This window comes from Allobosea sp. NPDC003192, from assembly GCF_050275675.1.
Taxonomy (GTDB): Bacteria; Pseudomonadota; Alphaproteobacteria; order Rhizobiales; family Beijerinckiaceae; genus Allobosea.
In genome coordinates this window covers 1-54,942 of sequence record NZ_JBNNPK010000013.1, presented here as the reverse complement: position 1 = coordinate 54,942, position 54,942 = coordinate 1, and the positions used below count along the sequence as shown (strand labels likewise).

The 54,942-nt window shown below is 66.6% G+C and carries 57 protein-coding genes; 31 read left to right on the top strand and 26 right to left on the bottom strand.

Annotation, left to right across the window (positions count from 1 at the left end; all coding sequences use genetic code 11):
- Together lptM and argH are read right to left on the bottom strand one after the other, a co-directional pair.
- Complete coding sequence (gene lptM, locus ACQKLX_RS18055) at positions 1-261, bottom strand: LPS translocon maturation chaperone LptM (protein WP_427362934.1); 261 nt, start codon at positions 259-261, stop codon at positions 1-3.
- Positions 262-337: 76 nt separating this feature from the next.
- Positions 338-1,738, bottom strand: a complete 1,401-nt coding sequence (gene argH / locus ACQKLX_RS18050) for an argininosuccinate lyase (protein WP_427362933.1) — start codon at positions 1,736-1,738, stop codon at positions 338-340.
- Positions 1,739-1,769: 31 nt separating this feature from the next.
- On the opposite strand from argH, the gene tlpA reads away from it, so the two are divergent.
- Positions 1,770-2,399 (top strand): thiol:disulfide interchange protein TlpA, encoded by a 630-nt coding sequence (tlpA, locus tag ACQKLX_RS18045; RefSeq protein WP_427362932.1) that lies wholly within the window; start codon positions 1,770-1,772, stop codon positions 2,397-2,399.
- Between the two features lie 3 nt (positions 2,400-2,402).
- Here tlpA and ACQKLX_RS18040 read toward each other — a convergent pair whose 3' ends face one another.
- The 3 genes from ACQKLX_RS18040 to ACQKLX_RS18030 form a co-directional block, all read right to left on the bottom strand.
- The gene (locus ACQKLX_RS18040) at positions 2,403-2,828 is read right to left on the bottom strand and encodes a hypothetical protein (protein ID WP_427362931.1); all 426 of its coding nucleotides are present in this window, start codon (positions 2,826-2,828) and stop codon (positions 2,403-2,405) included.
- A 146-nt stretch (positions 2,829-2,974) separates the two neighbouring features.
- Positions 2,975-4,024, bottom strand: coding sequence for a class I SAM-dependent methyltransferase (locus ACQKLX_RS18035; protein ID WP_427362930.1), 1,050 nt, complete (start codon positions 4,022-4,024; stop codon positions 2,975-2,977).
- Positions 4,025-4,175: 151 nt separating this feature from the next.
- Positions 4,176-5,252 (bottom strand): alpha/beta fold hydrolase, encoded by a 1,077-nt coding sequence (locus ACQKLX_RS18030; RefSeq protein WP_427362929.1) that lies wholly within the window; start codon positions 5,250-5,252, stop codon positions 4,176-4,178.
- A 242-nt stretch (positions 5,253-5,494) separates the two neighbouring features.
- Here ACQKLX_RS18030 and ACQKLX_RS18025 point away from each other — a divergent pair, with 242 nt between their 5' ends.
- The 3 genes from ACQKLX_RS18025 to ACQKLX_RS18015 all read left to right on the top strand — a co-directional run bounded on the left by ACQKLX_RS18025 (position 5,495) and on the right by ACQKLX_RS18015 (position 8,956).
- Complete coding sequence (locus ACQKLX_RS18025) at positions 5,495-6,487, top strand: hypothetical protein (protein WP_427362928.1); 993 nt, start codon at positions 5,495-5,497, stop codon at positions 6,485-6,487.
- A gap of 80 nt (positions 6,488-6,567) precedes the next feature.
- A complete protein-coding gene (locus ACQKLX_RS18020; protein WP_427363045.1) occupies positions 6,568-8,298 on the top strand; it encodes a carbamoyltransferase family protein in 1,731 nt (576 codons plus the stop codon).
- 43 nt (positions 8,299-8,341) lie between these two features.
- Positions 8,342-8,956: an AAA family ATPase gene (locus ACQKLX_RS18015; protein ID WP_427362927.1), complete on the top strand. Its 615-nt coding sequence runs from the start codon at positions 8,342-8,344 to the stop codon at positions 8,954-8,956.
- A 6-nt stretch (positions 8,957-8,962) separates the two neighbouring features.
- Here the strand turns inward: ACQKLX_RS18015 and grxD are convergent, their stop codons facing one another.
- Genes grxD through purL form a run of 3 tightly spaced genes read right to left on the bottom strand, consistent with a single transcriptional unit; the run spans position 8,963 to position 11,804 of the window.
- A complete protein-coding gene (gene grxD / locus ACQKLX_RS18010) occupies positions 8,963-9,298 on the bottom strand; it encodes a Grx4 family monothiol glutaredoxin (RefSeq protein ID WP_091836387.1) in 336 nt (111 codons plus the stop codon).
- 47 nt (positions 9,299-9,345) lie between these two features.
- Positions 9,346-9,582 carry a BolA/IbaG family iron-sulfur metabolism protein gene (locus ACQKLX_RS18005; RefSeq protein WP_427362926.1) on the bottom strand — a complete coding sequence of 79 codons (237 nt, stop codon included), beginning with the start codon at positions 9,580-9,582 and terminating at the stop codon, positions 9,346-9,348.
- Positions 9,583-9,593: 11 nt separating this feature from the next.
- The gene (gene purL, locus ACQKLX_RS18000; RefSeq protein WP_427362925.1) at positions 9,594-11,804 is read right to left on the bottom strand and encodes a phosphoribosylformylglycinamidine synthase subunit PurL; all 2,211 of its coding nucleotides are present in this window, start codon (positions 11,802-11,804) and stop codon (positions 9,594-9,596) included.
- A 160-nt stretch (positions 11,805-11,964) separates the two neighbouring features.
- On the opposite strand from purL, the gene ACQKLX_RS17995 reads away from it, so the two are divergent.
- Positions 11,965-12,180: a type II toxin-antitoxin system VapB family antitoxin gene (locus tag ACQKLX_RS17995; protein ID WP_427362924.1), complete on the top strand. Its 216-nt coding sequence runs from the start codon at positions 11,965-11,967 to the stop codon at positions 12,178-12,180.
- Positions 12,177-12,566, top strand: coding sequence for a type II toxin-antitoxin system VapC family toxin (vapC, locus tag ACQKLX_RS17990; protein WP_427362923.1), 390 nt, complete (start codon positions 12,177-12,179; stop codon positions 12,564-12,566). Before ACQKLX_RS17995 ends, vapC begins: the two co-directional genes overlap by 4 nt.
- A 17-nt stretch (positions 12,567-12,583) precedes the next feature.
- On the opposite strand, the gene ACQKLX_RS17985 is transcribed toward vapC, so the two are convergent.
- The 3 genes from ACQKLX_RS17985 to ACQKLX_RS17975 are packed head-to-tail and all read right to left on the bottom strand — an operon-like array spanning position 12,584 to position 15,760.
- Positions 12,584-13,024: an acyl-CoA thioesterase gene (locus ACQKLX_RS17985; protein WP_427362922.1), complete on the bottom strand. Its 441-nt coding sequence runs from the start codon at positions 13,022-13,024 to the stop codon at positions 12,584-12,586.
- On the bottom strand, positions 13,021-13,905 hold the full coding sequence (locus tag ACQKLX_RS17980; protein ID WP_427362921.1) for a methyltransferase domain-containing protein: 885 nt from the start codon (positions 13,903-13,905) through the stop codon (positions 13,021-13,023). Before ACQKLX_RS17980 ends, ACQKLX_RS17985 begins: the two co-directional genes overlap by 4 nt.
- Before the next feature lie 13 nt (positions 13,906-13,918).
- Positions 13,919-15,760, bottom strand: coding sequence for a M3 family oligoendopeptidase (locus ACQKLX_RS17975; RefSeq protein WP_427362920.1), 1,842 nt, complete (start codon positions 15,758-15,760; stop codon positions 13,919-13,921).
- 202 nt (positions 15,761-15,962) lie between these two features.
- On the opposite strand from ACQKLX_RS17975, the gene ACQKLX_RS17970 reads away from it, so the two are divergent.
- From ACQKLX_RS17970 to ACQKLX_RS17960, 3 genes are all read left to right on the top strand, one after another.
- On the top strand, positions 15,963-17,453 hold the full coding sequence (locus ACQKLX_RS17970; protein WP_427362919.1) for a sigma-54-dependent transcriptional regulator: 1,491 nt from the start codon (positions 15,963-15,965) through the stop codon (positions 17,451-17,453).
- A 149-nt stretch (positions 17,454-17,602) separates the two neighbouring features.
- Positions 17,603-19,486 carry a L,D-transpeptidase family protein gene (locus ACQKLX_RS17965; RefSeq protein ID WP_427362918.1) on the top strand — a complete coding sequence of 628 codons (1,884 nt, stop codon included), beginning with the start codon at positions 17,603-17,605 and terminating at the stop codon, positions 19,484-19,486.
- 258 nt (positions 19,487-19,744) lie between these two features.
- Positions 19,745-21,478, top strand: a complete 1,734-nt coding sequence (locus tag ACQKLX_RS17960) for a peptidoglycan L,D-endopeptidase MepK (protein ID WP_427362917.1) — start codon at positions 19,745-19,747, stop codon at positions 21,476-21,478.
- Positions 21,479-21,490: 12 nt separating this feature from the next.
- On the opposite strand, the gene ACQKLX_RS17955 is transcribed toward ACQKLX_RS17960, so the two are convergent.
- Positions 21,491-22,099 carry a glutathione S-transferase family protein gene (locus tag ACQKLX_RS17955; protein ID WP_427362916.1) on the bottom strand — a complete coding sequence of 203 codons (609 nt, stop codon included), beginning with the start codon at positions 22,097-22,099 and terminating at the stop codon, positions 21,491-21,493.
- 78 nt (positions 22,100-22,177) lie between these two features.
- The gene (locus ACQKLX_RS17950) at positions 22,178-23,158 is read right to left on the bottom strand and encodes a LysR family transcriptional regulator (protein WP_427362915.1); all 981 of its coding nucleotides are present in this window, start codon (positions 23,156-23,158) and stop codon (positions 22,178-22,180) included.
- 197 nt (positions 23,159-23,355) lie between these two features.
- Here ACQKLX_RS17950 and ACQKLX_RS17945 point away from each other — a divergent pair, with 197 nt between their 5' ends.
- From ACQKLX_RS17945 to ACQKLX_RS17935, 3 genes are all read left to right on the top strand, one after another.
- On the top strand, positions 23,356-23,943 hold the full coding sequence (locus ACQKLX_RS17945; RefSeq protein WP_326875713.1) for a nitroreductase family protein: 588 nt from the start codon (positions 23,356-23,358) through the stop codon (positions 23,941-23,943).
- 308 nt (positions 23,944-24,251) lie between these two features.
- Positions 24,252-25,826, top strand: a complete 1,575-nt coding sequence (locus ACQKLX_RS17940; protein WP_427362914.1) for a Re/Si-specific NAD(P)(+) transhydrogenase subunit alpha — start codon at positions 24,252-24,254, stop codon at positions 25,824-25,826.
- 10 nt (positions 25,827-25,836) lie between these two features.
- The gene (locus tag ACQKLX_RS17935; RefSeq protein ID WP_427362913.1) at positions 25,837-27,270 is read left to right on the top strand and encodes an NAD(P)(+) transhydrogenase (Re/Si-specific) subunit beta; all 1,434 of its coding nucleotides are present in this window, start codon (positions 25,837-25,839) and stop codon (positions 27,268-27,270) included.
- Positions 27,271-27,385: 115 nt separating this feature from the next.
- On the opposite strand, the gene ACQKLX_RS17930 is transcribed toward ACQKLX_RS17935, so the two are convergent.
- Genes ACQKLX_RS17930 through pcaF form a run of 3 tightly spaced genes read right to left on the bottom strand, consistent with a single transcriptional unit; the run spans position 27,386 to position 30,012 of the window.
- On the bottom strand, positions 27,386-28,045 hold the full coding sequence (locus tag ACQKLX_RS17930; protein WP_427362912.1) for a 3-oxoacid CoA-transferase subunit B: 660 nt from the start codon (positions 28,043-28,045) through the stop codon (positions 27,386-27,388).
- Positions 28,045-28,755 carry a CoA transferase subunit A gene (locus tag ACQKLX_RS17925; protein WP_427362911.1) on the bottom strand — a complete coding sequence of 237 codons (711 nt, stop codon included), beginning with the start codon at positions 28,753-28,755 and terminating at the stop codon, positions 28,045-28,047. Before ACQKLX_RS17925 ends, ACQKLX_RS17930 begins: the two co-directional genes overlap by 1 nt.
- A gap of 48 nt (positions 28,756-28,803) precedes the next feature.
- Positions 28,804-30,012, bottom strand: a complete 1,209-nt coding sequence (pcaF, locus tag ACQKLX_RS17920; RefSeq protein WP_427362910.1) for a 3-oxoadipyl-CoA thiolase — start codon at positions 30,010-30,012, stop codon at positions 28,804-28,806.
- A gap of 187 nt (positions 30,013-30,199) precedes the next feature.
- Between pcaF and pcaQ the strand changes: the two genes are divergently transcribed.
- The gene (gene pcaQ / locus ACQKLX_RS17915) at positions 30,200-31,162 is read left to right on the top strand and encodes a pca operon transcription factor PcaQ (RefSeq protein WP_427362909.1); all 963 of its coding nucleotides are present in this window, start codon (positions 30,200-30,202) and stop codon (positions 31,160-31,162) included.
- A 144-nt stretch (positions 31,163-31,306) separates the two neighbouring features.
- Here the strand turns inward: pcaQ and ACQKLX_RS17910 are convergent, their stop codons facing one another.
- Both ACQKLX_RS17910 and ACQKLX_RS17905 read right to left on the bottom strand, forming a co-directional pair.
- Positions 31,307-31,549 carry a DUF2312 domain-containing protein gene (locus ACQKLX_RS17910; RefSeq protein WP_152011935.1) on the bottom strand — a complete coding sequence of 81 codons (243 nt, stop codon included), beginning with the start codon at positions 31,547-31,549 and terminating at the stop codon, positions 31,307-31,309.
- A 79-nt stretch (positions 31,550-31,628) separates the two neighbouring features.
- On the bottom strand, positions 31,629-32,414 hold the full coding sequence (locus ACQKLX_RS17905) for an N-formylglutamate amidohydrolase (RefSeq protein ID WP_427362908.1): 786 nt from the start codon (positions 32,412-32,414) through the stop codon (positions 31,629-31,631).
- A gap of 246 nt (positions 32,415-32,660) precedes the next feature.
- On the opposite strand from ACQKLX_RS17905, the gene ACQKLX_RS17900 reads away from it, so the two are divergent.
- From ACQKLX_RS17900 to pncB, 4 genes are all read left to right on the top strand, one after another.
- Positions 32,661-33,947 (top strand): glycerate kinase type-2 family protein, encoded by a 1,287-nt coding sequence (locus ACQKLX_RS17900; RefSeq protein WP_427363044.1) that lies wholly within the window; start codon positions 32,661-32,663, stop codon positions 33,945-33,947.
- Positions 33,944-34,381, top strand: coding sequence for a DUF1036 domain-containing protein (locus ACQKLX_RS17895; protein WP_427362907.1), 438 nt, complete (start codon positions 33,944-33,946; stop codon positions 34,379-34,381). Before ACQKLX_RS17900 ends, ACQKLX_RS17895 begins: the two co-directional genes overlap by 4 nt.
- A 90-nt stretch (positions 34,382-34,471) precedes the next feature.
- Complete coding sequence (pyk, locus tag ACQKLX_RS17890) at positions 34,472-35,911, top strand: pyruvate kinase (RefSeq protein ID WP_427362906.1); 1,440 nt, start codon at positions 34,472-34,474, stop codon at positions 35,909-35,911.
- Positions 35,912-36,112: 201 nt separating this feature from the next.
- Positions 36,113-37,417, top strand: coding sequence for a nicotinate phosphoribosyltransferase (gene pncB, locus ACQKLX_RS17885; protein ID WP_427362905.1), 1,305 nt, complete (start codon positions 36,113-36,115; stop codon positions 37,415-37,417).
- 57 nt (positions 37,418-37,474) lie between these two features.
- On the opposite strand, the gene ACQKLX_RS17880 is transcribed toward pncB, so the two are convergent.
- Positions 37,475-37,609, bottom strand: a complete 135-nt coding sequence (locus ACQKLX_RS17880) for a hypothetical protein (protein WP_427362904.1) — start codon at positions 37,607-37,609, stop codon at positions 37,475-37,477.
- Positions 37,610-38,184: 575 nt separating this feature from the next.
- Here ACQKLX_RS17880 and ACQKLX_RS17875 point away from each other — a divergent pair.
- Both ACQKLX_RS17875 and ACQKLX_RS17870 read left to right on the top strand, forming a co-directional pair.
- Entirely contained in the window at positions 38,185-38,982 is a 798-nt protein-coding gene (locus ACQKLX_RS17875) for a helix-turn-helix transcriptional regulator (protein WP_427362903.1), read from the top strand.
- A 91-nt stretch (positions 38,983-39,073) separates the two neighbouring features.
- Positions 39,074-39,406 carry a hypothetical protein gene (locus tag ACQKLX_RS17870; RefSeq protein ID WP_427362902.1) on the top strand — a complete coding sequence of 111 codons (333 nt, stop codon included), beginning with the start codon at positions 39,074-39,076 and terminating at the stop codon, positions 39,404-39,406.
- Positions 39,407-39,781: 375 nt separating this feature from the next.
- Here the strand turns inward: ACQKLX_RS17870 and ACQKLX_RS17865 are convergent, their stop codons facing one another.
- The 5 genes from ACQKLX_RS17865 to ykgO all read right to left on the bottom strand — a co-directional run bounded on the left by ACQKLX_RS17865 (position 39,782) and on the right by ykgO (position 42,837).
- A complete protein-coding gene (locus tag ACQKLX_RS17865) occupies positions 39,782-40,582 on the bottom strand; it encodes an endonuclease/exonuclease/phosphatase family protein (RefSeq protein ID WP_427362901.1) in 801 nt (266 codons plus the stop codon).
- Between the two features lie 19 nt (positions 40,583-40,601).
- A complete protein-coding gene (locus ACQKLX_RS17860; protein ID WP_427363043.1) occupies positions 40,602-41,315 on the bottom strand; it encodes an RES family NAD+ phosphorylase in 714 nt (237 codons plus the stop codon).
- Positions 41,309-41,722, bottom strand: a complete 414-nt coding sequence (locus ACQKLX_RS17855) for an MbcA/ParS/Xre antitoxin family protein (RefSeq protein ID WP_427362900.1) — start codon at positions 41,720-41,722, stop codon at positions 41,309-41,311. The genes ACQKLX_RS17860 and ACQKLX_RS17855 overlap by 7 nt, the downstream gene beginning before the upstream one ends.
- Positions 41,723-41,902: 180 nt before the next feature.
- On the bottom strand, positions 41,903-42,547 hold the full coding sequence (locus tag ACQKLX_RS17850; protein WP_427362899.1) for a tetratricopeptide repeat protein: 645 nt from the start codon (positions 42,545-42,547) through the stop codon (positions 41,903-41,905).
- 164 nt (positions 42,548-42,711) lie between these two features.
- Positions 42,712-42,837, bottom strand: a complete 126-nt coding sequence (ykgO, locus tag ACQKLX_RS17845) for a type B 50S ribosomal protein L36 (protein ID WP_038363015.1) — start codon at positions 42,835-42,837, stop codon at positions 42,712-42,714.
- Between the two features lie 277 nt (positions 42,838-43,114).
- On the opposite strand from ykgO, the gene ACQKLX_RS17840 reads away from it, so the two are divergent.
- Positions 43,115-44,008, top strand: a complete 894-nt coding sequence (locus ACQKLX_RS17840; protein WP_427362898.1) for a tellurite resistance TerB family protein — start codon at positions 43,115-43,117, stop codon at positions 44,006-44,008.
- A 70-nt stretch (positions 44,009-44,078) separates the two neighbouring features.
- Positions 44,079-45,392: an MFS transporter gene (locus ACQKLX_RS17835; RefSeq protein ID WP_427362897.1), complete on the top strand. Its 1,314-nt coding sequence runs from the start codon at positions 44,079-44,081 to the stop codon at positions 45,390-45,392.
- On the opposite strand, the gene ACQKLX_RS17830 is transcribed toward ACQKLX_RS17835, so the two are convergent.
- Together ACQKLX_RS17830 and ACQKLX_RS17825 are read right to left on the bottom strand one after the other, a co-directional pair.
- Entirely contained in the window at positions 45,393-45,728 is a 336-nt protein-coding gene (locus ACQKLX_RS17830; protein ID WP_427362896.1) for an NIPSNAP family protein, read from the bottom strand. It lies immediately after the preceding gene.
- Between the two features lie 2 nt (positions 45,729-45,730).
- Positions 45,731-46,915, bottom strand: a complete 1,185-nt coding sequence (locus tag ACQKLX_RS17825; protein ID WP_427362895.1) for a pyridoxal phosphate-dependent aminotransferase — start codon at positions 46,913-46,915, stop codon at positions 45,731-45,733.
- Between the two features lie 336 nt (positions 46,916-47,251).
- Here ACQKLX_RS17825 and ACQKLX_RS17820 point away from each other — a divergent pair, with 336 nt between their 5' ends.
- Genes ACQKLX_RS17820 through denD (ACQKLX_RS17775) form a run of 10 tightly spaced genes read left to right on the top strand, consistent with a single transcriptional unit; the run spans position 47,252 to position 54,801 of the window.
- Positions 47,252-49,075, top strand: coding sequence for an IlvD/Edd family dehydratase (locus ACQKLX_RS17820; RefSeq protein WP_427362894.1), 1,824 nt, complete (start codon positions 47,252-47,254; stop codon positions 49,073-49,075).
- Between the two features lie 22 nt (positions 49,076-49,097).
- Positions 49,098-49,316 (top strand): hypothetical protein, encoded by a 219-nt coding sequence (locus ACQKLX_RS17815; protein WP_427362893.1) that lies wholly within the window; start codon positions 49,098-49,100, stop codon positions 49,314-49,316.
- 27 nt (positions 49,317-49,343) lie between these two features.
- Entirely contained in the window at positions 49,344-49,712 is a 369-nt protein-coding gene (locus ACQKLX_RS17810) for a hypothetical protein (protein ID WP_427362892.1), read from the top strand.
- An 11-nt stretch (positions 49,713-49,723) separates the two neighbouring features.
- The gene (locus ACQKLX_RS17805; protein WP_427362891.1) at positions 49,724-50,563 is read left to right on the top strand and encodes an isocitrate lyase/PEP mutase family protein; all 840 of its coding nucleotides are present in this window, start codon (positions 49,724-49,726) and stop codon (positions 50,561-50,563) included.
- Positions 50,560-50,886 carry a hypothetical protein gene (locus ACQKLX_RS17800; protein ID WP_427362890.1) on the top strand — a complete coding sequence of 109 codons (327 nt, stop codon included), beginning with the start codon at positions 50,560-50,562 and terminating at the stop codon, positions 50,884-50,886. Before ACQKLX_RS17805 ends, ACQKLX_RS17800 begins: the two co-directional genes overlap by 4 nt.
- Positions 50,883-51,557, top strand: a complete 675-nt coding sequence (locus ACQKLX_RS17795) for a GNAT family N-acetyltransferase (protein WP_427362889.1) — start codon at positions 50,883-50,885, stop codon at positions 51,555-51,557. Before ACQKLX_RS17800 ends, ACQKLX_RS17795 begins: the two co-directional genes overlap by 4 nt.
- Position 51,558: 1 nt before the next feature.
- Positions 51,559-52,005: a GNAT family N-acetyltransferase gene (locus ACQKLX_RS17790; RefSeq protein WP_427362888.1), complete on the top strand. Its 447-nt coding sequence runs from the start codon at positions 51,559-51,561 to the stop codon at positions 52,003-52,005.
- A gap of 25 nt (positions 52,006-52,030) precedes the next feature.
- Positions 52,031-52,777 (top strand): SDR family oxidoreductase, encoded by a 747-nt coding sequence (locus ACQKLX_RS17785; RefSeq protein WP_427362887.1) that lies wholly within the window; start codon positions 52,031-52,033, stop codon positions 52,775-52,777.
- Positions 52,778-52,796: 19 nt separating this feature from the next.
- Entirely contained in the window at positions 52,797-53,789 is a 993-nt protein-coding gene (gene denD, locus ACQKLX_RS17780; RefSeq protein WP_427362886.1) for a D-erythronate dehydrogenase, read from the top strand.
- 28 nt (positions 53,790-53,817) lie between these two features.
- Positions 53,818-54,801 (top strand): D-erythronate dehydrogenase, encoded by a 984-nt coding sequence (gene denD / locus ACQKLX_RS17775; RefSeq protein WP_427362885.1) that lies wholly within the window; start codon positions 53,818-53,820, stop codon positions 54,799-54,801.
- Positions 54,802-54,942: the final 141 nt, after the last annotated feature.

Sequence of the window (54,942 nt, the reverse complement as noted above, 5' to 3'; positions counted from 1 at the left end):
TCAGAGCAGCGGGTCGAGCACGAAGGGCTTCTCTGGAATCTCGATCGGCTTGTTGCGCTTGGCCGGTTTGCCGAGCGGCGAAGCTTCCGTCGAGTTGAAGGTGTTCTCGACAGCGCCGGTCTGCTGGTCCGGCAGGTCGATCGCGTTCTTGGCGTTCGGCGGCGGCTCGAGTGGACCGCGGCGGCCGCAAGCCGCAAGCGCGAGACCGAGCAGGCCGACCACCAGCACGGTGCGGCCGAGTTTCAGGCGGGATTGCGGCACGAACGATGATCCTCAGGCGAAGCTTCGGGACGAGTGTAGCGAATGGCGCGTAAGCTTGCGAGCCTTTGCGCCGGGATCATGGCTGCGGCTTCGCGTCCTTCGCGAGCTGCTTCAGCCAGCGCCTGGCCTGCCGCTTCACATTGGCGGGGGCGGTGCCGCCATAGCTGGTACGGCTCTTCACCGAGCGTTCGACGCCGAGCACGGCGAAGATCTCGTCGCTGATCTGCGGCTCGACCTCCTGCATCTCGGCGAGCGAGAGCTTCTCGAGCCCGACCCCCTTGGCTGAGGCGATGCCGACGAGTCGGCCGGTGACGTGGTGCGCGTCGCGGAACGGCATCTTCAGCACGCGCACCAGCCAGTCGGCGAGGTCGGTCGCGGTGGCGTAGCCGAGCCCGGCCGCCTTCTTCATCGTTTTCAAGTCGGGCTGCATGTCGCGAACCATGCCGGCGCTGGCGGCAAGGCAGAGCGACAGGGTCTGCACCGCGTCGAAGGTGCCTTCCTTGTCCTCCTGCATGTCCTTCGAATAGGTCAGCGGCAGGCCCTTCATCATCGTCAGCAGGCCCTGCAACGCCCCGAAGACGCGGCCCGCCTTGCCGCGCACCAGCTCGGCTGCGTCGGGATTGCGCTTCTGCGGCATGATCGAGGAGCCGGTCGAGAACTTGTCGGAGAGCTTGACGAAGCCGAATTGCGGCGTCGCCCACAGCACGATCTCCTCGGCCAGGCGCGACAGGTGCATGGCGCAGATCGAGGCAGCCGACAGCGTCTCCAGGACGAAATCGCGATCTGAGACCGAATCGAGCGAGTTCGCGGTGGGGCGGGCGAAGCCGAGCGCCTTGGCGGTCATGTGCCGGTCGATCGGGAAGGAGGTGCCGGCGAGCGCAGCCGCGCCGAGCGGGCATTCGTTCATCCGCTCGCGGGCATCACGCAGCCGGCTGCGATCACGCGCCAGCATCTCGACATAGGCGAGCAGGTGATGGCCGAAGGTGACCGGCTGGGCCGATTGCAGATGGGTGAAGCCGGGCATCACCGCCCCGGCATAGGTCTCGGCCTTCTCGGCCAGCGCAAGCTGGAGGTCGGCGACCTGCTCGTCGAGCTGGTCGAGCGCGTCGCGCACCCACAGGCGCATATCGGTCGCGACCTGGTCGTTGCGCGAGCGGGCGGTGTGCAGGCGCCCGGCGGCGAGGCCGATGCGCTCCTTGAGATTGCTCTCGACATTCATGTGGATGTCTTCGAGCGCGCGCGAGAACGTGAAGCGCCCGGCCTCGATCTCGGCCTCGATGCCCTTGAGTCCGGTCGAGATGACGTCCACGTCGTCCTTCGTCAGGATGCCGGTCTCAGCGAGCATGGCGGCGTGCGCCAGCGAGCCGCGAATATCCTGGCGCCACAGGCGCTGGTCGAAATCGATGGAGGCGTTGATCTCCTCCATGATGGCGTCGGGACCTGTGGCGAAACGCCCACCCCACATGCGGTTGCTCACGGCGGTTTTTCCTGCTCTTCAAGGACGCGCGATGACGTCTCGGTCGAAAATAGTGATGGCCTGCGGGGCTCTGGCGCTGCTGGTGTTTGGCGGCGCTGGCGCCTTCTACTCTGTCCGGGGTGGAGCCGGCAATTCCGTCTGCAGCGCTGCCACAACGAAGGTGGAGGCACTGCGCCCCCTCGCGAAGGGTGAAGTCGCCGCCGTCGAGGTCGCCAAGCAGCCGACGCTCCTGCCCGATCTCGCCTTCAACGGGCCGGACGGCAAGCCGATGAGCCTCTCGGCCTTCCGCGGCAAGACCGTTCTGGTCAATCTCTGGGCGACCTGGTGCCTGCCTTGCCTCACCGAGATGCCGGCGCTCGACGCGCTCCAGGGCGCGCTCGGCGGCCCCGATTTCGAGGTGGTGGCGATCAATATCGACACGCGCCATCCCGACAAGCCGAAGAAATGGCTCGCCGACAAGAACATCAGCCGCCTCGCCTACTACGCCGACCCGCAGGCCAAGGTCTTCCAGGACATCCGCGCCGTGAAGAAGGTCGAGGGCATGCCGATCAGCCTGCTGGTCGACCCGGCCGGCTGCGAGCTCGCGCTGTTGCAAGGGCCGGCCGAATGGGCCGGCGCCGACGCCAAGGCGCTGATCACCGCCGCGATCGGCCGGCGCTGAGCTTCAGTAGGCTACGACCGTCCATTCGATGGCGCCCTTCTTGAAGTAATCACCGACATCGTAGGTCAGGATACCCTTTCCGCTGCCGGCGCCCTGACTGCCGCTGCCCCTGAACTTCCCTTCCGAATTCCGCCGCATGCCGGTCAGCGTGATCAGGGCCTGGAAATACTCCTCCTCGCCGGCCTTGTGCGACGCGCGCGGCATTTTCGATCCGATCAGCATCGTTGCGGGCGATTCGGACTTCCACTCCCAGTACAGGTACTCCTTGCTGTCGCTGGTGAACCTGATCTTGCCGGCGTCCGTGCTGTCCTTCTCCGCGTGCCGCCAACGTCCGAAAGCCGATATTCCGGGCTTCTCACTCCGGTCGGTCAGCTCCAGTATCGCCCAGGCGCTGTCTTGTTCGATCATGATCTTATGTGCCCGCAGCATGACGGACTCTCCTGGGAGAGTTCGGAAAGGTGACGGCCATCGCCATGGCGAGCGTCCGCCCCGGCACAGCCACACATCATCGGATCGCCCCAGGGATTGCCGCTGGGGACCAGACATCCCGGGGAGCGGCGTCCATCCGCGCCGGCTCAGGTCGCTTCGAGCACCATGTTGAGCGGCGTCTCTGCGGCGCGGCGCACCTGATTGAACCCGCCGGAGCGGATCACCTCGGCGATCCGCTTCTCGCCCGCCTGGGCGCCCAGCGCGAGGCCGGTCTCCTGCGCCAGCGATGTCGGAACGCAGATCATCGTCGACGCGGAGTAGTAGATGCGTCCGACGGGGTTGATGTTGTCGTCGAGTGCATCGCCCGCCATCGGCTCGACCACCATCCATGTGCCGCCGGCTTTCAGCGCCTTGCGGATATGCGACGCGGCGCCTTGCGGATCGCCCATGTCGTGAAGGCAGTCGAAGCAGGTGATCAGGTCGAGGTCGCGGCCGCTGAAGTCCTGCGCCCGGCCGACCTCGAATGTCAGATTGGTCAGCCCGTGCGATCGGGCATGGGCGGTGGCGGCCGCGATCGACGCGGGGTGGAAATCGTATCCGGTGAAGCGTGATTTCGGGAACGCCTGCGCCATCAGGATAGTCGAGAGCCCGTGGCCGCAGCCGACATCGGCGACTGTCGCGCCTGCCCTCAGCCTGTCGACGACGCCGTCGAGCGCGGGCAGCCAATCCTGCACGAGGGCGTTGACGTAACCTGGACGGAACAGCCGCGCCACCGCGCAGAACATGCAGCCCGCCTGCTCGCCCCAGGCGACGCCGCGTCCGGTCTTGAACGCCGCCTGCACCTTCGGCTGGTTCTCGACCATCGCCGCCGCCGTGTCGAACGCACCGATCAGGTGGACCGGGCTATCGGGCTCCGCGAAGATGAAGGACTGCTCCGGCGTCAGCGAGAATGTCCCGCCTTCGTGGCGCACATAGCCGGAGGCCGCTTGCGCCGACAGCCACTCGCGCACATAGCGGGGGGCGCATCCGGCTGCGCTGGCAAGCTCGTCGGCGGTCGCCGGGCCGATCTCCTTCAGCGTCCTGTAGAGACCGAGCGCGTCACCGATCCGGACCAGGGGCACGCTGACCGCTCCGCCGATGTCGCCGAGCACGCGGCCGACGAGTTCGTTGAGGGTGGCTTCGTTGAGCTGGGTCATGGCGTCCTCCTCCCCTTTGGCCGGATCTGGCAGGCTTGGAGGATGAGACCCATCTTGGTCGCCGCGCATGAGGCCGCAGTCCCGCGCGCGCGGCAAAATGCGACCAATCGAAAGGACAGATGTCCCGCGCTCGGCTGTCCCGCGCTCGGCGTCAATCGGTCGAGGGCTGCTCGCCGCCGAGTGCCAGGACGATCGCCTGGGATCGGCTATGCACGCCGAGCTTGCCGAAGATCACCGACAACTGGTTGCGCACCGTCTTGGCACTCTTGCCGAGCCTCTGCGCGATCGCCCGGTTGTCGAGCCCCTCTGCGATGAGCTTCATGATAGCCGTTTCGGCCGCCGTCAGGCCGGCTTGGACGATGGCGCGCGGCTGTGCAGACTGGTCCCAGCCGAGGAAGGCGGCAAACTCGGCATGAAACACCGCCCAGGCCGGCTCGTCCGGCAGCAGCACATGGTTCTTGCTCTCGAGCGGTACGAAGCGCGCGCCTGGGATCGCGGCCGCGAGCTTGCAGCCCTCGCTGAACGGCACGCGCATGTCGCCGCGGCTGTGGAGTATCAGGGTCGGGACGCCGATCTTCCTGGAAAGTTCGGCCACATCGATCCCCTGCATATTGCTGAGCAGTTGAGCCGCGACGTCCGCGCTCGCGGTGACGCGCTCAAGATCGCCCCACCAGCGATGCTGTTCGGGCGTTCCGTCGGGGATGAAGAGATTGGTAAAGAACTGACAGAATGCCGGATTGTCGCGCCCCCACCCGATGCGGATGAAGTTCACCAGCGTCTCGGCCTCCAGTCGTTCGGCCTCCGTCTGCGCGCGAACCCTTCCGCCTTGGCCATACGCGTTGAGCAGAACCAGATGCGATACGCGTTCGGGATGACGAAGTGCATAGGCGACCGCGAGCGCGCCGCCCTGCGAGAGACCGAGAAGCACGAAGCGCGGTTCGTCGATCGACTCCGCCACGGCATCCAGGTCCGCGTTCCACGCCTCGATCGAAAGATCGGCGACATATCGCTCGGACAGGCCGCTGCCGCGCGGATCGTATCTCACGAAACGGCTTCGAGCTGAAAGCGCCTGAAGCCAGGGGCGCCAGACCGGGCTTTCGAGATCGTAATCGACATGGCTGAGCCAATGCGCCGCGCGCAGGATCACAGGTCCTTCCCCACACGACGCGACCGCAATGCGCGTGCCGTCGGCAGAGGTGCAGAACCTTATGCTCTGGCTGAGCTTCATAGCCGGACGATATCGCAGTCGGATGGCCGGCGACAGGACGGTCTGGCGGCCCGTTCAGCCGGTACGCTGCAATACGAGAACCCGGATCGCGGCTTTTCGGTCCACGGACAGGCCTGTTCCCGCGACGTCCTCGACATCGGTCGTGCTGACGCAATTGTCTTGCAGAACAGCGCAAGGGTACCTGGCTCGACAGTTCACCGCCACGGCCGCCGAACGGCCTCTCGACACCACGGAGCGACACCATGACGTTTTCAACCCGCCCTGCCGGCTCTCGAACAGCTAGCTTTCTACTTCGCTTGCTGGCCGGCGCCCTGCTGGCCATCGGGCTCGTGGCGACCGCACCGGCACAGGAGCGCACCGCGATTTCCGGCACGACGGTCTCGCTGACGCCGCTCAAGGGCTTCACGCCGTCGGCCAAGTTCGCCGGCCTGGAGAATGCCGAAGCGAAGGCGTCCGTCCTCGTCGTCGAGATGCCGCCCGAGGCGCACCCGCAATTGTCGGCGCTGTTCAACAACATCGAGACGGCGAAGACCAACTTCGCCAAGCAGAACATCACCATCGACGATGCCGAGGACATCGAGACCGCTGCCGGCAAGGGCCGCATCCTGACCGGCCAGCAGGCGCTCGGCGCTGCGACTTTCGACAAATGGATCGTGCTGCTCAAGGGCGCCAAGACCGTGATGATCACGGTGCAGGCGCCCGACGATTCCGATCTCGATGGCGACGATGTCGTCACCATGCTGAAGACCGTGTCGCTCGGGGCCGAGCCGACGATCGACCAGAAGCTTTCGGCCCTGCCCTTTCGCGTCCGCGCCAGCGAGCCTTTCCGCGTCGTCGACACCTTCGGCGGCCTCGGCGTGCTGATGACCTCCGGTCCGCTGAACGTCGACCCCAAGGGCGCCCAGCCGATGCTGATCGTCAGCTACCAGACCGGCGGCCAAGTCGCCGCCGGCCAGCTCGCCGCAGTCGGTGAAAAGCTGTTGCAGACGACACGCGGCTTCGAGAAGGCCGAGATCACCAAGCGCGAGACGGTCGCCTTCGCCGGCGACACGAACGGCGCCATGCTGTCGGGCAAGACCACGGAGGGTTCGGTCGCCAAGCGCTTCAGCCAGTATATCGGCCTGGGGTCGGATGGGCGCTTCGTGCGCATGATCGTCAGTGCCGACGAGGCGACCTTCCCAAGCCTCGAGCCGGCGATCAAGGCGATCGCCGACAGCGTCGCCTTCGCCAAGTGATCGGCGCCTGACGCCGCGGTCGGCGTCACCGATCTGCAACATTTGCCATGGCCGGCCGGCTGCTCCATACGCTGCCGGCCATGAGCTACACCATCGGCCTTGCCACCACCTTCCACGACCCCGCCATCGCGATCGTCGATCCGAACGGCGAGGTTCTCTTCGCCGAGGCGGCCGAGCGCTACCTGCAATACAAGCGCGCTCCGAACTGCGAGCCGGACACGGCAGCGCGGATGGAAAGCCTGGTCAAGCGCTACATCCCCAAGGGCGCCGAAATCCGGCTCGCCACCAGCTGGGGCGCGGAGTTCACCGGCTTCCTCGACCAGATGAGCCGCGGCGGTGCCTTCAGTCTCGACTCACTGCTGAAGCTCTCGCCCGCCTTCAACCGCTCGCTCGTGCCCGAGCGCAGCGAGCGCGCCTTGATCGCCAACCTGCACCACCAGCAGCAGCGTGCCGGCCTCGGCACCCTGCTCGGCCTCGACCGCGCCTTCGGCGAAGCCAGGATCACCGGGATGAAGCGCTATGGCCATCATCTCAGCCATGCGGCTTACGCTTCCTGGTCCTCGCCCTTCCGCGATGCCGCCTGCCTCGTCGTCGACGGCATGGGCGAGACCGGCGCCTCCGCCATCTTCGCGTTGAAGGACGGCCGCCTTACCGAGCTGAAGCGCCATCGCGGCCGCGAATCGATCGGCTTCTATTTCGGCTTCGTCACCGACCTCGCCGGCTTCGACCAGGCCAAGGGCGAGGAATGGAAGATCATGGGGCTCGCGCCCTATGGCAAACGCGATCCCGAACTTCTCGCGCTGCTGCGCAAGCTCTATCGCGTCGAAGGCGTCAAGCTCACCTTCGCCGATGCCGCGACGGTGCAGAGCGTCGCCGACGAGATCCTCGCCCGCCGCCCGGCCGACGCGCTCGACAAGGGCTGGGCTGATCTCTCGCGCTGCGGCCAGGATGTCTTCGCCGAGATGATGGAGGCGCTGCTCGCCGAGACGGCGGCGCTCTGCCCCTCGGAGAACCTCGTGCTTGCCGGCGGCTGCGCGCTGAACTCCTCCTTCAACGGCAAGATCGTCGGCCGCCATGGCTTCAAGCAGGTGCACGTCCCGTCTGCCCCGGCCGATGACGGCAACGCCATCGGCGCCGCCTGGCTCTCCCATGCCGAAGCGAATCCTGACTGGCAGGCGCCCAAGGGGCCGATGAGTCCCTATCTCGGCTCGTCACTGTCGACCGAGCCGTTCGAGCGCATGGCCGCTTGGGAGCCGCGCCTGAAGAAGCTCTCGCCCGACGAGATCATCACCGCGACGGCCAGGCTTTTGGCCGAAGGCAAGCTGATCGGCTGGGCGCAGGGGCGCGCCGAGTTCGGGCCCCGCGCGCTCGGCAACCGTTCGATCCTGGCTGATCCGCGCCCGGCCGACGCCAAGGACATCCTCAACGCCAAGGTCAAGTATCGCGAGGCCTTCCGGCCCTTCGCCCCATCGATCCTGGCCGAGCACGGCCCCGATTGGTTCGAGAACTACCAGGACGCGCCCTATATGGAGCGCACCCTGACCTGGAAGGAAGCCGTGCGCGATCAGGTGCCGGCCGTCGTCCACGAGGACGCCACCGGACGGCTGCAAAGCGTCACCGCCGAGCGCAACCCGCGCTATCACGCGCTGATCTCGGCCTTCCATGAGCTCACCGGCGTGCCGGTGATCCTCAACACCTCCTTCAACATCATGGGCAAGCCGATCCTGCACAGCAGCGAGGACGCAATCCTGATGTTCTATACGAGCGGGCTCGACGCGCTGGTGGTCGAGGACTGGCTGCTGGTGAAGTGACCTCGGGTTGGCCAGCGTGCGGGCGGCGTGATAGCCGTGCGTGATGACTGGGACGCACCCGCAGCTCTGGATCGTCGCCGGCCCGAACGGGGTCGGCAAGACCACCTATGCCTTCCGTTACATCCGCGCCGTCTCGGGCAGCGCCAGCTTCGTCAATCTCGACGAGATCGCCCGCGGCCTCTCGCCGCTCGACCCGTCCGGCGAGCAAAGGCGCTCGGCGCGCGTCGCGCTTGACCTGACGCGCTCCCTGATCACGGAACGCAGGTCGTTCTCGCTTGAGACGACGCTGTCGGGCCGCACGCATCTGATGACCATCGCCGCGGCGCGGCGTGCCGGTTTCCTGGTGAACCTGCTGTTCTTCCTCGTGGCTTCGCCGGAGGTGTCGCTCGCTCGCATTGCGCGCCGCGTCAGCGAGGGTGGCCATGATGTCGCGGAAACGGATGTGCGCCGCCGCTTTGCACGCGCCATCGCCAATCTGCCGAGCTATATCGAGCAGGTCGACCATTGGCGCGTCTTCGACAACGCCACATTGAAGCCACGCGTCGTTGCCGAAGGGCAACGTGGATGCGTCGCCCTCGCCGAACCGACCGAAACACTACCGAAAGAGCTTTGGGCAACGCTGGCTACGCTGCCGCTTTGCCCGGAAAGTTCAGCCTGAGCAGGCTCAGCTCGCCTGCTTGACGGCGATGCCCTTCTCTTCGAGCAGCGCCTGCAGTTCGCCAGCCTGGAACATCTCGCGGGTGATGTCGCAACCGCCGACAAACTCGCCCTTGACGTAGAGCTGCGGGATGGTCGGCCAGTTCGAATAGGCCTTGATGCCCTCGCGGATCTCCTGGTCCTCCAGCACGTTGACGCCCTTGAACGGCACGCCGACGTAAGAAAGGATCTGCACGACCTGGCCGGAGAAGCCGCACATCGGGAATTGCGGCGTGCCCTTCATGAAGAGCACCACGTCGCTGGACTTCACTTCGGCGTCGATACGGGCGTTCACATCGCTCATGGCTTTATCTCCAAATGCGGGTTCAAGGCCCGCCGGATGAACTCGTTCTAATCTTGGGGAACCGTTGTCGTCAGCGCAAGGGCGTGCAGCACGCCGCCCATGTTTCCTTGCAGCGCGGCATAGACCATCTGGTGCTGCTGGACCCTGCTCTTGCCCGCGAAGGCAGCCGAAGTCACCGTCGCCGCATAATGATCGCCATCGCCGGCGAGATCCTTGATCTCGACGACCGCGTCGGGGAACGCCGCCTTGATCATGCGCTCGATCTCGCTCGCTTCCATCGCCATAGCGGTTCTCCTCAGGCGGCCTTGCCGGCCATGTAGTCCGGCAGCCAGCTCTCATGGGTCTTGCGCAGTGCAGCGATCGAGACAGCAGCCTCGCCCGGCAGGGCAAGCTCGCTGCCGCCGGTCTTGCCGATGATCTCAGCCGGCACGCCGGCGGCCTTCGCCTCTGCAATGACCGCCTCGGCAGCGTCGGCCGGCAACGAGAGCAGGTAACGGCCCTGATCCTCGCCGAACAGCACGGCATGGACCGGACCGGCGGGCAGAGCCGTGATGCTGGCGCCGATGCCCTTCGCCATCGCCATCTCGGCGAGCGCAACCGCAAGGCCGCCATCCGACAGGTCGTGGCAGGCGGTAAGGCGGCCCGCAGTGATCAGCGCTCGCACGAACTCGCCATTGCGGCGCTCGATCGCAAGATCGACAGGCGGCGGCGCGCCCTCCTCGCGGCCGCAGACCGTCGCGAGATAGGCGCTCTGGCCGAGCCAGCCCTTGGTCTCGCCGATCAGGACGATCGCCTCGCCTTCGGCCTTGAAGCCGACAGTCGCATGCCTGGTGACATCGGCGAGCACGCCGACGCCGCCGATCGTCGGGGTCGGCAGGATCGAGACACCGTTGGTCTCGTTGTAGAGCGAGACGTTGCCGGAGACGACCGGGAAGTCGAGTGCCCTGCAGGCCTCGCCGATGCCGCGGATGCAGCCGACGAGTTGGCCCATCACCTCGGGCCGCTCCGGATTGCCGAAATTGAGGTTGTCGGTGATGGCGAGCGGAGTTGCACCGACGGCTGTCAGATTGCGCCAGGCCTCGGCCACCGCCTGCTTGCCGCCCTCGAACGGATCGGCCTCGCAATAGCGCGGCGTCACGTCGGCGGTCATGGCGAGGCCCTTCGGCCCGTCCTCGATCCGGACGATGCCGGCGTCGCCGCCCGGCGTCACCGCCGAATTGCCGAGGATCAGAGTGTCGTATTGCTCGTAGATCCAGCGCTTCGACGACAGGTCGGGCGAGCCGACCAGCGCGAGCAGCGCCTCGGCGTTCGACAACGGCGGCGTCACGCTCGCAGCCTCCACTACCGGCCGCTTCGGCGTCTCGACCCAGGGCCGGTCATATTCGGGAGCCTCGTCGCCGAGTTCCTTGATCGGCAGGTCGGCCATCGTCTCGCCGTCGTGCTTGACGACGAAGCGCAGCGTGTCGGTGGTCTTGCCGACCACGGCGAAGTCGAGCCCCCATTTGCGGAAGATAGCTTCGGCCGGCTCCTCATGGCCCGGCTTGATCACCATGAGCATGCGCTCCTGGCTCTCCGAGAGCATCATCTCATAAGCGCTCATCTGCGCTTCGCGGCACGGCACCGCGTTGAGATCGAGTTCGACGCCGAGGTCGCCCTTGGCGCCCATCTCGACTGCCGAGCAGGTCAGGCCGGCCGCGCCCATGTCCTGGATCGCGTCGACATGGCCGGCGGCCATGATCTCGAGGCAGGCTTCGAGCAGCAGCTTCTCGGCGAAGGGGTCGCCGACCTGCACGGTCGGGCGCTTCTCCTCGGCGCCCTCGTCGAAGGCGGCCGAGGCCATGGTCGCGCCGTGGATGCCGTCGCGACCGGTCTTGGAGCCGAGATAGACGATCGCCTTACCGACGCCCGACGCCTTGGCGTAGAAGATCTCGTCGGAGCGCGCGAGACCTACCGCCATGGCGTTGACAAGGTTGTTGCCGTCATAGCGGCGGTGGAAGCCGGTGGCGCCGCCGACATTGGGCACGCCGAAGGAATTGCCGTAGCCGCCGATGCCGGCGACGACGCCGGAGACCAGATGCCGGGTCTTGGGATGGCTCGGATCACCGAAGCGCAGCGCGTCGAGCACCGCAATCGGCCGAGCGCCCATGGTGAAGACGTCACGCAGGATGCCGCCGACGCCGGTGGTCGCGCCCTGATAGGGCTCGATGAAGGACGGGTGGTTGTGGCTCTCCATCTTGAAGACCACGGCGAGACCGTCGCCGATGTCGATCACGCCGGCATTCTCGCCCGGACCCTGGATCACCCAGGGCGCCTTGGTCGGCAGCGTCTTCAGATGGATCTTCGACGACTTGTAGGAGCAATGCTCGTTCCACATCGCCGAGACGATGCCGAGCTCGGTGATCGAAGGCTCGCGCCCGATCAGGTGCAGGAAGCGCTGATATTCGTCCGGCTTGAGGCCGTGCTCGGCGACCAGCTGCGGGGTGATCTTGATGTCGTTGGGAATCACGCGGCCTGTTCCTGACGGAGGGGGCGAGCCAGAGGCTCGATCTCAAGCGGGGGCAATAGCCTGAAAACGGCCACCGATACAATCGCGGCGGGCGCACGCAGATTGAGCAGCAGCCACATGATGTGTATAATGAGCGCGATCTTTACACATCGAGACCGCCATGCGCACCAATATCGAACTCGATGATGCCTTGCTCGCGGAGGCGATGGAAGCAACGGGCCTGCCGACCAAGCGCGCGACCGTGGAGGAGGCCTTGCGCAAGCTGGTGCAGCAGCACCGCCAGCGTCAGGCGCTGAAGGAACTCGACGGGCTCGGCTGGGATGGCGATCTCGACGCCATGCGGCGCGACATCGACGATCCGGCCAAAACCTGGTGATCGTCGTCGACAGCTCCACCTGGATCGGGCTGCTTCGCGGCGATCGCTCACCACCGGTCGACAGGCTGCGCGAGTTGGAGGAAACGCAGAACATTCTCGTCGGCGACATCGTTCTGCTGGAGATCCTGCGAGGCGTCCGAAGCGATCAGCAAGCTCTCGCCATCGAGACAAGGCTGCGCCGGTTTGCGGTCGCCCGCATGCTCTCTCCCGCCCTCGCGCGCAAGGGAGCCGCACACTACCGCGACCTGCGGGCCCGTGGCATCACCATCCGCAAGACGCCCGACCTGATCATCGCGACCTACTGCATCGCCAACCGCCATCGCCTCCTGCACCAGGACCGCGACTTCGATCCCTTTGTCGAGCATTGCGGTTTGCTGATCGCGTGAATGGCAGCCAACACAGGCTACTCCACCCCGATCTCCGCCATGGCCGCCCGCAGCTTGGCAGGGATCGGCACCGGCGTCTGCGGGCCGCGCTCGACATAGACATGGGTGAAAAGGCCCTGCGCCGCCGTCAGCTCCCCGCCCTGCCGGAAGATGCCGATGCGGTAGGTCACCGAGGAACGCCCGAGCTTCTCGACCGCGAGCGCACCCTCGACGATCTCCGGGAAGGCGACGCTCTCGAAATAGTCGCAGCGCGTACCGACGACGAGGCCGACGACCTTGCTCTCCTTCGCGTCGAGAAAACCCTGCTCGATCAGCCAGGCGTTCACCACCGTGTCGAACCAGTTGTAATAGATGACGTTGTTGACGTGGCCGAAGACGTCATTGTCGGCCCAGCGCGTCGGGATGGTGCGGAACAGGCGGAAATCGGCCCGCCCGAGCCTGACCGGCTTCTCGCTCATGGCTTCTCCCCGCCCGCTCTGTCGCCGGTGCCGATCTCGGGAACGCCGAGCGCATCTGCCAGCCGCGCTTTGGCCGAGCCAGGCCGCAGCGGTTTCTGCTGGCTCTCATGCGGCGCCCAGCCGGAGAGCCAGACGATCTCGAAGGTTGCGCGGAGGCGCCCATCCGGATCGGCGAAGCGCTCGGCATAGAGCTCGGCCGCCCGCAGCAGCACGCTGCGACGCAGCGGCTTGCGGCTGCGCTCGGTCAGCGCATTGGCCCAGCCCATGGCGCGTAGATCGCGCAACAGGCCGAACATATCGCCATAGCGGACGGTGACGCTCTCGCCGTCGATCACGGGGAGCGCAAAACCCGCCCGCTGCAGCAAGCCGCCGAGATCGCGCAGATCGGCGAAAGGCGCGACGCGCGGGCTCGCCCCACCGGTCAGCTCGACCTCGGCCGCCAGCAGCGACTGGCGCAATTCGGTCAGGCTCTGGCCGCCGAGCAGGCAGGCGATGAAGAGCCCGTCCGGCCTGAGCGCCCGCTTGATCTGGATGAGGGTGCCGGGCAGGTCGTTGACCGCATGCAGCGCCAGCAGAGAGGCCGCGAGGTCGAGCGATTCCGCGGCCAAGGGCAAGGCTTCGAGATCGCCGACAACAGCGGCGCTGCTGTCCCGGACCTCCGCCATGCGCAGAAGATTCCCCGCTCTCGCCTGCAGCACCGGCCCGGCTGACGGCAACGGCGTGCCGAGATCGGCGGCCCGCTCGAAGCGGCGCAGCACGGCGGAGAGCCGTTCGTCGAGATCGGCGACGCAGCGCGCCAGCAGGAAATCGGGATAGCCGGCCGCAAGCGTAGCCGAAAGGCGGCGGCGGTAGAGCGCGCGGTTGAAGACGACGGAGCTCACCGCGGCCCCCGCCTCACTCCATCCCCTCCAGCTCGGCGATCAGCCCCTCGATCATCTTGAGCCCGATCTGCCAGAAGGCGGGATCGCGCGCATCGAGGCCGAACGGCTTCAGCAGCTCGGAATGGTGCTTGGTGCCGCCGGCCGAAAGCAGCGCGAAATAGCGCTCCTGAAAGCCCGAGGCGGAGTTCTGGTAGACGCCGTAGAGCGAATTCACCAGGCAGTCGCCGAAGGCATAGGCGTAGACATAGAAGGGCGAGTGGATGAAGTGCGGGATATAGGCCCAGAAGGTCTCGTAGCCCGGCCCGAGCCGGATCGCCGGCCCCAGGCCCTCCGACTGCACGCTGAGCCAGAGATCGCAGAGGTTCTCCGCCGTCAGCTCGCCCTGCCGGCGGGCTTCGTGGACCTTGCGCTCGAAGGAGTAGAAGGCGATCTGGCGCACGACCGTGTTGATCATGTCCTCGACCTTGGCCGCCAGCATCGCCTTGCGCTGCTTCTGGTCGCGCGTCTCGTCGAGCAGCTTGCGGAAGGTCAGCATCTCCCCGAACACGCTCGCCGTCTCGGCCAGCGTCAGCGGCGTCGGTGCCATCAGCGCCCCGTTCGGTCCAGCCAGCACCTGGTGCACGCCATGGCCGAGCTCATGCGCCAACGTCATCACGTCGCGTGGCTTGCCCTGATAGTTGAGCAGGACGTAAGGGTGCGCCGACGGCACGGTCGGATGCGCGAAGGCGCCTGGCGCCTTGCCCGGGCGGGCGGGCGCATCGATCCAGCGCTCGTCGAAGAAGCGCTGCGCGATACCCGCCATCTGCGGTGAGAAATCGCCATAGGCCGACAGCACCGTATCGCGTGCTTCGGTCCACGGAATGCTGCGCTGCTCGACCTTGGGCAGCGGCGCGTTCCGGTCCCAGTAGTCGAGCGCCTCCTGCCCGAACCAGCGCGCCTTCAGCTTGTAGTAGCGATGCGACAGGCGCGGATAGGCTTCGCGCACGGCCGCGACCAGCGCATCGACGACCTCGCGCTCGACCCGGTTCGCGAGATGGCGCGAGTCGGCGACGTCAGCGAACTTGCGCCAGCGGTCGGAGATCTCCTTGTCCTTGGCCAGCGTGTTGGTGATCAGGCCGAAGGTGCGCAAGTGCTGGCGGAAGACGGTGCCGAGCACCTCCGCCGCCTCCTTGCGCACGGCACCGTCGGCATCCTGCAAGCGGTTCAGCGTCAGTTCGAGGGTGAGGTCGTTGCCGCCGACATTGAAGCGCAGCGAGGCGATCGTCTCGTCGAAGAGCCGGTTCCAGGCGCCGTGGCCGGTGACCGATTTCTCGTGGAAGAGTTCCTCGATCCGGTCCTCGAGCTGGTGCGGCTTGTCCTTGGCGAGGTCCTCCAGCCAGGGCTTCCAGTGGCTGAGCGGCGCCTGCGCCGCCGCCTTGGCCAGCAGCGCCTCGTCGATCCGGTTGAGTTCGAGCCCGAAGAACAGCAGCTCGGTCGAGATCGCGGTGACCTTGTCCTGCGTGTCGCCATAGAACTTGGCGCGCTGCGGATCGGTGGTGTCGCCGGAATAGACCAGGCCGGCATAGGACATGATCTTGCCGACCAGGTCCTCCAGCCCCTCATAGGCCTTGACCGCCTCGGCGAGCGCGGCGCTGGCATCTTCGCGCGCGGCCAGCGCCGCGAGCTTGCCGCGATAGAGTTCGGCGAAACGCCGCGACTCGGTTGCGGCGCGCTCGACATCGGCGGCGAAGGCCGGCGAATCCATCGCCGGATAAAGGTGCGTCAGATCCCATTCCGGCAGGGCGCCTAGCGCCTCGGCCACGCCTCCGGCATGGGCGGCGCGTGCGATTCCGGGACGGTCGAAGGAGCGGGTCATGAGCAGTCTGCCTCGGCCTGTCGGGGTCGGTTGTGGCCCTCTCATATGCGCGGCCCGCCGCTTCCGATCAACGGCAGTGCGGCAACAACGGCCCGATTTCCTGCGCGAGGCACCGGCTTAAGCGGCGCTTAACCGTTCTCCTCGACGATGACCCGAAACGGAACAGCCGATTCCAGCTAACCGCCTGGCCTGCCGAGGTTTCATGTCCGCAACCATCCTCGTCGTCGACGACGATCCCGTCCAGCGCCGGCTGCTCGATGCGATGCTGAAGCGCTTCGGCTACGAGGTTGCGCTGGCAGAGGGGGGCGAGCAGGCTCTGGCGGTCCTCGTCGACGAATCGCGCCGCATTGATTGCCTGATCCTCGACCTCGTCATGCCCGGCCTCGACGGCATGGGCGTGCTTGCCGCGCTGCGCGAGCGTGGCAGCGAGGTGCCTGTCATCGTGCAGACCGCCAACGGCTCGATCGAGACCGTCGTGGCGGCGATGCGCGCCGGCGCCGTCGATTTCGTGGTCAAGCCGGCCGGCGCCGAGCGCCTGCAGGTCTCGCTCAAGAACGCTCTCAAGCTCGGCGCGCTCGAGCACGAGATCCGCTACATGAAGCGGCGCGCCTCCGGCCAGCTCGGCTTCCGCGATCTCGCCAGCAAGAGCCAGGACATGGGCCGCGTCGTCCAGCTCGCCGAGCGCGCCGCCCGCTCCAACATCCCGATCCTGATCGAGGGCGAGTCCGGCGTCGGCAAGGAGGTGCTGGCCCGCGCCATCCAGGGCTCCAGCGACCGCCGCGGTAAGCCTTTCGTCACCGTCAATTGCGGCGCGATCCCGCACAACCTGGTCGAATCCATCCTGTTCGGCCACGAGAAGGGCGCCTTCACCGGCGCGACCGAACGCCATATCGGCAAGTTCGTCGAGGCCAATGGCGGCACGCTCTTCCTCGACGAGGTCGGCGAATTGCCGCTCGATGCGCAGGTCAAGCTGTTACGCGCCATCCAGGAGAGCGAGGTCGATCCGGTCGGCGGCAAGAAGTCGGTGCGTGTCGACATCCGCATCATCTCGGCGACCAACAAGAGCCTGCTGGAGCAGGTCAAGCGCGGCGAGTTCCGCGAGGACCTCTACTACCGCCTCAACGTCTTTCCGATCACCTTGCCGCCGCTGCGCCGGCGCCGCGAGGATGTCGCCGATCTCGCCCGCGGCTTTCTCGCCCGTTTCGCCGCCGAAGAAGGCCGCAAGCTGCGCGGCATCAGCGCCGAGGCGCTCTCTTTGCTCGCCGACTATGACTGGCCGGGCAATGTCCGTCAGCTCGAGAATGCGATGTTCCGCGCTGTGGTGCTGTCCGATGGCGACGAGCTCACCATCGCCGAATTCCCTCAGATCGCGGCGCAGATGGACGGCTTCGACGTGCGCATCCCGCCGGCGCCGGCCTCGATCGCCAGTGAGCCGCGCGGCGAAGCGCCGCCGCGCGTCATCCAGGTGCCGGTGCGCGATCCCAATGCGCTCGACCTCGTCGCCGGTTCCGACATGCGCACGCTCGACGAGCTGGAGCGCGAGATCATCAAGTTCGCGCTGGCCCACTACCGCGGCCACATGTCCGAGATCTCGCGCAAGCTCGGCATTGGCCGCTCGACGCTCTACCGCAAGCTCAAGGATTACGGGCTGATCGAAGGTGAGGACGCCGCCGACGGCGCCGACGCCGCCTGATCAGCCCGAATCGAAACGCGTTCTGCAGCCCACAGTGAGCGGGTGCGGAGGGCGAATATCGGCCGCTGTTGCAGGGCGGCATCTTGTCGAAGCAGGCCGAGTCACGCAGTTATCGGCGTGGATTGGCCAGGGACTGGGGAAGTTTATCGATGCGCCTTCGCCGCCTGGCGGAAACCGTCTCAGCCACCACGCTCGGCCTCTCGCTGCTCCTCGCGTCCGCGACCGCCCAGGAGGCAACGGGCGACATCGGTGTGCCGCTGCCCGAGCAGCCGGCCCTGGTCATCCTCAACAGCGAGACCGGCCTGCAGAAGCTCGACATCCCTGCCCCGGCCGAGGTGGCGCTCGATCTGCGTCCGGTTACCGACCTGCATTCGGCCGAAGCGGCCGAGGCCAAGGAGATCGTCACCGGCGCGCTGTCGACCAAGTCGGACCACAGCCCGGCCGAATTCGAGCTCGACCTGCCCGAGCCGGAGACGCCGCCGGTCGATCCGGCCCTGACGAAGCCGGCCGAGCCCTCGCCGCAACGGCAATTGGCCAAGCCCGCCCAGATCGATCTGCCGCCGCTTCCCGAGGTCGCGGTCACCATGCCGGCCGGGCTCGAACTATCCGGCCGGATCGCGGCACAGGCCGAGATTGCGGCGGCTCTGCCACGCCTCTCCGCCCGTGAACGCGCCGACATCGTCGCCGCCTACGCCGCCAACGAGAACCGGCCCTTCTGGATCGATGGCAAGGATTTCGACGCCGCCGGCAAGCAGATCGTCGCCCGGCTCGGCCGCGCCGGCGAGGACGGCCTGCGCGCCGGTGACTATCTGCTGCCGGTCTTCGAGGGCAGCGACAAGGACAGCCTCGCCGCGGCCGATATCCGGCTCTCGGCCCTGGCCGTGCTCTATGCCCGCGACGCCCGGGGCGGCCGCATCGATCCGCGCCGTCTCTCCAAGCTGATCACGCCCAAGCTCGAACTGCCCTCGGCGACCGAGGTGCTGTCCGAGCTAACTGGCGCAGCCGACGCCGGCGCGGTACTCGCCGCCTACAATCCCCGTCATGCCGGCTACCAGCATCTCAAGGCCAAACTCGCGGAACTGCGCGCCGACAAGCCGGAGACGCCGGTCGCTCGCATCCCGGCCGGCCCTGCCCTCAAGGTCGGCATGCGCGATGTCCGCGTGCCGCTCGTCCGCGCCCGGCTCGGCCTCGGCGCCAGCGAGGAGCCGGTCTATGATCGCTCGACCGCGCTGGCACTGGCCGATTTCCAGAAGCAGGCAGGCCTGCGCGCCGACGGCGTGCTCAGCGACCAGACGGTCGCCGCGCTCGCCATGCCGCGCTCGACCCGGCTGGAGAGCGACATCATCGCCCAGATGGAGCGTTGGCGCTGGCTGCCGAGCGATCTCGGCGAGAACCGCATCGTCGTGAACATCCCCGAATACCGGATGCGCGTGATGCACGGCGACAAGCTCGCCTATGAGTCGCGCGTGATCGTCGGCAAGCCGGAATCGGCGACGCCGGTGTTCTCGCACCGGATGGAGCACGTCGTCGTCAACCCGTCCTGGTACGTGCCGCCCTCGATCCTCAAGAAGGAATTCCTGCCCGGGCTCGCCAACGATCCGAACTACGCTGCAAGGCGCGGCTATGTCGTGACACGGGCCAAGAACGGCAGCATCTCGGTGCGCCAGCCGCCGGGCGAGCGCAACGCGCTCGGCTGGATCAAGTTCATGTTTCCGAACGACCATGCCGTCTACCTGCACGACACCCCGAATCGCGGCCTGTTCGGCGCCGGCAAGCGCGCTTTCAGCCATGGCTGCGTGCGCGTCGAGAACCCGTTCGCACTCGCCGACCAGGTGCTCGGTCCGGAATGGACGAGCGAGCGCCTGAAGCGGCTGATCGGCTCCGGCGAGCGTACCATCAAGCTGCCGCAGCCCCTGCCGATCCATCTGGTCTATGAGACCATCGTCGTAAACGAAGCCGGCACCGTCACGACTTTCGACGATATCTATGGTTTCCACAGGCTGGTCCGGAACGCGCTAGAGCAACGTTCCTGACTGGTTCGGCTGCGAAAAAGTCCCATTCGGCACGGTTTCGCCACGATCTGCCGGTAGCGAGCAATCTTGCTTGCCGGATTCCGGCGGGGGAGTTGTCTCGCCGGTAACCTCCCGTTAAGCCTTCTCGGCAACTGTTCCTTCACGTTTATCGCTCCGGCTCGCCCGGCGCTTCGAGACGGGTCTGGCAGAGTGAGCAGGTCGAAAGCCGAGATCGCAGCACGGCTCCCGCATTCTTTGCGGAGCAGCAAACGTGTCGGCTTGCTCCTGATCGCCAGCGCGAGCCTCCTGGTCCTCGGTGCACGCGGCACGCAGAACGCCGTCGCGAACGGCGACACCCGCACCATCACCATCAAGCACATGCACACCAAGGAGGAGACGACCGTCACCTTCAAGCGTGATGGCCGCTACGATTCCTCGGGGCTCGAGAAGCTGAACTGGGCGCTGCGCGACTGGCGCACCGACGAACCGATCCGGATGGATCCGCGCCTGTTCGACATCGCCTGGGAAGTCCACCGGAAGGTCGGCTCCGACCAGCCCTTCCACGTCGTCTCCGCCTATCGCTCGCCCGGCACCAATTCGATGCTGCGCCGGCGCTCGCGCGGCGTCGCCAAGCACAGCCAGCACATGCTCGGCAAGGCGATGGATTTCTACCTGCCCGACACCCCGACCGCGCGCATGCGCGAGACGGCGATGCGGATGCAGCGTGGCGGCGTCGGCTTCTATCCGGGCGCCCACACCCCCTTCGTCCATCTCGACGCCGGCTCGGTCCGCTCCTGGCCGCGCATGACCCGCGACCAGCTCGTGCGCCTCTTCCCCGACGAGCAGACCGTGCATCTGCCCGCCGACGGCAAGCCGCTCAGCGGCTACGAGGTCGCCAAGGCCGCGATCCTGTCCAGCGGCGGCTCGGTCATGGGCTATGGCGCCGGGGACTACGACGAAGGCGCGATCATGGCGTCGAGCGGCGGCGGCAAGAGCTTCTGGGCCGCACTGTTCGGCGGCGACGACGAAGAGGCCGACGCCCGTCCGACCCGCGGCCGTGCTGCCGCCCGCCGCGCGCCGACGCCGCAGCCTACCGTCATGGCTTATGCCGGCGACAGCAACAGCGGCGATGGCGGTCGCTTCGCCGTCTTCAACGCACAGCCCGCCGAGCCGACCGGCCGTGCCGTTCTGCGCGAGCGCTCGAACCGCGCGACCACGACCACGACCACGACACAGCCGCCGGAGGAGACGCAGGTCGCAGCGCTCGCTCCTGCCCAGGTCGCTCCGCCCGAGCCGCCGAAGCCGAGCCCGATCGCGACCGCCCTGCCCGTCGCACGCCCGAGCGGCCTGACCCCGCCCGTGCCGAACCCGCCGGCCGGCTCCCCGCAGCTTGCCGCCCTGGCGGCGGAAGCCTCGGCCCTGCCGCTGCCGGCAGCCGAGCAGAAGCTCATTCTCGCCTCGCTGCCGCCGCGGCGGCCGACCGACCTGCCGGCGGCCCCGGCGCTCGAAACCATCCTGACCGGCCGGCCCGTCTCGGCGCCGTTGCCGCCGTCCCGCCCGGTCGCGCTGGCGAGCCTGTCGACCGAGGGCCTGCGGCTCAGCGACGAAGCCGAGGACGCCGTGCCCGCCGGCGCCAAGCTTGTCGCAGTCAATCATCCGCCGCCGCCGATCCGGCCACGCCCGCCGGGCGCCGCACCGGAACGCCCGGCCACGACGCAGATCGCCGTGCAACCGCGCAGCACCCCGATCGCCGCGGAATACAATGCTGATCGCGCCGGCCTCGATTCGCTCTTCGCCGCTGTCGCGGCGCCGGAAGCGCCCGCCCCGCGCCGCACGACGGTCGCGACCGCCAAGCCGAAAGCCGGCTCGGAGGCCCAGGCCAAAGGCTGGGTCGCCGGTGCGAACCCGGCCGCAGCACTCGGCTTCTCCGCTGCCGAGCCCAGCGATGTCGGCACCAGCGGCTTCTCCGGCCCGGCGGTCAAGGCCCTGCCGACCACCTTCGTCCAGAACTGAGCCGCCTCTCGCCTATTCCTTGTCGATCGGCCAGGCCCTGAAGACGTCGAATGCCTCGCAAGCTGCGGCCTGACGTGCCAGCGCCGGCCAACGCTCGGCTTCGACGAACTCCGGAATGACGAAGCGACAGAAGCCCCAGGCGATCGCCGCGGCGATGTCGCCCGGCCTGAGTTCTGTTCCAGCGCCGATCTCGCCATGCTCTGCCGCCTGGTCGAGCAGATCGAGCGCGGTATGGAGCTGAGACAGGATGCGCTCCTGCCAGTTGTCGTAGCGCTTCTCTTCCGGCCGCTTGCGCTCATATTCCACCGAGACTGCCTTGTCGGCAGCGACGATGCCGATACCGGTCAGGCTGAGATCCCTGACCCGCGCCGCCTTGTCGGCCGGGCGTAGCGAGCGGCCGGCGACATCCTCCATATGCTGGATGATCAGCAGCGAGTCGGTGATCACCGTTCCGTCATCGGCGACCAGCGTCGGCGCCTTGATCAGCGGGTTGATCTTGCGGAACTCCGGCATGTGCCGGAACACCGAGACCGAACGGTGCTCGAAATCGAGGCCGAGCAGGGTTCCGGTGATGGCGGCGCGCCGCACATAGGGGCTGTCGAGCATTCCAATCAGCAGCATAGCGATCTCCCGTTGTCATGGGTGGAACACTGGCTGCTGACGGCTGCCTTGCCACGCGAATTCGCGTGAAGCTCGACTTCACGCCATTTGATGCTCGTCGGCGGGATAGTCCTCGCGCGATAATTCCCCCGCAGCGATCTTCGCCTCGACGGCGGCCTGGCAAGGGTCCCAGGCGGGGGCGCTGCCGAAGCGCTCCAGCATCAAGTCGATCAGCACGCGGACCTTGCCGGGCACGTAAGGGCCGGGCGGGCGAACCACATACAAGGCGCTCTCGCGCATCGGATAGCGCCAGAGGATGTGTTCGACCGTCCCCGCACGGATCGCATCGCTGGCGATGAAGGTCGGCAGCACGGTAATGCCCAGCCCGGCCTCGGCCCATTTCAGTAGCGTATCGCCATTGTCGGAGCGCAGGCGGCCGGAGGGGCGCACGGAGACCCAGCGCCGGTTCATCCGGAAGCCCCAGTCGACGACGCTGTTGCCGGAATAGATCAGGCATTCATGGCCTGCGATATCGAGCGGCGTTTCCGGCCTGCCGAGGCGGGCGAGATAATCCGGGCTCGCCAGCACCGCACCCTTCACCGGCGCGATCCGGCGCGCGACCAGTGTGGAATCCTTGAGCGAGCCGATCCGGATAGCGGCGTCGAAGCGCTCGCCGATCAGGTCGACCTGACGATCGCTGGCTTCGACATCGAACTCCAGCTTCGGGTGCCGCTGGGCGAGTTCCGCCAGCACCGGCGCGAGATGCCGGTAGCCGAAGGAGAGCGGCATCGACAGCCTCAGGCGCCCGGCGACACCTTCGGATTGCTGCGCCACCGCCTCGCGCGCCTCGGCCAGTTCGGACAGGATGCGCTCGCCGCGCGCCTTGAACTCCAGCCCCGCCTCCGTCGCGGCGACGCCGCGGGTCGTGCGGCTGAGCAGGCGCGTACCGAGATCGGCCTCCAGCCGGGCGATCCGGCGGCTGACGATCGACTTCGCCAGGCCGAGGCTATGCGCGGCCCGGCCGAAGCCGCCGGCATCTACGACCGCGACAAAGCTCCTGATATCGTCGATCTCGGACATGAGGTGCTCCGCAAGCGTTCCTGGATGAGCAACAGATTGGTGCCCAATATGGGCATTCTGGTGCGGCAAGTGAACCGCTACCTCTCCCTCATCAAATCCCGCTTTCGCAGGAAGGCCGCCCCGAGGCGCGCTCCGAGACAAACAGCCCCCGTTTCATCGGCCTGCCGGCGTCACACGCGTTCACAGATGAGGAAGCCATGCTCGACAAGCTCAAGAAGCGCCGCACGCAATATGCACTCGGCAAGAACCTGCCGATCTCCGAAACGCAGGTCGATGCCCTGATCCGGGAGGCGATTCGCCTCTCACCCTCCAGCTTCAACTCGCAGAGTTCGCGCGCCGTGATTCTCTTCGGCCGGGAGAGCGACAAGTTCTGGAGCATCGCCAAGGAAGCCCTTCAGGCGATCGTGCCGGCGGCCGATTTCGCCGGGACAGCCAAGAAGATCGAAGGCTTCGCCAGCGGCGCCGGGACCGTGCTGTTCTACGAGGATCAGGAGCCGGTGAAGGCGCTCCAGGCCAATTTCCCGCTCTACGCGCACAACTTCCCGGTCTGGTCGGAGCATTCCACCGGCATGGCGCAGCTGGCCGTGTGGACCGCGCTGGCCGATGTCGGGATCGGCGCGAGCCTCCAGCACTATCACCCACTGGTCGATGCCGAGGTCGCCAAGACCTGGAACATTCCGGCGTCCTGGAAGCTGACCGCGCAGATGCCCTTCGGCTCGAATGAGGCGGGCTTTGCGGAGAAGACCTTCATCGACGACGAGCTCCGCTTCCGCACCCATCGTTGACCGGGCGCGGCTCGGGCTGATTGCCTGAAGCAACACAGTGAAGAATAAAGCGCCGCCGGGGGAGCACCCCCAGGCGGCGTTTTTTTGTGCAATGCACACTGATTCCCGCTGAAATGGGCTGTTCCTGCCGGGATTGAGCTCCCCAACATTGGTTTCAAGGCCGCCAACCGGGCGGCTCGAGCCGTCCAGCGCGCGCCTCGGCGCTTGCAAAGACGCCGCTCCTGTCGGATGCCATAGGGAAATGTCTGCAGGTTTCGCAGTTGCTCGCTAGGCTGAACGGCCGGGCTCACAGCAGGAGGGGGAGCGTAGTGAAGATCGGTTCGCCTAAGGAACTCTTCGCGGGTGAGGCGCGTGTCGCCATGACCCCCGACAGTGCGCAGCAGCTGCAGAAACTCGGCTATGACTGCCTCATCGAGACCGGAGCGGGCCTCGCCGCCGGCTTCACCGATGACGCCTACCGGGCGGCCGGCGTGACAGTCGTCGAGACGGCCGCCACGCTCTGGGACGAGGCCGACATCATCGCCAAGGTACGTCCGCCCGAGACGGCAGAGGCCGAGCGGCTCAAGGCCGGCAAGACGCTGATCTCGTTCTTCTACCCGGCCCAGAACAAGGAGCTGCTGGAGCTCTGCAAGGGCAAGGACGCCAACGTCATCGCCATGGACATGGTGCCGCGCATCTCGCGCGCCCAGAAGATGGACGCGCTCTCGTCCATGGCCAACATCGCCGGCTATCGCGCCGTGATCGAGGCCGGCAACAATTTCGGCCGCTTCTTCACCGGCCAGATCACAGCTGCCGGCAAGGTGCCCCCCGCCAAGGTGCTCGTGGTCGGTGCCGGCGTCGCCGGCCTTGCTGCGATCGGTACCGCGACCTCGCTCGGCGCCATCACCTACGCCTTCGACGTCCGCCCGGAAGTGGCCGAGCAGATCGAATCGATGGGCGCCGAGTTCGTCTTCCTCGACTTCAAGGGCCAGCAGCAGGACGGCGCCGCGACCGGCGGCTATGCCGCCCCCTCCAGCCCGGAGTTCCGCGAGGCCCAGCTCAAGAAGTTCCGCGAGCTCGCCCCGCAGATCGACATCGTCATCACCACGGCGCTGATCCCCGGCCGCGATGCGCCGGTGCTGTGGACCAAGGACATGGTCGAGGCGATGAAGCCCGGCTCGGTCATCGTCGACCTCGCCGCCGAGCGCGGCGGCAATTGCGAACTGACCAAGCCGGACGAGAAGATCGTCACCCCGAACGGGGTCACGATCGTCGGCTACACCGACTTCCCGAGCCGGATGGCGGCGCAGTCCTCGACGCTCTACGCCACCAATATCCGCCACATGATGACGGACCTGACGCCGGCCAAGGACGGCAAGCCCGCCCACAACATGGAGGACGACGTCATCCGGGGCGCGACGGTGACCTTCGAGGGCGCCATCACCTTCCCGCCGCCGCCGCCCAAGGTCGCCGCGATCGCGGCCCAGAAGCCGAAGGAGAAGGCCAAGGAGCTGACGCCCGAGGAGAAGCGGGCGAAGGAAGCGGCCGCCTTCAAGGCGCAGACCCAGTCCCAGCTGATGCTGCTCGGCGTCGGCACCGTGCTGATGCTGATCGTAGGCGCCTATGCGCCGGTGAGCTTCATGAGCCACTTCATCGTCTTCGCCCTCGCCTGCTTCGTCGGCTTCCAGGTGATCTGGAACGTCTCGCATTCGCTGCATACGCCGCTGATGGCCGTCACCAACGCGATCTCCGGCATCATCGTGCTCGGTGCCTTGCTGCAGATCGGCTCATCCAGCTGGCTCGTCACCTTCCTGGCGATGATCTCGGTGCTGATCGCCTCCATCAACATCGTCGGCGGCTTCCTGGTCACGCGCCGGATGCTTGCCATGTTCCAGAAGTCCTGAGGGGGCCGCAGTGAGCATCGGTATCGTTTCAGCGGCCTACATCTCCGCCGCCATCCTGTTCATCCTCTCCCTCGGCGGCCTCTCGAACCAGGAAAGCGCAAAGCGCGCGGTCTGGTACGGCATCGTCGGCATGGCGCTCGCCGTCATCGCCACGGTCTTCGGCCCCGGCAGTGGCAAGCTCTGGCTCGTCATCGTCATGTTCGCCATCGCCGCCGCGATCGGCTGGCAGGTGGCGATGAAGGTGCAGATGACGGAAATGCCGCAACTGGTCGCGGCGCTGCACTCCTTCGTCGGTCTCGCAGCGGTCCTGATCGGCTTCAACGCCCATATCGAACTCGCTGCGGTGATGAAGCTCGACGCGATCGCCCGTGAGGCGCTCACGGGCTTTGCCGGCGTGCTGGCGCACAAGACCGGGGTCGAGATCTCGATCCTGAAGGTCGAGGTCTTCCTCGGCGTCTTCATCGGCGCGGTCACCTTCACCGGCTCGATCATCGCCTTCGGCAAGCTCGCCGGAAAGGTCGACGGCAAGGCCAAGAAACTGCCCGGCGGCCACATGCTCAACGCCGGCGCCGCAGCGCTCTCGCTGCTGCTGCTGATCCTCTATGTGCAGGGCGCGGGCTTCTGGGCCCTCTTCCTGATGACGCTGCTCGCCTTCTTCATCGGCTACCACCTGATCATGGGCATCGGCGGCGCCGACATGCCGGTCGTGGTCTCGATGCTGAACAGCTATTCGGGCTGGGCCGCGGCGGCGATCGGCTTCACGCTCGGCAACGACCTCCTGATCGTCGTCGGCGCGCTGGTCGGCTCCTCCGGCGCGATCCTGTCCTACATCATGTGCAAGGCGATGAACCGCTCCTTCATCTCGGTCATCCTCGGCGGCTTCGGCAACACCACCGGACCGGCGCAGGCGATCGAGGGCGAGCAGATCGCGATCGATGTCGACGGCGTTGCCACTGCGCTGAACGACGCCGACAGCGTCATCATCGTGCCCGGCTACGGCATGGCGGTGGCGCAGGCCCAGCAATCTGTGTCGGAGCTGACCCGCAAGCTGCGCGCCGCCGGCAAGGAGGTGCGCTTCGCCATCCACCCGGTCGCCGGGCGCCTCCCGGGCCATATGAACGTGCTGCTCGCCGAAGCGAAGGTCCCCTACGACATCGTGCTGGAGATGGACGAGATCAACGAGGACTTCCCGAATACGGACGTCGCGATCGTCATCGGCTCGAACGACATCGTCAACCCGGCGGCGCAGGAGGACCCGAACTCGCCGATCGCCGGCATGCCGGTGCTCGAGGTCTGGAAGGCGAAGCAGGTCTTCGTCTCCAAGCGCGGCCAGGGCACCGGTTATTCCGGCATTGAGAACCCGCTTTTCTACAAGGAGAACACGCGGATGTTCTACGGCGACGCCAAGAAGAGCCTCGACGAGCTGCTGCCCAAGATCGCCTGATCGCATAGGCGGTGCAGCCGGGCTCACTGGCCTGCACGGACGGCCCCGGCAGAAACAGAAAAGCCCGCCCGGCGACATCGCCGGGCGGGCTTTGTTCTTGCAGGAAGGCGCTGGTTCAGGCGGCCTTTGCCAGCTCCGGCGCCACGGTGAAGGGCGCCGCCGTCTTGGCCTTGACCTCGTCGAGCGTGACGTCCGGCGCCAGCTCGATCAGGGTCAGTCCACCCTTCACCTTGTCGCAGGTCATGACGCAGAGATCGGTGACGATCAGGTCGACGACGCCGGCGCCGGTCAGCGGCAGCGAGCAGCGCTCCAGCACCTTGGACTCGCCCGCCTTGTTGGCGTGGTCCATCACCACGATCACCTTCTTGACGCCGGCGACGAGGTCCATCGCGCCGCCCATGCCCTTCACCATCTTGCCGGGAATGGTCCAGTTGGCGATGTCGCCATTGGCCGCGACTTCCATGGCGCCGAGGATGGTGAGGTCGATATGGCCGCCGCGGATCATCGCGAAGCTATCGGCCGAGGAGAAGAAGCTCGAGCTTGGCAGGATCGTGATCGTCTGCTTGCCGGCATTGATCAGGTCCGGGTCGGCCTCGCCCTCATAGGGGAAGGGGCCGATGCCGAGCAGGCCGTTCTCGGACTGCAGCGTCACGTCGACGCCCTCGGGGATGTAGTTCGCCACCAGCGTCGGGATGCCGATGCCCAGATTGACGTAATAGCCGTCCTTCAGTTCCTTGGCCGCGCGGGCAGCCACCTGTTCACGGGTCCAGGCCATCAGGCGGTCTCCCTCTTGCGCTCGGTCAGCTTCTCGATCTTCTTCTCGTTGATCGTGCTCTTGATGACGCGGTCGACATAGATGCCGGGGGTGTGGATCGCCTCCGGATCGAGCGAGCCAACCGGCACGATCTCTTCGACCTCGGCTACCGTCACCTTGCCGGCGGTCGCCATGTTCGGGTTGAAGTTGCGCGCGGTGCGCCGGTAGACGAGGTTGCCGGCCGTGTCAGCCTTCCAGGCCTTGACGATCGCGACATCGGCCCTGAGCCAGGTCTCGCGGACGTAGAGCTGGCCTTCGAACTCCTCGACCGGCTTGCCCTCGGCGACGACGGTGCCGACGCCGGTGCGGGTATAGAAGGCCGGGATGCCGGCGCCGCCGGCGCGGATCCGCTCAGCCAGCGTGCCCTGCGGATTGAGCTCCAGCTCGAGCTCACCCGAGAGGTACTGTTGTTCGAACAATTTGTTCTCGCCGACATAGGACGCGATCATCTTCTTGATCTGCCGGGTCTCCAGCAGCATCCACAGGCCGAAGCCGTCGGCGCCGGCATTGTTCGAGATCACCGTGAGGTTCTTCACTCCCGCCCGGCGGATCTCCGGGATCAGGCTCTCGGGATTGCCCGAAAGGCCGAAGCCGCCCGACATGATCGTCATCCCGTCGAACAACAGCCCCTCAAGGGCCGCAGCCGGGCCGTCATAGACCTTGCGCGTCATCCGTTTCCTCTCCCGTTACCGTTCGATTTCGCCATCGGCTGCTGCCGCTTAGACGTGTTCGAGCCCGATTGCGATGCCCTGGCCGACACCGATGCACATGGTGGCGAGCGCGCGGCGCTTGCCGGTGAGCGACAGCTCCAGCGCCGCCGTACCGGCGATACGGGCGCCGGACATGCCGAGCGGATGGCCGAGCGCGATCGCGCCGCCATTCGGGTTCACATGGGCGCCGTCCTCGGCAATGCCGAGGTCCCGAAGTACGGCGATGCCCTGCGAGGCAAAGGCCTCGTTGAGCTCGACGATATCGAAATCCGTCGGCTTGATGCCGAGGCGCTCGCAGAGCTTCCGCGTCGCCGGGATTGGGCCAAGGCCCATGACGCGCGGTGCGACGCCGCCGGTCGCCCCGCCGAGAACACGTGCCAGCGGGGTCAAACCGTATTTTGCCGCCGCCTTCTCGGAGGCGACGATCAACGCCGCAGCGCCGTCATTGACGCCCGAGGCGTTGCCGGCAGTGACCGTGCCGCCCTCCTTGCGGAACGGCGTCGGCAATTTGGCGAGCTTTTCCAGCGTGGTGTCGCCGCGCGGATGCTCGTCGATCTCGATGCGGATCGGATCGCCCTTGCGCTGCGGGATCACGACCGGCACGATCTCCTTGGCCAGCCGGCCGTTCTGCTGGGCCGCGACCGCCTTCTGCTGCGACCGCACGGCGAAGGCGTCCTGGTCGGCCCGGCTGATCTTGCAGTCGGCGGCGACGTTCTCGCCGGTCTCGGGCATGGAATCGACGCCGTATTGTGCCTTCATCAGCGGGTTGACGAAGCGCCAGCCGATGGTGGTGTCGTGGATCTCGGCATGGCGCGAGAAGGCGCTGTCAGCCTTGGGCAGCACGAAGGGCGCGCGCGACATGCTCTCGACGCCGCCGGCGATCATCAGTTCGGCCTCGCCGGCCTTGATCGCGCGAGCCGCGGCGATGACCGCATCCATGCCCGAGCCGCAGAGCCGGTTCATCGTGGTGCCTGGCACCTCCTTCGGCAGGCCGGCGAGCAGCAGCGACATGCGCGCGACATTGCGGTTGTCCTCGCCCGCCTGGTTGGCGCAGCCGAAGATCACATCGTCAACCGCGCCGAAATCGACTTGCGGATGGCGCTCAACCAGGGCCTTCAGCGGCACGGCGCCGAGATCGTCCGCCCGCACCGCGGAGAGGGAGCCGCCGAAACGGCCGATCGGCGTGCGGACATAGGCGCAGATGAAGGCTTCGCTCATGCGGGAAAACCCTTGTTGTTTCCTCGATCACCGTTCGCCGCCGGATGCGACGAAGGCAATTGTCTTTCACCTGGACTACCAGCGCAAAAGCTGCCGGCGCCTGCTTGTGCCGAGGAATATGCAGCAGCCAAACACTTATGTTAAATGAAATCACTGCCCAAGATAATAACCAATGGGTTATTGAGCCATGTTCGAAGAGCGCCTGTCGTCGATGGATCGGCGCGTCAAGTTTCGCCATCTGCGCTGTTTCATTGAGGTCGCGCAGCTGAAGAGTGTCGTCAAGGCGGCGGCCGTGCTCCATGTCAGCCAGCCCGCGATCTCCAAGACCGTGCAGGAGCTCGAAGAGCTTCTCGGCGTCGCGCTGTTCGAGCCCAACCGCCGGACCATGCTGCTCACCGGCGCGGGCGAGATATTCCTGCGCTATGCCAGCGCCAGCGTCACGGCGCTGAAGCAGGGCGTGAGGATGGTCGGCGGCGACGAGATGTCGCCCGAGCACGCCTTCACGGTCGGTGCGCTGCCAACGGCGTCGGCCCGCATTCTGCCGGCGGCAATAGCCCAGGTGACGCAACGCTATGAGCGCCTCAGGCCGCGGGTCGTAACCGGGGCGAATGATGTGCTGATGGCGCAGCTCCGGCTCGGCGACGTCGATCTCGTCATCGGGCGCATGGCCGCGCCGGAGACGATGACGGGCTTCAACTTCGAGCACCTCTATTCCGAGCGGATCGCGCTGGTGGTCCGGCAGGAACACCCCTTGCTGCAGATGGACGGGTTCGTCCCAGCCGCGATCGCGCAATATCAATTGCTGATGCCGCCGCCGGGCTCCGTTATCAGCTCGACGGTCGAGCGCTACATGATCGCCAATTCGATCCAGCCTCGTGCCGGTGTGATCGAGACGGTCTCCGACGCCTTCACCCGCGGCTACCTGCTGCAGACCGATGCGATCTGGTTCATTTCCGAGGGCGTGGTCGCCGAGGATGTCGCCCGGGGTCTGCTCGCCCTGCTGCCAGCCTATACCGAGGATACGCTCGGGCCCGTCGGATTGACGACGCGCGCCGATGCCGTCTTGTCACTATCGGCTCAGATCTTCATCGCGGCTTTGCGGGAAATCGCCGCGAGCTGGCGCATGGGGAATCTGCCCGGCAAATCGTGAGTTCGAGCGCGCAGGGCAGTGCAACTCGCAGCCACCCCGCTCAGGCAGCGACGCCGGAACCATCTCGTCTGGCCGCTTATAGCAAGGGCCCGAGACGATTCCAGCGTGATCACAACGCGATGCGCGAGCGCTCGCGCAACGGCCTCAGGCGCTCTCTCCGACCGCCTGGAGATAGAGGTCGAGGATCGCCTCTTCCTCCTTGCGCTCGTCGAGGTCGCGCTTGCGCAGCGCGATCACCTTGCGCAGCACCTTGACGTCGTAGCCATTGGCCTTGGCCTCGGAATAGACCTCCTTGATATCGTCGGAGATCGTCTTCTTCTCTTCCTCAAGGCGCTCGATGCGCTGCACGATGCTCTTGAGCTGATCGCCTGCAACCGGATCGTCCATTCTCAAAACCCTTCTTCGGAATTCGGCCGCAGGGGTTCGCAAGGATGGGCGGCGAGGTCAAGCAAGAACGGCTCTGTGTTCACATCTCTCGCGCCGCAGCCAGCGCACCCGGCAGCAGGCGCGCCAGCCTGAGGCCCCAGCCGCGAGCCGCGTGCGGCTCGCCGATCAGGTCCTGGCGGATCTCGATCAGCGCGTCGAGCAAGCCGCGGCGGGTCGCATGGCGATCGATCGTGTCGCCAGGCAGGCCCCCGTTATAAGGCTCGTTGTCGCCGACGATCAGGTCGCCCTCCGCCTGCAGCGCCGCGATCAGCGCCCGCGCCAGCCGCCCCTCCCTGTCCCAGAGCACGCCGGCATGCCAGGGCCGCGGCACGCCCTTCCAGAACGGCGTGAAGGAGTGCAGCGAGATGATCGCCGGCGGGTGGCCAGCGACCAGCGCCCTCTCCACTGCGGCATCGATCGCCGCATCATAGGGCGCATAATAGCGCGCGATCCGCTCGGCGATGCCGGCCTCGTCGATGCGGGCATTGCCCGGCACGATGGCTCCGTCCGATATCCGCATCACCAGAGTCGGATCGTCCCGACCACGATTGGGGTCGATCAGCAGCCGCGAGAAATTGCTGAGCACGGCCGGCGCCCCGAGCGCCTGTGCCATCGCGCGCGTCATCTCGGCGGCGCCGATGTCGTAGGCGATGTGGCGCTCGAGCTGCTGTGGCGGCAGGCCGAGCAGGTTCAGCTCCGGCGGGATTGCGTTCGTCGCATGGTCGCAGAGCAGCAGCACGCCCGTGGCCTGGTCCCCCGCAATGATCTCGACCTCACCGGGCTGCCGTACCGGAGCACCGCTCTGGAGGCCCTCGTCCGCGCGCATCATGACCTCGGATTACATCACCAAATCGCGGATGACGCCCGCTTCTGCGCGACATAGCTTGCTTTCGCCTGGCTCGGAACGGGAGCGCAGCAAGAATCCGCACCAACCCACCATCCAGGAACATATCCTGATCGCAAATGCGGTATCCATTTTTCCGGGACATGCTCTAGTAAGACGCTAAGACGAAAGTCGATTGCCAGCAGCAGATTCGCACGAGGAAGACGCTTGGAGCAGCGGCAGGATGTAATTGCGGAGCGGCACCGGACCGCACGTCGGATTTTCGACGCGGCCGTGGCCCGGGCTCACCCTCGGAGCTGGCTCGCCGCACATCTCCCCCCTCCGCCGCCGAACGGCCGCCTGATCCTGCTCGCTGCCGGCAAGGCGGCCGGCAGCATGACCGTGCTGGCAGAAGCCCATTATCTCGACACGCTGAAGCTGCCGCCCGAACGCTTCCTCGGCCATGCCGTCGCCCGCCATGGCTACGAGGCGCACACCCGTCATATCCCGATGCTGGCCGCCGGCCATCCCGTGCCCGACGAGGGCAGCATCGCCAGCGCGACGCGGGCGCTCGAACTCGCCGCCTCCGCCACCGCCGACGATCTCGTCCTGGTGCTGCTCTCCGGCGGTGGCTCGGCCAACTGGGTCGCGCCGGCCGGCTCGCTCGCGCTCGCCGAGAAGCAGGCGGTCAACAAGGCGCTGCTGCGCTCCGGCGCGCCGATCGGCGAGATGAACATCGTCCGCAAGCGCCTCTCGCGCATCAAGGGCGGCCGGCTCGCCCTTGCCGCCGCGCCCGCGAAGCTGCTCACGCTCGCCGTCTCCGATGTGCCGCATGACGACCCCGCCGCGATCGCCTCGGGCCCGACCGTGCCCGACCCGAGCAGCATGGCCGATGCCCGCGCCATCGTTGCCCGCTACGGGCTTGCGCTGCCGCCCGCGGCGCAGGCCCTGCTCGCCGACGACGCCAGCGAGACGCCCAAGCCGGGCGATCCCGCCTTCGCCGGCAGCGAGTACCGCATCGTCGCCCGTCCGGCCGACGCCATCGCCGCGGCGGTCAAGACCGCGGCCGACGCAGGTTACGAGCCGATCGATCTCGGCCCCGACCTCGAAGGCGAGGCGCGCGACGTCGCGGCCGCCCAGGCGGCTCGTGCAAGGGAACTCAAGGCCTCTGGGCGCCGCGCCGCACTGATCTCGGGCGGCGAGCTCACCGTCACCATCGCCGGCAATGGCCGTGGCGGGCCGAACCAGGAATTCGCGCTCGCCCTGGCGATCGCGCTCGCCGGCGAGCCGGGCATCGTCGCGCTCTCCGGCGACACCGACGGCACCGATGGCGGCGGCGGCGAGGCGACCGACCCAGCCGGCGCGGTCATCGACGAGACGACGCTGGCGCGCGCCCGCGCTCTCGGCCTCGATCCTGCCCAATCGCTGGCCCAGAACGATTCGACGGGCTTCTTCACATTGCTCGGCGACCTGTTGCAGACCGGCCCGACCCTGACCAATGTCAACGATTGCCGCGTGATTCTGATCGATCCATGAGCCGAGGTGGACATCTTCTTCCAGCAGCGCTTGCAGCCGGGCTGCTCCTGGCCGGTGCCGGCCCAGCGCTGGCTGATCTGCGCATGTGCAACACCACAGGCAGTCGCGTCGGCGTCGCGCTCGGCTATCGCGATGCGCAGGGCTGGGTCACCGAAGGCTGGTGGAACCTGGCGCCTCGTGCCTGCGAGACCCTGCTGCGCGGCACGCTGGCGGCGCGCTTCTATTACGTCCATGCCGTCGACTACGACAAGGGCGGCGAGTGGACCGGCAAGTCCGTCATGTGCACGCGCAACAAGGAGTTCACCATCCGCGGCATCGAGGATTGCCTGGCGCGCGGCTATGAGCGCGCCGGCTTCTTCGAGGTCGACACCGGCGAGCAGAAGGGCTGGACGATCCAACTCACCGACACGGCAGGCGGAGCACCACGCCCATGACCGCGGTGCAGCAAGTGGCTTGCTCTAATCGTTTGAATCGGCAAGGCCTGCAAGAAGCAGGCGCTCTGGGTTTCGAGGGGACATGACGTGATGAGGCGGGAACGGCGGATCAAGATCATCGCGACGCTGGGGCCAGCCTCGTCGACGCCGGAGATGTGTGCAGCCCTGTTCAAGGCGGGCGTCGACGTCTTCCGCATCAATATGAGCCACACCCAGCGCGAGGACCTGCCGGCCCGGATCGCCATGCTGCGCGGGCTGGAGAAGCAGTTCCGTCGTCCGGTCGGCATCCTCGCCGACCTGCAGGGACCGAAGCTGCGTGTCGGTCAGTTCGGCGGTGACGGTGGCGTGATGCTGGAGAAGGATGCCCGCTTCGTCCTCGACGCCGATCCGGCACCCGGCACCGTCAAGCGCGTGCACCTGCCACATCCGGAGATCCTGTCGGCGCTCGAGCCCGGCCATCACCTCATCCTCGATGACGGCAAGATCCGCCTCGTCGTCGAGAAGGCCTCGCCGAAGCAGGCCGTGACCAAGGTCATCGTCGGCGGCCGGCTTTCCTCGCGCAAGGGCGTCAGCCTGCCCGACACCACGATCCCGGTCTCGGCCATGACCGAGAAGGACCGCTCCGACGCCGAGGCCGCCGCCGAGGCCGGTGTCGACTGGATCGCCCTCTCCTTCGTGCAGCGGCCGGAGGACATGGCGGAGCTGCGCAAGATCGTTCAGGGCCGGGCACTGGCCCTCGCCAAGATCGAGAAGCCGCAGGCTTTGCTGCGCCTGCAGGAGATCATCGAGGCTTCCGACGCGATCATGGTCGCGCGCGGCGACCTCGGCGTCGAGATGCCGCTCGAGAAGGTGCCCGGCACGCAAAAGCGCATTACCCGCATGGCCCGGCGCATGGGCAAGCCCGTCGTCGTCGCGACGCAGATGCTGGAAAGCATGATCACCGCGCCCGTCCCGACCCGCGCCGAGGTCTCGGACGTCGCGACTGCCGTCTTCGAGGGCGCAGACGCCGTCATGCTCTCGGCCGAGAGTGCCGCCGGCCAGTACCCGATCGAGGCGGTTGCGATGATGAACCGCATCGCCGAAGAGGTCGAGAACGACTCCGTCTACCGCTCCATCCTCGAATCCCAGAAGGCCGAACCGGAGGCGACCGGCGCCGACGCCATCGCCAAGGCCTCGCACGAGATCGCCGATGCCCTGAATCTCAAGGCGATCGCCGCCTGGACCTCCTCGGGCTCGACCGCCTTCCGCATCGCCCGCGAGCGCCCGAACTCGACCGTGATCGCGCTGACGCCGAACGCCGCGACCGCGCGCCGGCTCACCCTGGTCTGGGGCGTGCACTCGGTGGTGACCAAGGACGCCAGCGACATCGACGACATGGCCTTCCGCGCCTGCAAGTTCGCCGTGCGCGAGGGCTTTGCCGCTGAGGGTGACCGGCTGATCGTCGTTGCCGGCGTCCCCTTCGGCACGCCGGGCGCGACCAACATGGTTCGCATCGCCTTCGTCGCCAAGGAGCATGTCGAGCAGGCGTGAGCGCGCGGCCGCCGGAGACGTCATTCTCGGGCGAAGCGAAGCGCGGACCCGAGAATCTCAGGACGACATGGCGCAGATTGCGAGTCTCTTCCGGCTTGAGATGCTCGGGTCAAGCCCGAGCATGACGGAGCGCCTGCCATTCCCCTGCGGCCGCCTCTGCTCTACTGCTTGAGTTCCCGCTTTCGGCTGCCAGCGACGCCCATGGCCCTCACCGACATCGCCACCCGGACCTATAACCACAGCTGGCGGCTCGATCCGATCATCCGCAGCCTGTTGGATACGGATTTCTACAAGCTGCTGATGCTGCAGATGATCCGGAGCTTCCATCCGGAGGTGCAGGTCACCTTCGGCCTGATCAATCGCTCCAGGCAGATCCGCCTCGCCGACGTGATCGAAGAAGCCGAGCTGCGCGCCCAGCTCGACCATGCCCGCGGGCTGCGCTTCACCAAGAAGGAACTGATCTGGCTCGCCGGCAACAGCTTCTACGGCAAGACCCAGATGTTCACGCCGGACTTCATCGCCTGGCTCGCCGATTTCCGCCTGCCCGACTACGAACTGCGCAAGGTCGACGGCCAGTACGAGCTGACCTTCGCCGGTCCCTGGACCCATTCGATGATGTGGGAGATCCCGGCGCTCGCCATCGTCAACGAACTGCGCTCGCGCCAGGCGCTCAAGACCTGGGACCGCTTCGCCCTCGATGTGCTCTATGCCCGCGCCAAGTCGAAGCTCTGGGACAAGGTCGAACGGCTGAAGAAGCTGCCCGATCTGCGCATCTCCGATTTCGGCACGCGCCGCCGCCATGGCCATCTCTGGCAGCGCTGGTGCGTCGAGGCGCTGAAGGAAGGCCTCGGGCCGACCTTTACCGGCACCTCAAACGTGCTTCTCGCCATGGAGAACGATCTCGAGGCGATCGGCACCAACGCTCATGAATTGCCGATGGTGCTGGCCGCGCTCGCCGACAGCGACGAGGAGCTGAAGCGCGCGCCCTATCGCGTCCTCGACGAATGGCGCCAGGTCTATGGAGGCAACCTCCTGATCGTGCTGCCGGACGCCTTCGGCACCACCGCCTTCCTGCGCGACGCCCCCGCCTGGCTCGCCGACTGGACCGGCTTCCGCCCCGACAGTGCCCCGCCGATCGAGGCCGGCGAGCAGATCATCGACTGGTGGAAATCCCAGGGCCGCGACCCGAAGAGCAAGTTGCTGATCTTCTCCGACGGCATGGATATCGACTCGATCGAGGACGCCTATCGCCATTTCCACGGCCGCGTCCGCACCGGCTTCGGCTGGGGCACCAACCTGACCAACGACTTCGTCGGCTGCTCGCCGGTCGGCACGCCCGATCTCGACCCGATCTCGCTGGTCTGCAAGGTCGTCAGCGCCAATGGCCGCCCGGCGGTGAAGCTCTCCGACAACCCCAACAAGGCGACCGGCGACCCGGCCGAGATCGCGCGGTATCTCAGAGTGTTCGGCGGGGCGGATCGCAAGGCGAAGGCGGTGAGGGTTTGAGCACGGGTCTCGTAAGAGCTTGTCCGCTTTCGTTCCGTTACAGAAACTCGCCGCTGATCAAGGAACATTTCCTGTAAGCACACCAACGCCCCAGAACACGGCTAGATAAAATCCAGGATTGAATACAATCAGAGCGATGATCAAAATAACCATAAGGAACGCCGCGATCCCTACCGTCTCCCGCCAGTCCATTAAGCTCTCCAAGTAACATATCGGCTGAGATTAGTTTGCGGGTTGCCTGGCTGGCAACCGCCGCCGAATTTTTTGCTCAGCGTTGCAGCATGTATGGTCGAAGCTCCCTCCGCATGCAGCGGCGTTTCGGCAGCAATCACGCGCGAGCCGCGCATCTCCGAGGGAGCAGCCAGAAAGGTGAAGGCGACCTTCCGGAGATATCCAGAAAGCTGCCATGGACAACTGGCATTATTCCAAGCAGAAAATAACGTTCTAGGCGATCACTGGCCGGACGACAGCTGATGGTGGACCGGGAGACACTGATTGACCGCATCTACGAGGCGGCTGTCATTCCCGAATTGTGGCCGGGTGTCCTGCATGACGTCTCGGAGCTGGCCGGTTGCTTCGGCGGAATCCTGTTCACGACAGCAGCCCGACAGATCACGCACTGGACCAGCTCCGATGCGGCAAGGAGCTTGTTCGAGGGTTTCCTCGCGAATCGTGAGGCACAGGAAGACAACATCCGATTGAAGCACGGCATCGCTGCCAAACATCATGGCTTCTTCGGAAATCACCAGTTGTATGGACGCGCCGAAATGGAGCGGAGCGCCATCTATACGACCTTCTTCTTTCCCGAGGGTCTTGGCTATGCCGCAGGCAGCATCCTGCCCATGCCGAATGGAGACATTGCCGTTTTCGACCTGGAAAGGCGTTTCTCGGACGGGCCGGTCTCGGCGGAGGAGATCGCACGGCTGGATGCCATTCGCCCGCATCTTGCCCGCGCCGCCGCCCTCTCGACCAGGCTGAACCTCGAAAAGGCCCGCGCCGTGGTCGAGGCGCTCGGCCAGGCCGGCATGCCGGCGGCGGTGCTCGGCGCCGGAGATCGGATCCTGGCCGCAAACCAGGCCATCCAGGCCCTGCCCCAACAGGTCGTCTTTCTCGCCCATGGCAGGCTCGGCCTGTCCGATCCCGCCAGCAACCAGTTGCTGGCGACGACATTGGCCGCTCTGGGCCGGCGCGACAGCACGAGCTCGATCCCGCTGCCCCCGACCGACGAAGCCGCTGCCGGCGTTCTCCACGTCCTGCCGCTGCCCGGCGGCGCGAGGGACGTCTTCAACGGGGCGAAGGCCCTGCTGATCGTCACGCAGCTCGACCGTCCGACCTCCCCCACCGCAGAGCTTCTCACCGGCCTGTTCGACCTGACGCCCTCGGAGGCGAAGGTTGCGCGCAGCCTGTCGGAAGGCCACTCGACCGACGAGGTCGCCGCTGCGCTGGGGCTGTCGCGCGAGACCGTCCGCTTCTATCTGAAGGGCGTCTTCGCCAAGACCGGCGTCAGCCGCCAGGTCGACCTGGTCGCGCTGCTGTCCGGCACGGCACTCCCCAACGCTGGCTAGCCCGAATGCGCCTGCCTCCACCTCCCATTTGAGAGGTTTGGATGCGGCCAGGATTGATGACGATCAGCCCTGTTATCGACAGCGGGGCGTCATGAAAAGTTCCCTGCCCAGCTCGAACGACGCTTTCGAACGGCCATGGGAGGGCGGCATCATGCATAAGAGGACACATCAGGCGATCATCTGCGGAACGGCTCTGGCGGGGCTGACCATGCTTCTCGTTGCCCCTGCCCTGGGCCAGCAGCAAAGGGGGCAGCAGCAGGCGCAACAACAGCAGATGTATACCTGCGCTGCCATTCACCAGCGCTGCGTCAGCCGCTCGACGGGAACTTATGTGTCAATGTGTGACGGCTATTATGCCGACGCGAAGAAGACCGGGCAGTGGCCAGCCTTCGGGCAGAGTCCTGCGGTGCCCTGCAAGCGGTAAGCTGGGTCGGCGGTCTCAGGCACCGAGCTAGCCGATCCGGAACACCTTGCCAGTCCCGGCTTCGCGGTAGAGATCGACCCGTATGCCATTCCAGTGATAGTCGAGATGCCGGCCCTGGGCGGGATTGCCGGCGAGATCGGGCCAGAACAGCCCGGCGCAAGAGTGCGCTCTCGCCTACCCGCTCGCCGCGCAGATCGTGCAGGGTAGCGTCTACCGACAGCACCAGTTCACGGAACTGCGAGGTCCAGCCCGGCGCTTCTCCGGTGCGGGCCATGAAGCGGCTCTGATGGTCGTGCGCACCCGCGCCCGCCTCGCAACCTGACGGCACCAACATATGAGGCTGCCTCCCGCACGATAGGGAGGCAGCTTTGGTCGTTAGACTTCGAGCAGCAGTGGCCGGTGGTCCGAAACCTCGGGTTGCTCGACGACCTCGAAAGCGAGAACCTCGACCACTTCGTTCACCAGCATGTAGTCGGCATAGCGGCCCGGCTTCTTGTAATGGGATGTCCGGGTATCGGAATGGCCGCGGCCGACGACGAGGTCCTTCAGCCCCAGGCCGGCCAGAATCGCGAAGGTCCGGCTGCCGGGCTCGACATTGAAATCGCCGCAGACGACGAGTCGATCCCCCGGCTCCGCCACGGCCTGGACAAGGCTGACCAGGCGATGCGCCTGCTCGAGACGCTCCGGTGTGTCGATCTTGCCGTTCAGATCTCTCAACCCGTGCATATGCGCGATGGTGATCGGCCCGCCCTGATCGAAATCGTGGAGCCGGACGACATGAGCGCTGCGCGAGCGCGGATGCTCGCCATAGCCGTCCGGGGAAAAGCCCTTGTGCACGAAGCCCTGGACCTGCCCGATCACGGGGAGCCTGCGGTGGACGAAGGTCGCGAGCCCCCATTGCGACGGAATGGTATCCTCGCCATCCCAGAGAATACCCTGCGCCGCCGGGCAGAAGATCGCGACATGCTCCGGCAGAGCTTCCGACATATCCCGGAAGAAATTGGCACGCTGCGGCAGGACATGATCGCCGTCACGGTAGACAAGCCACTCTTTCGCTGTCGCCGGCGTGTGGACGACCTCCTGGAGGCAGAGAACATCCGGCGCTTCCCGGGCGAGATAGCCGCGCGCCTCCTCGTGCAACGTCCCGCCCCAGCCGTTCAGGCACATGATGCGCAATGCAGTAGCCCTTGCCAGTCTAGCCGATCCGGAACACCTTGCCGGTCCCGGCCTCGCGGTAGAGATCGACCCGCTCGCCATTCCAGTGATAGTCGAGATGCCGGCCCTGGACGGGATTGCTCGCGAGGTCGGGCCAGAACAGCCCGGCGCACTCACCGCTTGGCCGGCGCACGCTCGGATAGATGACGCCATCCGAGCTGGCGGCGCGCAGCTTTATGCCCAGCGCCTGGCTTTCCGCATAGTTGTCCCGGCGCAAGAGTGCGCTCTCCCCTACCCGTTCGCCGCGCAGATCATGCAGGGTGGCGTCGACCGAGAGCGCCAGTTCGCGGAACTGCGAGGTCCAGCCCGGCGCCTCCCCGGTGCTGGCCATGAAGCGGCCATGGTGGTGGATCGTCTCGAACAGCGCCGTCTCGAAGCTCTCTGCAACGTAGAGAACGCCGAACGAGCCATCGCTGAAGCGGCTCGGCCGGTCCCGGCTGACATGGCTGAACGGCGCCATCAGCCAGCTCGCCCCGGCGCCTGAAACACGGCGCGACGGCGGCACGAGATCGAGATTGCCGATCGTCTCCATCAGCCGTGGATTGGTCTTCATCTCGGCCTGGATCAGGAGCGGCCAGTCGGCTGGATCGGCGATGTCCTCGAACAGGTCGATCGGCGGGAAGGCGCTGCGGATGATGCGGATCGCTCCGGGCCATTCGACCCGCGCCACCGGAAAATCGCCCGGACTCACCAGGGCCCGCGCTCCGCATCGAGATAGCGCCGCACCCGCATCAGGTCGGTAAGCTCGCCGCCGAGCATGACCTGCAGCGCCGACTTGCCGCCGAAGGCCTCGTTGCCCGCCTTGATCCAGGCATAGCCGCGCTGCGGCTCGCGGAAGATCAGGCGCAGCGCCTTGTGGACACCCATCAGGTTGGAGAGTCGCGCCCTGGCGTCGCGATCGATCCGGCCGATCTCGCCCGCCTTCCAGCGCCGATAGCTGCGTACCGGCTGATCGAGCAGCACGGCGGCCTCCTCGTCGGTCAGGCCCCAGAGCCGGAACAGATTCACCGACGCTCGGAACATCGCCTCGGCCTCCGCTTCGGTGATCGCAGCGGGCGAGAAGGCGTCAGGGGCAGTCGGAACCGGCGAGAGCTGGCTCATCAGGCAGTCTCCATTTGGCAAAAGATAACTAAAATGCTGCCAAATGGCAAGAGCAGGTGCATGCATCATTCTCAGGCGGAGCGAAGCGCAGACCCGAAAATCTCAGGACGAGAAGTATGATGGGAGCTTCATCCGGCCGGAGATGCTCGGATCAAACCCGAGCATGAGAGATTCGGCAGCTCACGCGTCGCGGCCGTCGACCTCGAGCTTGAGCGCTTCGACGGCGTCCTTGACCGCTTCCAACTGCGGATAGACCGCGAGCGCGCGGCGATAGGCAACCATGGCGCGCTTGTCGTCGCCCTGCTGGCGCAGGATCGTGCCGAGCCCCATCATCGCTCCGTAATGGCGCGGCTCGCGCTTCAGCGTCTCGGCGATGTCGAGCATGGAGCGAATCGGGTCGCCCTGCAGGAACAGCGCATTCGCCCGCTGATTCCAGCCCTCGGCCCAGTCGGGCTCTAGGGAGATGACGCGGTCGAGCAGTTCGATCGCCAGCGGCAACTCGCGCGCCTTCAGCGCGTCCTGCGCCCTCGTCATCAGGAGATCGGCCGTGTCCGAGCCGGAGCGGGCCCATCGGCGCTGGATCAGATTGGCGATGCCCTTCGCCTCGTCCGCGGTCTTGGCAGCGGCAAGGCGCTCGAACAACCGGTCGAGCGTAGCGGCCGGGCTGCGCGACGGCGGCGCTTCCGGCAGATTCGGCTTGTCGTCCCGGTCGGCGTTCGGCACCGCGCCATCGCGCAGCGGCGCCTGTTGAGCAACCGCTGCCGGCACAGCCACAAAGAGCAGCCCCGGAATCAGCGCGATACGGGCAAGACGTGAGAACCTCATGCCTCCAAGGTGGGCGCGATGGGGCTTCGCGTCAATTCACGGCCCAGCGAGATCGCTGGAGAACGCGACCATGCACATGCCAAAAAAGCGGGCCGCACCATGTGCAGCCCGCTCTCAATTTCGACAAGGACGCTGATGGCGCGGCTCTGGAGCCGCGCGACGCCTCAGCCCTGACGCGCCTTGAAGCGCTTCTGGACCTTGTTGATGATGTAAACGCGGCCCTTGCGGCGCACGAGCTGGTTGTCGCGATGGCGCGCACGCAGCGACTTCAGCGAATTGCGGATCTTCATAACCGGTACTCCCATCGGCCCGCCTCGCAGCAGAACCGGTCAAAAAACTGAAGGCGACGCGAACCGGAAGCCGGCTCTCATCGAGCAAACGACATGCGCGCCTGATGCGATGGCCGGCTGTATAAGGATTTTGCGGGAATTGGCAAGGCCCCGGCTCGTTTTTCCGCCGCGCAATCGCATGCGTCATGCTCTCGTCGCAATCGCATGGCCGCCCTAGCATCCCGGCTGGCGCATGCCTAGATTGCGGCGGCAGCAGACCTATCAGGGAGCTCTTTCGATGTTCAACGCCAAGTCCCTCCTCGACGCCCTCGTCAATGCGGGCAGCCAGGCTGGTGCCCAGGGCGGCCAGGCCAGCGGGCTCGGCGGCGTGCTCGGCAACCTCGCCCAGCAGGTCCAGCAGGCCGGCGGCGCCGGTGGGCTCGCCGGCATGGCCGGTCAGATCTTCGGCCAGGCGACGCAGGGCGTACAGGACGCGGCCCGCAATACCGGGCTGCAGCAGGGCGCGAACGACATCGTCGGCCAGTTCTCAGGCGGCAAGACGCCGGAGCAGCTGATCGAGCAAGCCAAGGGCATGCTCGGCGGCAACCAGCTCGCAGCCGGCGCCGTGCTCGGCGGTCTCGGCGCCTTGATCTTCGGTACCTCGGCCGGTCGCTCGCTCGCAGGCTCCGCCGCCAAGATCGGCGGCCTCGCGCTGATCGGCGGCCTCGCCTACAAGGCCTATCAGAACTATCAGGCCGGCAAGCCGCTGCTCGGCGCCGACCAGCAGGCCGCCCTGCCCGCTCCGGCCGGCTCCGGCTTCGAGCCGGAAGCGGCGAGCAATGCCAGCGCCCTGCTCTTCATCCGCGCCATGATCGCGGCCTCCGCCTCCGACGGTCATATCGACGATGCCGAGCGCAACGCCATCCTTGGCGGCTTGCGCGAAGCCGGCCTCGATGCCGAAGCCAATGAGTGGCTCGCCAAGGAGCTGGCCAACCCGGCGAGCGTCGATGCGCTGGTAGAAGGCGCCGAGAGCCCCGAGCTCGCCGCACAGATCTATACGGCCGCCCGGATCGCCATCAATCCGGATACCCCGGCCGAGAAGGACTTCCTCGCAGGTCTCGCCGGCTCGCTTGGCCTCGACGCCGAGCTGGTCGCGAACATCGACGCTGCCGCCAGCGCCGCGAAGGCCTGAACTCTGACGCAAGGCCGGAGTGCGTCGGGCGCGGATTGACCGCCCGGCGTGCCCGACCATCCAATGCGGGATGCAATCATCATCCCCGCATTGGTCGGCCCGCCTGCCGTTCTATTATGGCTGGGTCATCATCGGCATCGCCTTTGTCACCATGGCGATTGCCGTCAGCGCGCGTACCGCCTTCTCGCTGCTCCTGCCGCCATTGATCGACGAATTCGGCTGGGATCGCGGGCTCGCCTCGGGCGCCTTCTCCTTCGGCTTCCTGCTCTCGGCCGTAACCAGTACCTTCGTCGGCCGCGTCATGGACCGGCATGGTCCACGCGTCGTGATCGAGATCGGCGTGGCGATGCTGGCCGCGGGCCTCCTGATCGCGCCCGCCATCGGCGCGGCCTGGCATCTCTACCTGACGCTCGGCGTCCTGGTCGGCTGCGGCGCCAATCTGATGACCTTCTCGGCGCAGTCGCTGTTCCTGCCGAACTGGTTCGTGCGTCGCCGGGCCTTCGCGATCAGCATCGCCTTTTCCGGTGTCGGCGTCGGCGCGCTGCTGCTCCTGCCCTGGCTGCAATCGATCATCAGCCGGGATGGCTGGCGCGCCGCCTGCTGGATCATGGGCTTGCTCGTGCTCTTCCTGCTCGGCCCGCTCAACCTGCTGGTCCGCCGCAAGCCGCAGGACCTCGGACTGCAGCCGGATGGCGAGACCGGCCCGGCGGGTGCCGTCGCGGCGCAGCGCAAGGCGGCCGTGGTCGATCCGGCCTGGGTCGCGATCGAATGGACGCTGGCACGGGCGCTGCGCACGGCACGCTTCTGGTGGATCATGCTCGGCTATTTCTGCGCGCTGATCGCCTGGTATGCCGTGCAGGTCCACCAGACCAAATATCTGACCGAGATCGGCTTTTCCCCGCTCATGGCGGCCTGGGCGCTTGGGCTGGTCAGCGCCGTCGCCATCCCAGGTCAAATCGGCCTCGGCGCCCTGTCCGATCGGATCGGCCGCGAATGGATCTGGATGGCGGGCTGCCTCGGCTTCGCGATCTGCTATGCCGCGCTGATCGCGCTTGAGCATACGCCTTCGCCCGTGCTGCTCTATGTGATGGTGATCACGCAGGGCTTCCTGGGCTATGCGATCACCTCGGTGATGGGCCCGATCGTCTTCGAGATTTTCGAGGGGCCGCATTTCGGCGCGATCTTCGGAACGGTCACGGTGGCGCTGCTCGGCGGCGGCGCGGCCGGTCCCTGGCTCGCCGGCACGATCCATGACGTGACCGGCAGCTATCGCCTCGCCTTCCTGCTGGTCATCGCCTGCTGCTTCGTCTCGGCGGCGGCGATCTGGCTGGCGGCGCCACGCAAGGTCCGGCTGGTTCCGGGACGCGTCAGGTCCTCCGGATGATCAGGGCGCCCGCTCGACGCCCTGATCATCCTCGAAAACCGGCCGGAAGAAGCTGCGCTCATAGCTGACGATGAAGCGGTGCTTCTCGTTCTCGGCGACCACGGCGAGGCATTCGGCATCCTTGGACGCAGCCTCGCGATAGGCCTCGTATTCCGCGAAGGACGGGAAGCTGAACATCGCCAGCGCAACGTTCGAGGTGCCTTCCGACGGCATGAAATAGCCGTGATGCTTGCCGCCGAACCTCTCGACCAGGCGGATCCAGGCTTTGCCATAGGCTTCGAAGGCCGGGAGCTGATAGGGGTCGACGACGTAACGCAGATGGCAGGTGATCGTCATTCTCAGGCCGCCTTGGCGTTCTTTAGGAACTCGCCCATCCGCCCGAGCGCCCGCTCGATATTCTCCAGCGAGTTGGCATAGGAGAGCCGGATATAGCCTTCGCCGTGGACGCCGAAATCCGGCCCGCCGATCGTGGCGACGCCGGTTTCCTCCAGCAGGGCCGAGGCCAGCTTCTTCGCTTTCCAGCCGGTCTGCGACACGTTCGGGAAGGCGTAGAAGGCGCCCTTCGGCACGATGCATGAGACTCCTGGCAGCGCATTCAGGCCTGCCACCACGGCCTTCCGGCGCCGGTCGAACTCCGCCAGCATCATCGCGACCGCATCCTGCGGACCGGTCAGGGCGGCGAGCCCCGCCCACTGCGCCGGCGCGTTGACGCAGGAATGTGAGTTCACCGCGAGCTTGCGGGCATTGTCGTAAAGCGGCTTCGGCCAGACCGAGAAGCCCATGCGCCAGCCGGTCATGGCATAGGTCTTCGACCATCCGTTGAGCAGGATCAGCCGGTCGCGGATCTCGGGATAGCTCAGCAGGCAGACATGCTTCTCGCCGTCATAGAGCATCTGGTCGTAGATTTCGTCCGACATCACGGCGACATCGGGGAACTTCGCCAGGCCGGCGACGAGCTTGTCGACCTCGGCCTTGGGCGTGACGCCGCCGGTCGGGTTCGCCGGCGAGTTGACGATGAGGAGCCGGGTCTTCGGCGTGATCAGCGCCAGCGTCTCCTCGGCCGAGAAGGCAAAGCCGTTCTCCTCGCGGATCGGCACCGGGATCGGCGTTGCGCCGGTGTATTCGATCATCGAGCGATAGATCGGGAAGCCGGGATCGGGATAGAGGATCTCGGCGCCGGGCTCGCCGAACATCAGGATCGCCATGAACATGGTGACCTTGCCGCCCGGCACGATCATCACCGCCTCCGGCGAGACCTCGACCTGGAAGCGCTTGTGCAGGTCGGCGGCGACCGCTTCGCGTAAGGGGAGGATGCCGTTGGCCGGCGTGTAGCCATGATGACCGTCGCGCAGCGCCTTCACGGCGGCTTCGACGATATGCTCCGGCGTCGGGAAATCAGGCTGGCCGATGCCGAGATTGATGATGTCCTTGCCCTGGCGCTGCAATTCGGTCGCGCGGGCGAGCACGGCGAAGGCGTTCTCCTCACCGATCCGGCCGAAGGAAGGGACGACGTGCAGCGTCATGGCGGTTTCCTCTTCGCTCGCAGCCGGTCTCATGCCGCCGCGTGTTCGATCTGTCTTGGCCGCAAAGCCGGCAGCCGCGCAAGCCCGCTCCTTGCGTTCCAGTCCGGACGGGGACGCATTTGGAACACTTGCAAACTGCGCCGCGGCGACCTTTGCTGGCGACAGCGCCGACCAAGCGATTGGCACAGCGCCTCAAGTCGTTGTATGCAGCATACAGCGATTACGGCAAGCGTCCTTGCCGCTCCGCTCATGATCGGCATGACCTGCCGATCAAATCGATTTAAGACGATGCCGAAGCGGCGCGAAGGCCGCCTGGCTGCCAGAGGGAATGACGGGATGGCCAAGACGCCGAGTGGGAAAAAGCCGGTCCGCAAGATCAAGCCGGAGCAGTTGCGCTCGAAAGCCTGGTTCGACAATCCCGCCAATGCCGACATGACCGCGCTCTATATCGAGCGCACCATGAACTTCGGCCTGTCGCGCGAGGAGCTGCAATCCGGCCGCCCGATCATCGGCATCGCCCAGACCGGCTCCGATATCGCCCCTTGCAACCGCCACCACCTCGAGCTCGCCTCCCGCGTCCGCGACGGCATCCGCGAGATGGGCGGCGTGCCCTTCGAATTCCCGATCCATCCGATCCAGGAGACCTGCAAGCGACCGACCGCCTCGCTCGACCGCAACCTGCAATATCTCAGCCTGGTCGAGATCCTCTACGGCTACCCGATCGACGGCGTCGTGCTGACCACCGGCTGCGACAAGACCACCCCGGCCCAGATCATGGCGGCCGCGACCGTCGACATCCCGGCGATCGCCTTGCCCGGTGGGCCGATGCTGAACGGCTCCTTCCGCGGCGAGCGCACCGGCTCGGGCACGATCGTCTGGAAGGCCCGCCAGATGATGGCTGCCGGCGAGATCGACTATCGCGGCTTCGTCGATCTTGTTGCGTCGTCCGCGCCATCCGCGGGTCATTGCAACACCATGGGCACCGCCTCGACCATGAACGCGCTCGCCGAGGCGATGGGCATGACCCTGCCCGGCGCCGCCGCGATCCCCGCACCCTATCGCGACCGCTACGAGATGGCCTATCTCACCGGCCGCCGCATCGTGGAGATGGTCTGGGAGAACCTGATCCCCTCGAAGATCCTGACGCGCGAGGCCTTCGAGAACACCATCGTCATCAACTCGGCGATCGGCGGCTCGACCAATGCGCCGATCCACGTCAACGCCATCGCCAAGCATATCGGCGTCAAGCTCGACAACGAGGACTGGACCAAGATCGGCTACGACACGCCGCTGCTGGTCAACATGCAGCCGGCCGGCGAATATCTCGGCGAGGATTATTATCGCGCCGGCGGCCTGCCCGCCGTGATCGCCGAGCTGATCGCCAAGGGCAAGCTGAAGCCGGCGATCACCGCCAACGGCAAGACCCATATCGAGAACTGCGAAGGCGCCTTCTCGGGTGATCGCGAGGTCATCAAAGCCTATGACAAGCCGATGAAGAAGGAGGCCGGGTTCCTCAACCTCTCCGGCAACCTGTTCGACTCGGCGATCATGAAGACCTCGGTGATCACGCCGGAGTTCCGCAAGCGCTATCTGGAAAACCCGAAGGACCCGATGGCCTTCGAGGGCAAGGCCGTCGTCTTCGACGGGCCGGAGGACTACCACCACCGCATCGACGACCCCTCACTCAAGATCGACGAGCACACCGTGCTGTTCATCCGCGGCGTCGGCCCGGTCGGCTATCCCGGCGCGGCCGAAGTGGTGAACATGCGGCCGCCGGATTACCTGATCAAGAAGGGCGTCACTGCGCTCGCCTGCGTCGGCGATGGCCGCCAGTCCGGCACCTCCGGTTCGCCCTCGATCCTCAACGCCTCGCCGGAAGCGGCGACGGGCGGCGGGCTCGCCCTGCTCAAGACCGGCGACAAGGTCCGCATCGACCTGAAGAAGCGCACCGCCAACATGCTGATCTCGGACGAGGAGCTGGAGAAGCGCCGCGCCGAGCTCAAGGCGGCCGGCGGCTACAAGTACCCGAAGAGCCAGACGCCGTGGCAGGAGATCCAGCGCAAGATCGTCGACGAGCTCTCCGAGGGCATGGTGCTGAAGCCGGCGGTCAAGTACCAGAAGATCCACAAGAAGTTCGGCGTGCCGCGCGACAACCACTGAGCGGCTCCGGCGGCCTCTCCAGATGCCGTTAGGCGTCTTCGACATTGCCCTGGCAGCGCTCGCCGCGCTGCTGGGCGGCCTCGCCGCCAGGCAGCTCGCGCTGCACCGGCGCTATCCGCTGGTTCCGACCGCGGCCCTCGGCGCCATTGCCGGCCTCGCGATCACCCTGCTGCTCGGCAGCTATTTCGGTTCGGTCTTCGTCGGGCTTGTCGTGCTCGGCGCCTTCCTGTTCTTCTGGTGAAGGCCCCTCCCCTTCGCCGAGAACACGATGACCTGGCTTGCCGAGTTGACTGGAGTTGACCCGCAGGCGGCGACGCTGCTCGTGCTGCTGTGCGTGCTCGGCGCCTTGCTCGGTGGCGCCATCGGCCATTGGCGCGGCGGTTCCGGCCGCATCGTCTCAGGCGCGATCATCGGCGCGATCCTGTTGCCCGTCGCCGGCCTCGCCTTCCTGCTCCATCTCGGCATGATGGCTGTGGTAGCAGTGATTGCCGCGGTCGCGGCCATGTTTGCCGGTATTCTCGGCTGCCCCCCCGTCGCAGCATGCCTGTCACGCATCAGGGGCCACACGCCGATGCGTGCAAACGGGGCTGACAAACCGGCACGGCAACGACAATATGGCTCCCCTGAACCTATCTGAAACGATTTAAAATGGCTCAGAGCCCGCAAGTCGACGCGTTTCGCAAACTCCATGAATCCGGCTGCTTCGTTATGCCGAACCCTTGGGACGAGGGCTCGGCCCGCTGGCTCCGCGGCCAGGGGTTCAAGGCGCTCGCCTCGACCAGCGCCGGTTTCGCCTTCACGCAAGGGCGTGCCGACCAGGACGTGCCACGCGACATGATGCTGGCCCATCTCGCCGAGCTGGTGAAGGCGGTTCCCGATCTGCCGATCAACGCCGATTTCGAGAACGGCTATGCCGATACCCCGGACGGCGTCGCCGCCAACGTCAAGCTCTGCATCGCAACAGGCGTCGCAGGCCTCTCGATCGAGGATGCGACCGGCCGCAGCGACGAGCCGCTCTATCCCTTCGAGCTCGCCGTCGAGCGTATCAAGGCAGCCCGTCGCGCCGTCGACGAGACCGGCTCCGGCGTTGTGCTGACCGCGCGCGCCGAATGCTTCCTCACCGGCCACCCCGACGCGCTGAACGAGTCGGTGCGTCGCATCAAGGCCTATGCCGAAGCCGGCGCCGACGTGCTTTACGCCCCCGGCCCGAAGACTGTGGCCGACATCAGCGCCATCGTCGCAGCGGCGGGCGGCAAGCCGGTCAACACGCTGGTCTATGGCGATGTCGGCCTCAGCGTTTCCGACATCGCCGCGACCGGCACGCGCCGGATCTCGATCGGCGGAGCCCTGGCACGCGCCGCGTGGTCCGCTTTCATCCAGGCGACGCGCCTGATCGCGCAGGAGGGCAGCTTCAAGGGCTTTGCCGGCAACGGCGCCTCGGCCCCGCTCAATCCGTTCTTCCGCGACGACCTCAAGGCGCGCTCGTGAGCGGACAGTTGCTCATCGCCCCGGAATGGCTCGGCAAGAGCGGGCTCTGGCAGATCGACGCCAAGGGCAAGCGCAAGCCGGCCGATGCCGACGATATCGGCCTGTCGGACCAGCTCGCCGACCGGCTGGAAAGCTGGATGGACACTTTCGACGCGATCTATGACGAGGCCAACGAGGCCGCCTCCGATTTCGCTGATGACGCCGAGCGCTCTGCCTGGGAGGCGGAAGGCGCGGCGCTCGCCGCCGCCATCGCCGCCGAGCTTGGCCCGGACTGGCAGATCACTCACGACCTCTCCGCCTGGCGCAGGACGATCAAGGCATGACGACGCTCGACTGGACGCCCCGCTCCTTCCCGCTGGTCAAGGTGCTGCAGGGCCGCTACTGCCGGCTTGAGCCGCTCGATCCGGCCCGCCATCTCGACGATATCTGGCAGGCTATGGACGGCCACGCTTCGGTCTGGGACTGGCTGCCCGCAACGCTGCCGCCGAGCCGCGAGGCCTATCGGGAACTGCTGACAATGATGGCGGGCAAAGCCGGCATCATTCCCTTCGCAGTGATCGACGAAGCCGACGGCAAGGCCAAGGGCCATCTCTGGATGATGGAGATCAGGCCCGAGCACGGCGTCTTCGAGGTGGGCTGGATCACCTACTCCCCGTCGATGCAGCGCACCCGCATGGCGACGGAGGCGGTCTATCTCGTCGGCGAGTACGGCTTCTCGCTCGGCTATCGCCGCTATGAGTGGAAGTGCAACAACCTCAACGAGCCCTCCAAGCGCGCCGCCTTGCGCTTCGGCTTCCAGTATGAGGGCCTCTTCCGCCAGCATCAGGTGGTGAAAGGCGCCAACCGCGACACCGCCTGGTTCTCGACCCTCGACAGTGAATGGCCCAAGGTCGGGCAGGGCTTCCGCAACTGGCTCGCGCCGGAGAATTTCGACGCGCAGGGCCAGCAGAAGAGTTCGCTGGCCGACTGCATGAAGACTGCGGGAGCCGCCTGAGATGGCCCTGCGCCGCGCCTCGACCGACGACATCCCGGCGATCGTGGCGCTGACGCAGGCCGCCTATCTGCCGAACGAGAGCATCATCGGCGTGCCCTCGCTGCCGCGCATCGCCGACTATCGTGAGGTGCTGGCGGAGCACGAGATCTGGCTCGCCGAGAGCGAGGGGACGCTCGACGGCGTCCTCGTGCTCGAGGAGGAGCCGGCGAAATTCACGCTCTGGAGCATCGCCGTCTCGCCCGCCGCGACCGGCAGGAAGATCGGCTCGCAATTGATGGACTTCGCCGAGGAGCGGGCCAAAGCGCTCGGCCACGACGCGGTCCATCTTTACACCCACGAGAAGCTCGCCGACCGCATCGGCTGGTACGAGCGGCTCGGCTACCAGACCACCCATTACGAGGATCTGCCGGATCGCCGGCTGATCCATATGCGCAAAAGCCTCCGATAATCGGGAAACCAGGGAAGAAACGACAATGGCAGGACGTTTGAAGGGCAAGGTCGCGGTCGTCACCGCCGCCGGACAGGGCATCGGCCGGGCGATCGCAGAGGCCTTTGTCGCCGAGGGCGCGACCGTCTGGGCGACCGACAAGGACGTCGCCCTGCTCGACGGCATCCCGAAGGCGAAGAAGCGCAAGCTCGACGTGCTCTCGACCAAGGCGGTCGAGGCCTTCGCCGAGAAGGTCGGCACCATCGACATCCTCGTCAACGCCGCCGGCTTCGTCCACCACGGCACGATCCTGGAATGCGACGACAAGGCCTGGGAGTTCTCCTTCGACCTCAACGTCAAGTCGATGCATCGCACGATCAAGGCCTTCATCCCCGGCATGCTCGCCGCCGGCAAGGGCTCGATCGTCAACATCGCCTCGGGCGCCGGCTCGGTCCGCGGCATCCCGAACCGCTATGTCTACGGCGCCACCAAGGCAGCGGTGATCGGCCTGACCAAGGCGGTCGCGGCCGATTACATCAAGAAGGGCATCCGCTCGAACGCGATCTGTCCGGGCACGATCCAGTCGCCCTCTCTCGACCAGCGCATCATCGAGCTCGCCAAGGTGACGAAGACGACCGAGGCGGCTGCCCGTCAGGCCTTCATCGATCGCCAGCCCATGGGCCGGCTCGGCACCGCCGAGGAGATCGCCTGGCTCGCCGTCTATCTCGGCTCGGACGAGGCGAGCTACACCACCGGCCAGATCCATCTTGCCGATGGTGGCTTCGCGCTCTGATCTGCGCGGGAGAAGCGCCATGCACGTCCTGATCAGCGGCGCCGCCGGCATGATCGGCTCTCGGCTTGCCGCTCGCATCGCTCGCGAGGGCGCCTGCAACGGCAAGCCGCTCACGCGGCTGACGCTGACCGACGTCGTGGCGCCGCCGCGGCCCGCCGACTTCACCGTGCCGATCGAGACGCGCACCGAGGATTCGAGCTCGGCTGCGGTCGCGGCCGAGCTCGCAGCCTTGCGGCCCGATGTCATCTTCCACCTCGCCGCGATCATCTCCGGCGAGGCGGAGCGCGATTTCGACAAGGGCTACCGCATCAATCTCGACGGCATGCGCAACCTGCTGGAGGCGATCCGGCAGGAGGGTGCCAGGAATGGTGCTTACGTCCCCAAGCTGGTCTTCTCCTCGTCGAGCGGCATCTTCGGCGCGCCCTTCCCGCCGGCGATCTCCGACGAGTTCCACGTCACGCCGCTGACCAGCTACGGCGCGCAGAAGGCGATCGGCGAGCTCCTGCTCGCCGACTATTCGCGCCGCGGCTTCGTCGAGGGCGTCGGCATCCGCTTCCCCTCGATCGTGATCCGGCCGGGCAAGCCCAACGCCTCGGCCGGCGGCTTCTTCTCCGGCATCATCCGCGAGCCGCTGCAGGGGCTGGAGGCGCTGCTCCCGGTCGAGGACAGCGTGATCTTCACGCATGCTTCGCCGCGCTCGGCCGTGGGCTTCCTGCTGCGCGGCGCCTCGCTGACACGCGAGCAGCTCGGCCCGCGCATCAATCTCAGCATGCCGGGCGTCTGCGTCACCGTCGGCGAGCAGATCGAGGCGCTGCGCCGCATCGCCGGCGACAAGGCGGTGAAGCTGATCCGCCGCGCCCCCGATCCGGCCTCCGCTGCCATCATCAAGGGCTGGCCGACCCGCTTCGACGCGAGGCGAGCGCTGTCGCTCGGCTTCAAGGCCGAGCAGGACTTCGACGAGATCATCCGCGTCCATATCGAGGACGATCTCGGCGACCGCCTACCCAACTGAACGCAAGAAACGAAGATCGGACAAAGACATGCATATCCTCGTCATCGGCGGCGCCGGCATGGTCGGCCGCAAGTTCATCGAGCGCCTGGCGCGCGACGGCGGCCTTGGCGGCAAGGCGATCGACAAGGTGACGGCGCAGGACGTCTTCCCGGCCCAGGCACCGGCGAACGCGCCCTTCGCCTTCGAGTCGCTGACCTCGGATCTCTCGCAGCCAGGCGAAGCCGAGAAGCTGATCGCCTCGCGCCCTGAGCTCATCGTCCATCTCGCCGCGATCGTCTCCGGCGAGGCCGAGGCCGATTTCGACAAGGGCTACCGCATCAATCTCGACGGCACGCGCTATCTCTTCGACGCGATCCGCCTCACCGGAGACGGCTACAAGCCGCGGGTGATCTTCACCTCCTCGATCGCCGTCTTCGGCGCCCCCTTCCATGACAAGATCGAGGACGAGTTCTTCACGACGCCGCTGACCAGCTACGGCACGCAGAAGGCGATCGGCGAATTGCTGCTCAGCGACTACTCCCGCCGCGGCTTCTTCGACGGCGTCGGCATCCGCCTGCCGACGATCTGCGTGCGCCCGGGCGCACCGAACAAGGCCGCCTCCGGCTTCTTCTCCAACATCATCCGCGAGCCACTCAACGGCCAGGACGCCGTGCTGCCGGTCTCCGACCAGGTTCGCCACTGGCACGCCTCGCCGCGCTCGGCGGTCGGCTTCCTCGTCCATGCCGCGACGATGGACACCAACGCGATCGGCCCGCGCCGGGCCCTCACCATGCCGGGCTATTCCGCCACCGTCGCCGAGCAGATCGAGGCGCTGCGCAAGGTCGCTGGCGAGAACGTGGTGAAGCGCATCAAGCGCGTGCCCGATCCGGTGATCGACGCCATCGTCGCCGGCTGGCCGCGCAATTTCGACGCCAAGCGCGCCCCGGCCCTCGGCTTCAAGGCGGAATCGAGCTTCGAGGAGATCATCCGCGCCCATATCGACGACGAGCTTGGCGGCACCTTCGTCGCGTGACGTAAGGCGTCATGCTCGGGCTTGACCCGACCATCTCAGCCCGGATGAACAATCTGAAAATCTCGCTTCCGCGCCTTCGGGCTGGCCAAGCCGGCCGCGCCATGGCAGGGCATGGCGTCACCTTTCCGGAGCCATGATGTC

Coding starts and splice junctions, on each gene's coding strand:
- ACQKLX_RS17850 (WP_427362899.1), bottom strand. CDS start 42,547: ATGAGGTTCTCACGTCTTGCCCGTATCGCGCTGATTCCGGGGCTGCTC.
- ACQKLX_RS17820 (WP_427362894.1), top strand. CDS start 47,252: ATGGCCAAGACGCCGAGTGGGAAAAAGCCGGTCCGCAAGATCAAGCCG.
- ACQKLX_RS17805 (WP_427362891.1), top strand. CDS start 49,724: ATGGCTCAGAGCCCGCAAGTCGACGCGTTTCGCAAACTCCATGAATCC.
- ACQKLX_RS17815 (WP_427362893.1), top strand. CDS start 49,098: ATGCCGTTAGGCGTCTTCGACATTGCCCTGGCAGCGCTCGCCGCGCTG.
- ACQKLX_RS18025 (WP_427362928.1), top strand. CDS start 5,495: ATGACGTTTTCAACCCGCCCTGCCGGCTCTCGAACAGCTAGCTTTCTA.
- ACQKLX_RS17995 (WP_427362924.1), top strand. CDS start 11,965: ATGCGCACCAATATCGAACTCGATGATGCCTTGCTCGCGGAGGCGATG.
- ACQKLX_RS18015 (WP_427362927.1), top strand. CDS start 8,342: ATGACTGGGACGCACCCGCAGCTCTGGATCGTCGCCGGCCCGAACGGG.
- ACQKLX_RS17975 (WP_427362920.1), bottom strand. CDS start 15,760: ATGACCCGCTCCTTCGACCGTCCCGGAATCGCACGCGCCGCCCATGCC.
- pncB (WP_427362905.1), top strand. CDS start 36,113: ATGGCCCTCACCGACATCGCCACCCGGACCTATAACCACAGCTGGCGG.
- tlpA (WP_427362932.1), top strand. CDS start 1,770: ATGACGTCTCGGTCGAAAATAGTGATGGCCTGCGGGGCTCTGGCGCTG.
- ACQKLX_RS17905 (WP_427362908.1), bottom strand. CDS start 32,414: ATGCGCGCGGACGAGGGCCTCCAGAGCGGTGCTCCGGTACGGCAGCCC.
- ACQKLX_RS17835 (WP_427362897.1), top strand. CDS start 44,079: ATGCAATCATCATCCCCGCATTGGTCGGCCCGCCTGCCGTTCTATTAT.
- ACQKLX_RS17880 (WP_427362904.1), bottom strand. CDS start 37,609: ATGGACTGGCGGGAGACGGTAGGGATCGCGGCGTTCCTTATGGTTATT.
- ACQKLX_RS17795 (WP_427362889.1), top strand. CDS start 50,883: ATGACGACGCTCGACTGGACGCCCCGCTCCTTCCCGCTGGTCAAGGTG.
- grxD (WP_091836387.1), bottom strand. CDS start 9,298: ATGAGCGATGTGAACGCCCGTATCGACGCCGAAGTGAAGTCCAGCGAC.
- ACQKLX_RS17830 (WP_427362896.1), bottom strand. CDS start 45,728: ATGACGATCACCTGCCATCTGCGTTACGTCGTCGACCCCTATCAGCTC.
- pyk (WP_427362906.1), top strand. CDS start 34,472: ATGAGGCGGGAACGGCGGATCAAGATCATCGCGACGCTGGGGCCAGCC.
- ACQKLX_RS17895 (WP_427362907.1), top strand. CDS start 33,944: ATGAGCCGAGGTGGACATCTTCTTCCAGCAGCGCTTGCAGCCGGGCTG.
- pcaF (WP_427362910.1), bottom strand. CDS start 30,012: ATGAGCGAAGCCTTCATCTGCGCCTATGTCCGCACGCCGATCGGCCGT.
- denD (WP_427362885.1), top strand. CDS start 53,818: ATGCATATCCTCGTCATCGGCGGCGCCGGCATGGTCGGCCGCAAGTTC.
- ACQKLX_RS17875 (WP_427362903.1), top strand. CDS start 38,185: ATGGAGCGGAGCGCCATCTATACGACCTTCTTCTTTCCCGAGGGTCTT.
- ACQKLX_RS17785 (WP_427362887.1), top strand. CDS start 52,031: ATGGCAGGACGTTTGAAGGGCAAGGTCGCGGTCGTCACCGCCGCCGGA.
- ACQKLX_RS17925 (WP_427362911.1), bottom strand. CDS start 28,755: ATGACGCGCAAGGTCTATGACGGCCCGGCTGCGGCCCTTGAGGGGCTG.
- ACQKLX_RS18035 (WP_427362930.1), bottom strand. CDS start 4,024: ATGACCCAGCTCAACGAAGCCACCCTCAACGAACTCGTCGGCCGCGTG.
- denD (WP_427362886.1), top strand. CDS start 52,797: ATGCACGTCCTGATCAGCGGCGCCGCCGGCATGATCGGCTCTCGGCTT.
- ACQKLX_RS17970 (WP_427362919.1), top strand. CDS start 15,963: ATGTCCGCAACCATCCTCGTCGTCGACGACGATCCCGTCCAGCGCCGG.
- ACQKLX_RS17825 (WP_427362895.1), bottom strand. CDS start 46,915: ATGACGCTGCACGTCGTCCCTTCCTTCGGCCGGATCGGTGAGGAGAAC.
- ACQKLX_RS17930 (WP_427362912.1), bottom strand. CDS start 28,045: ATGGCCTGGACCCGTGAACAGGTGGCTGCCCGCGCGGCCAAGGAACTG.
- ACQKLX_RS17910 (WP_152011935.1), bottom strand. CDS start 31,549: ATGGACGATCCGGTTGCAGGCGATCAGCTCAAGAGCATCGTGCAGCGC.
- ACQKLX_RS17985 (WP_427362922.1), bottom strand. CDS start 13,024: ATGAGCGAGAAGCCGGTCAGGCTCGGGCGGGCCGATTTCCGCCTGTTC.
- ACQKLX_RS17950 (WP_427362915.1), bottom strand. CDS start 23,158: ATGTCCGAGATCGACGATATCAGGAGCTTTGTCGCGGTCGTAGATGCC.
- ACQKLX_RS17790 (WP_427362888.1), top strand. CDS start 51,559: ATGGCCCTGCGCCGCGCCTCGACCGACGACATCCCGGCGATCGTGGCG.
- ACQKLX_RS18030 (WP_427362929.1), bottom strand. CDS start 5,252: ATGAAGCTCAGCCAGAGCATAAGGTTCTGCACCTCTGCCGACGGCACG.
- ACQKLX_RS17955 (WP_427362916.1), bottom strand. CDS start 22,099: ATGCTGCTGATTGGAATGCTCGACAGCCCCTATGTGCGGCGCGCCGCC.
- ACQKLX_RS17945 (WP_326875713.1), top strand. CDS start 23,356: ATGCTCGACAAGCTCAAGAAGCGCCGCACGCAATATGCACTCGGCAAG.
- ACQKLX_RS17810 (WP_427362892.1), top strand. CDS start 49,344: ATGACCTGGCTTGCCGAGTTGACTGGAGTTGACCCGCAGGCGGCGACG.
- ACQKLX_RS17855 (WP_427362900.1), bottom strand. CDS start 41,722: ATGAGCCAGCTCTCGCCGGTTCCGACTGCCCCTGACGCCTTCTCGCCC.
- ACQKLX_RS17870 (WP_427362902.1), top strand. CDS start 39,074: ATGAAAAGTTCCCTGCCCAGCTCGAACGACGCTTTCGAACGGCCATGG.
- ACQKLX_RS17840 (WP_427362898.1), top strand. CDS start 43,115: ATGTTCAACGCCAAGTCCCTCCTCGACGCCCTCGTCAATGCGGGCAGC.
- ACQKLX_RS17965 (WP_427362918.1), top strand. CDS start 17,603: ATGCGCCTTCGCCGCCTGGCGGAAACCGTCTCAGCCACCACGCTCGGC.
- ACQKLX_RS18020 (WP_427363045.1), top strand. CDS start 6,568: ATGAGCTACACCATCGGCCTTGCCACCACCTTCCACGACCCCGCCATC.
- ACQKLX_RS18040 (WP_427362931.1), bottom strand. CDS start 2,828: ATGCTGCGGGCACATAAGATCATGATCGAACAAGACAGCGCCTGGGCG.
- ACQKLX_RS18005 (WP_427362926.1), bottom strand. CDS start 9,582: ATGGCGATGGAAGCGAGCGAGATCGAGCGCATGATCAAGGCGGCGTTC.
- pcaQ (WP_427362909.1), top strand. CDS start 30,200: ATGTTCGAAGAGCGCCTGTCGTCGATGGATCGGCGCGTCAAGTTTCGC.
- ykgO (WP_038363015.1), bottom strand. CDS start 42,837: ATGAAGATCCGCAATTCGCTGAAGTCGCTGCGTGCGCGCCATCGCGAC.